Origin of the sequence: Chitinophaga sp. sic0106 (assembly GCF_019219075.1) — a bacterium.
GTDB lineage: Bacteria > Bacteroidota > Bacteroidia > Chitinophagales > Chitinophagaceae > Chitinophaga.
Genome location: NZ_JAHUWJ010000002.1, coordinates 1 through 57,390, shown reverse-complemented (window position 1 = coordinate 57,390; position 57,390 = coordinate 1). Strand labels below are relative to the sequence as shown.

The window sequence follows — 57,390 nt, the reverse complement described above, 5'->3', positions numbered from 1 at the left end:
CACAACTACAATTACGACCTCAGCCTGTTGCAACAACTCACTCAATTGCCGGTGCCCTACATCGGGGTACTTGGACCAGCGAAAAAATTAACGCGCATGCTGCAGGAAGCATCCGGCATTACCGCCATACAACAGGTACGCATATACGGACCTTCCGGCCTTGATATAGGCGCCGCCACGCCGGAGGAAATCGCCCTCAGCATTGCCGCAGAAGTAAAGCTGGTAATGAGCACCGGCAATTACAAGGGCGCGTCCCTGCGAGATAAGGACGGCGCCATCCACAGCAGAAGAGCACAGGTGATCACGAGTCAACATATCTGACATGACAGGCATTATCATCCTCGCCGCAGGCGCTTCACAGCGACTAGGTCAACCCAAACAGCTACTGCCATTCCGTGGCAATACCCTGCTGGGAAGTATAACATCTACCGCTATAGAAAGTAATATAGGACCTGTACTGGTTACACTGGGTGCTTTTGCGGACCAGATCAAACCTGCCATCGCCGGCCTGCACTGCAAGGTAGCCGTAAACGAAAACTGGGAAGCCGGCATGGGAAATACCGTAGCCTATGCAGTCAATGAATTTCTACGTATATACGCACACGTTAGTAAACTTTTCCTGCTGGTATGCGACCAGCCATTTATTGATGCGCGACTCCTCCACCGCATGCAGGCCCTGCGCTCCCCTATTGTAGCCTGCCGCTATGAATATAACACCGGCACTCCCGCCCTCTTCAGCGAGCCTTACTTCGTTGAATTGCAGGCACTGCAAGGCAGCACAGGGGCTAAAAAGCTACTCACCTTCCATAAAGACCAGGTTACCACCATCGATTTCCCGGAAGGAATCATTGATATTGATACTATTAAAGACTACCATGAACTCCTGGCGCAGTAAACGCAAAATATTTTTTTGCGGAATAAAACTTTCACCTATATTTGTCTACAAATTTGGTAGACTAATAAAATTCAATACCATGATTACCTCCAATACAACTACATCCATGGCTGATTTTCGCAATATTGCGAAATACCTGACGTTGTCCTTCGCCAATGGATATTGTTGTTGTTGTTAATCCCTTCCCCAAACAAATTGCTGCGGTAATCCCACCAATGGCCGCTTCAGCCTTACAGCATTTTTTTTCACCGCCAACAAAAAACTTTCGTCATGAAAACGAATAACCAACCCGTATTCCGTCTGGAACAGACGGTTACCCCCGAACATCTTGCATGGTTTCACCAACATGGTGTGATCCAGTTCCGCAACTTTATTGATGCGGATACAGTAGCCTTATTAATACGTGAAGTACAGCAGGTACAAGACTGGCTGCTTCGCAATGATATACAGAAAGTAAATGGCATACCGCTGAAATTCGGTACAGACGCCGACGGTACACCACTCATACAGCGCATCGCTTTTGCTTCGCATTACAGCAACATCCTCCGGGAATTCCTGCAGGACCCGCGCCTGCAATCGCTCACCAAACTCCTGGGCCCTTACAGTGGTCGCATAGGGGAAGACGAAAAAGACGGACTGGTGGTCAACCATTATGTCAACTCCGCTGATAGTCAGTTTAAACAACTGGGTTGGCATACGGATAGCCCACGGGACCTATTCCTCGGCAGTCGCATTATGCCAATGCTCAATGTTGGATTGCACCTGGATAACTGCCCGGCAGTCAACGGTGGTCTGCGTGTGCTCACGGGTACACATCACCAGGGCTTGTGGCGGCTCCTCTTCAGGAAAAAATATTTTATTGATAACAGGCCTGATAAAAACGAAACAGGATTTAATATAAATGCAGGTGATCTTACCGTACATGACGGCAGGTTATGGCATCGTGTACAGCAATCGCCGCATGTGGGCGAAGCTAGCCGCCGCCGGGTGATGTACATTCCTATCATCACCGGTGCTTACCAACCTAAACATGCCGGCAGCACTACCCCGTTCTATCACAAACTGGCGCACCTGAAGCAACATCTGTATGGCGCCAAACCAGCATGGGCAGCAGCAAAAGCGAAGCCCGAAGGAATACTGGAACCTAAACATTAAATCACTGAATATGTCATATGCATTAGTAACAGGAGCTGCCAAAGGGATAGGAAAAGCCATAGCGGCGGCTCTTGCTGAAAAAAATTATCACCTGCTGCTGGTAGACCTGGATGGTGCTGCGCTGGAAAATACGGCCACAGAAATTGCTGGACTGTATCACGTGAACGTACATACGCTGAACCAGGACCTTTCCGCTAAAGACGCCATTGATGAAGTATTCCGCTGGTCGTCGCATTTTCACAACCGCTTGCCGGTAGTGGTAAATAATGCCGGCTACGGCTTAAATGGCGAGTTTGAGAAAATTCCGCTGGCGTCACAATTCAATATCATAGATGTGAATATCCGCGCGCAGGTGGGGCTTTCCCATGCTTTCATTCCGGTGCTGCGGCAATTCAAAAAAGGATACCTGCTGAATGTGGTGAGTACTACCGCCTATCAAACAGTGCCCTATCTGAACATTTATGCATCTACAAAGGCCTTTGCCTTGTCGTTTACCCGTGGACTCCGTTACGAATTGCGCAACAGCAATGTATCAGTAAGTGCATTGAGTCCGGGCAGTACCGATACCGATTTTGTGAACCGTGCCGGCATGAATGCCCGTACGCGCAGGATTGCCGATCGATTTAACATGACTCCGGAATCAGTAGCCAGGATAGCCTTAAAGGGCCTGTTTAGTGGCAAAGCCGAGATCATTCCGGGCTTCACGAACAAGCTCAATGCCTGGTTGCCTAAATTCTTCCCGAAAGCATTCGTTGAAAAAATTGCAGGAGATATATACGAGCCAGCCGTGCAGGAAAGTGTGGTTACGAGTAAAGCACCTGCTCTTCAGTGAAATAAGTACGTCCGCCCTTATCCACATGCTGGATGGGGTAACCACCGGGACTTTTCTCCTTTCCAGGCACATGCACCTGCATGAAGTCGCGCACTTCTCCGTTGGTAATACCCGGATGTGACTTGTTGATCTTGCGGATCGCATCTTTCAGCACCTTACGGGTAGCGGCTACCAGGGCTTTTATCTGCTGCGGCGGAATGGCCTTACTGATTGAAAAAGGTGAAATTTTTGCGGTATAAAGAATTTCATCAGCATAGGCATTGCCGATGCCAAGTACATTTTTCTGGTCCGTCAGGTATTTTTTGATGGTAGTTTTCTTTTTTGCCAATTGCGCCTCCAGGTATTGCTCATTAAATGCCTTGGAAAGGGCATCAGGCGCCTCTTTTTCAGGCGGGTCCAGCGTCAGGTGAGCCGAACGCTGAAAATCGGTCAATACAAGTGAAATACCGCCTCCAAATCGCAAAGTCGCAATAGTAAACTTTTGCTCTTCATTTTTTTTAAGGAGATATAGTTTTCCATGCAGCATCATGTGCATCCCCAGCACATGATTTTTCCCGAAATAAAAAAACAGCTCTTTACCATGCCTGGCTATCTTTTCAAGCTTTTGCCCTTCCAGCGCTTTTTTTAATGCGGTCAATGTTACCTTCAGGTGTTTGGTAACCGGCACATCAATTTCCTGCAGCTTTTTGTGTTGCAGGGCAGCGGATAAGTTTTGCTGGAATACTTCCAGATCAGGTAATTCAGGCATGGTAATTAAAATTAAGCTATTATTCTCACTTTAATACGCCTGCAAATCGCCATTGCGACTGGAAAGACGGGCTCAGCGCCTGTTTGGTAATGATGGCCCTGAACATTTCCACAGGAATAGCACCTTCCCGCAGAAAGGTGTCGTGAAAAACCAGCTCTGTCATTTTGCCGCTTGCAACCATTTCCGCATGTAGCGCACGCAGCTGGAGTCCGCCCATCATATAAGCGATCTGGTAGAGCGGTCCGTAGCCACCGGTAAAGGATCTGCGCACTTCCGACTCCGCACTGAAAGACTCATGGCCCACGCGTTCCACCAGGAAATCAATACACTGCTGCGGGGTCCATTTGCCCAGGTGGTAATTCAGAGAGAAGATAATGCGTGCGCATCTGTGCATCCGCCAGAATAGCGCGCCAATCTTTTCTTCGGGGGTGGCATGAAAACCTTTGTCCCACAGGAGCATTTCCCAGTAAAGCGCCCACCCTTCCACGGAAAATGGTGTATTGAACATATTGCGGTAGGGCTTGTAGCGCTGATTCATATAGCCTTGCAGGTTATGTCCGGGAATTAGTTCATGAAATACCGTCGCATGTGCAAAACCATAGTTATTACTGCGCAAACTCATCTCTTTAGCACTCTCCTCCATATCCATGGTAGGATAGGCAATTAAGATCGATGCCCCACCCAGAAAGAAAGGTGCAAACCGCTGTTGTTCCTTGCTCAGCATAAACATGCGCCAGCTTTCTTTGGCCAATGCAGGAATGGTGACCAGCTTCCGCTCTTCTACAAACTGAATGGCTTCATCCGCCAGGCGGTGGATCAGCTCAGGCTGACGGCCAGGTGCTACGTAGTTTTCTTTGATTTTTGCCAGTGCCTTTTTCCAGTCCTGGCCATAACCAAGTGCCGCGGAGGCTTTCAGCATTTCCTTATCGCACCATTCAAATTCCCGGTTGGCAATAGCCACCAAATCTTCCGGAGAATAAGGAATCATTTCAAACTGTAATAGGTCGGTAAGGGCGGCCTTGCCAATAGGCGAGCCTTTGATACCGCTGGCATCCAGTGATTTATCAGCTTTGTCCGCCAGCTCATAATTGAGATAGGCTGCATATTTAGCAAGGGCGCTATCCGTTTTCTGGTAAGGCTCCTTTACCCACCAGGTAAATTGCGGATCATAGTTGTAGTAAAAATCATAGACCTGCTGTAATCCTTTCTGAAGGCTGGTTACGATAGCCGATGCCTTCCGGAAATCAGCCGCGGTTAACTGCTGATTTTTGGCAGCACTGCTCCGGACCGCGCCTATCGCCTGCTGCACTTTATTCAGGGTAATCGCTACCTGCTGGGCATCAGGCGTATCACCACGGCGCCGCCGGATCTGTAGCTGCATGATATCATCTGCAAAAGGCACCAGCGGTACTATTTGCGTATATGCCTGCGCGTTAAGGTCAATGTCCTTAATTTCCTGCAGGAGGTTACGCTGCAACAGCAGATAATCTACCTGTTCTGTGGTGGGCAGGTCCCGGAAATTAATCTGTTTTAATTCCTGCAATATGCTGTTATAATACTGCCGCATACGTGTGTAATACTCCGGGCTGTCCGGGAAGATATACACTTTATTGAGGCCGTTTACATCTGCTTCCACGCGTTGAATTAATTCCGCCACCGGCTGCCCTGGTGCCGCAAAAAGGCAGGTAGCACAGGCAATACCGAGGATAGACAAGAGCATTCTTTTCATAAGTATAATATTAGATACTAAGGCACCTACCTTTTAATATTCAATTGGTTGATTTGATTTAAACGAAACGTACTCCAAAGATAAAACCCTTCACTGATAAGGTTTTACGAATATTGTCCGCCAATAAACCAGCATTGTCTTTAAAGAATAAATATATACAATTTATTGACCTATGTAAACCTGATGTTAAAACGACTTTCCAAGCGGGCTCAAACGGCCTTTTTACTGCATTTATACGACAGAAATTCGGTAAATTCGTAATTCGTGTTTTTTCAAATTTTTAAAACAAAATATGTAAAACCATTAAAACATTACGGCGTGAAATTGAAAAAGAAGCAAGTGATTAAACCGTTAGTGTTTGCATTTACAGTTTGTGTTTTTGCATTCCTTATTACCACCTTTAGCAGTATTGATAAAAGCAGTGCCAGCGCTTACAAAGCCACTACCACTACCCCCGCAGCAGATTCCATCCAACAGCCGGACCTTTACGCAGAGATGGGTCTTGATTCACTCGGACTGAGCGAGGAAGCATTTGACAATGCCATGGTAGGTTATGAAAAGCTGAACAGCGAAGGCAAACTCAAGAACGATAAGGTGATTTCTATTATTGACTTCTCACTACCCTCCAGTAAGAAGCGTTTATTTGTGATTGACCTGCAGAATAAAATCGTGCTGTTCAACACGCTGGTATCTCATGGAAGAGGTTCCGGCACCCTCAATGCCAATGCATTCTCCAATCAGCCTAACAGCTTTAAAAGCAGTCTGGGCTTTTTTGTAACAGGTAACACCTATATGGGGCAGCATGGCTATTCCCTGCGCCTCCTGGGCGAAGAAAGAGGTATTAACGATAATGCGCTGGCGCGCGGCATCGTAATGCACAGCGCCAACTATGTAAATGAAGCATTGGTAAAAACCCAGGGCTACATTGGCCGCAGCCTCGGCTGCCCGGCAATTCCGGAATTCATTCACAAAAAAGTGATTGAACGGATTCGTAATGGCAGCTGCCTCTTCCTGTATAGTCCTGATAAAGCATATTCTATGCGGACAAGATTGCTGGAAAAAGATACGCTGGCATCTTAATATAATATTTTGTAGAGACGGGCTGCGCCCGTCTCTCAAATGCAGGGAGATAGGCACAGCCCATCTGCTAAAATCGAGGAGAAGGGCACAGCCCATCTCTACAATGTTACAATAAATTTCACGGCACCATAATTACCTACCTCCGGACGCATGTAGTAAGTCCCGGCCGGAAGACCTGCAACAGTTACACTGTTATTGCTCCCTTTTACCACCCGCACTCTTTTTACCGTATATCCGTTACCGTTAGTAATCAATACATTTCCGTTTATGGCTGATTTTATATAGACAGTACTGGCACCGGGATTCGGAAATACCTCCAGCGGTGCAGCGGCCCTGGTTTCCGTGGTGTACAACGGTGCAGCCATCAACGCGGTTTTATTCAGCGCCTGCAAACTGCTGCCTACTGTCAGCGATAAGGAAGGCCTGTCACCAGGCAGCGCCGATTCATTGGCATAAAATGTTATGTCCGACGTACTGGCGTCTGCGTTAGTCAGATTGCCATAAATATGAAACACCAGCACAGAATCACCCTGGCGGATATGGCTCAGCAAACTGTCTTTGGTAAGGTTCCAGGTCATCCAGTTGCCACCGTAATAGTAGCCCGCATTCAGGGAGTCCAGGTGCACGGAATCGGCTACCCATTTATTCCAGGTGAGACTATTGCCATCTGAGTTATCCCAGTTGCTTTTGGCGGCCCATTTAACTACCAGGCTGGTTTTTCCACCATTCGTATTCACGCTCCTGACTTTCAGATGCAACCTCACCGTATCCACATTCGCTAAATTGCCGGTATAGTCACTTAGGCGGAACTTCAGGAAAGTCTCTCTTTTATAGCCACTGTTAGGATCGGGCTTTATCGCCAGCGAGGAGTCATTCCCAAAATTAGTAGTGGCACTGCCACCGTTACGGATATACGTATCTGCCGCTGGTTTAATACCTTCCGGCCTGCTGGATGGCGCAAAATTTATATCCAGCACCGGTATATTATTCTCAAAACGGTACGGGAACACCAGCTCCTTCGAAGAGCCATTGGTAAACACAAACTTGATACGTAAGGTATAAGTGCTGTATTTCTTCCAGAATTCAGCTACCGGCATGGCTACATTAAAACTATCCGTACCCACTTTATTTGCCACCCAGGCAAGCTGATCGTAGTTGGCGCCATCATCGTCCTGATCATTGTAAATCACAATATTGCTGACTGATTTGGTAGCCGTGAATTTCCCTGAAAGGTGAATATTCCCACCACTATAGCTTGAATGGAAATTAATAAACGACGCCGTTCCGCCACCATACAAATCGCTGATCGTATCTTCTGTTCTGAATACTTCGCAGGTATGCAGCACCGCGCATTCGCCGGCGGTGAGGAAGGTGGCCGCGCGACCGTAGGTACTGTTACCACTGCCCATTAAGGCTGTTCCTTTTGCCGGATCGGCTTTTTCGGAAACGCGTTCTTTGTCGTGCGGCAGGTTTAAGCCGTGGCCCAGCTCATGTACCAATCCACCAATATAGGCAGAGGTACCACCGGTGGCAAAATAATTTGTGTCGATGTCAGGGTTGTCGAGGGCAAAGCACCAGCCATTACCTAAACCATAAAATGGATTATAGCCGGAAGTAGGCAATATTACCAACGTATGTGTACTATTTTTCTCGCCGGGGTTAGCAGCAAAATAAGCATTTACCTCCGGAATAATTTTGGCTCCCCCTCCATCGTAGGGATACTGTGTTTTATCGTACAACCCACGCAGCACGCTGATTTTAACCAATCCATCGGCATCTTTACGCATACCGAATGTTTCATTCGTATAGCCGTAATAGTTCATCCACTTGCGGTAAAAATCCTGTGCCTGCAACATAATTCCGTTTAGTCGTTGCCGATAGTTTGCCACGGTATCCACATCTGTAGGCAGAAAATAAATGATGTTGAGATTGTGCTTCCTGGTTTCCACCTGCCGCTGTGGCGGTGTGGTAATACTGTCGGTATGATAATAGATGGTGAGTTGCGGGCGCTGCATCGGGTTGGTCCATTCCCGGGAATACATGGAGGTATTGGCGCCGGAGTTCAGCCGCGTATATACGGCAAAAGAAACCAAAGAGTCTCCCGAAAGCGCCGACTGCACCCTACTCTGCAAGCCTTTCCAGGCAGCCCGGTAAGGCGTGGAGTCCGTGATGGCGGTGGCAGGCTTAGCCACCACACTTAAGGTATCCGGCCCTATACCCGGCTTATTATTCCAGGTAACGGTAGTTTCCGTCCAGCTGTTATTGGCCACAGGTAATACGTGCCACATGTGGCCGGTACCGGACTGCGAATAATACACGGAGCCTTGCAGCAAGGCAGAGTCGATCACGGTACCTGCCGGGAGGCCCAGCCCGGCGAGGTTAAATTTCAGGTAGGTAATCAGGTTGTAGACAGAACTGGTGCTGGACTGGGAATAACGGAAACGCAACTGCGTAGAGCTGCCATAGTTGGCATTCCGCGCATCATCAGCCGTGTTACTGTTTACGTAGGTGTCCTCGGACGCCGTGATTACCTTAGTTCCGGATTGTGCCCAGGATAAGCGGGCAGAGAAGATTACGGGCAAACATAGTGTGACCGCACGCAAAAGTGTAAACAATTTGCTCATTGTTCAGTTTTTTGGTTAATAATCAAAAACTTTTGCGATGATCGTTACAATAGATAAAAGGGGCTATGGTATAAATATATAATATTTTTTGAAGAAGTGATTTTTTTGAGGTAATAAATGACTCCCTAGGTGTCATTGGGGAGCATCGCGCTACGCGCGGAGGCTACTGACAAACTGCTATTATTACAGTGTGCCGCCAGTGCCACCGGTACTGCTCACCAGCAAGGCACACCGGCACTGCACATCGGCACTACTCACCGGCACGGCACACCGGCAAATAACAAAGGGTGGTCCGGCGTCGGACCACCCTTTGTTTCGAAGGGCTGAAGGGATTTATAACACTCTTCCCATTAAAGGATCTGTAATACTTTCCTTGCCTGTTTCCACACGGCCTGCAAAGCGCTGTTCATACTTAGCACTACCGGCTACGGTTACACGTACATCATACCATTGGTGGCTCCTGCTCAGGTCTATCATCAACACTGATTTACCTTTAGCCGCCACGGTGATTTTAGTATCCCCTTTACCATAGGATAAATCATGCGCTATAATCGTTACAGGTGCACTGCCATTATTGGCAATGTTTATCGCCAGGTTACCCGTTAATTTATTGCTGCTGGTTTTACTACGCTGGTAATCACAGGCAATTGTTACCAACGGATCATTGGCATCTCCCTTAAACTCCCTGAAATACCCATTGGCGCCATATACACATAAATGATAATCACTGTTTTCGAACTCCTGCAGCGGCCACGTGTCCTGGATGGTGTCACCAGCTTTCACGGCGTATGACCATGCCCGTAGTGGCCCCATTTGATTAGTATCCTGCTGGATATAGTTACCCGGCGCATATACGTTGAACGGCGCCCCGGCAGCTTTGGTGCCAAATACCTCTTTGGCAGCATTGAAGCTAATTTCGAAAGAACGCTTGTCGGCACTTAGCTTACCATGCGTATACAGCTGATACGGCAAGGCAGTAGAAGGCCTGGTACCTTTTTCCTGCTGCGGCATCCAGCCGGATTTTTCTGGCGTATTATTTACCACCGCAATTTCTTCCGGAGTGAGTGCTTTGAAATTATCCGGCAGCTTTTTGAATTTCGCATTGTAAATGCTTTCTACCACATCATTCCTTTCTTCAAATGGCAGTGCTACTTTTTCACCGTTGTAAGGCCTGAAAACGCTGGATAAGTCGCCACACACAGTACGGCGATAAGTGGTAATATTCGTTTCACGTATAGCCTTGCCCGTTTTATGCTGCAGGAAGTTTTCGAGGAACTGTAAAATGGAAGTATGATCGCATACTTCGGAGTTCACAAATCCTCCCCTGCTCCATGGCGATGCAATCACCAGCGGCACGCGGTAGCCAAGGCCTATCGGACTTTCACGCAGGGAGTTTTTACCTACATGTGATTTTTTCTTTTCTTCTTCCAGGGATACATATTCAATGGCAGTATCAATTCCTTCAGAAACCTTTCCGGTACCGGGTTTAAATGGAGCGGTAAACGGAGGCACGTGATCGAAGTAACCATCGTTTTCATCATAACATAATATGAAAATGGTTTTCTTCCATACTTCCTCTTTTTGGGTGAGAATATCGAGCACCTCTGATACGTACCAGGCACCATACCACGGTGCTCCCGGATGATCAGAGAATTCGCCCGGTGCTACCAGGTAGGATACGGTGGGGAGCTTACCGGTGTTCACATCCTGGCGAAACTGATGCAGGATATCGCCTTTAGGAACCGTTACTTTCCTTACCTCGTCACCGTCTTTATATTCCAGTGTTTCCAGCTCATGATAGTCAGGATCATTGACGTTGGTGGTGAAGGCCCTGTTATGTAATTCCTGCTCTCTTTTGCTGAGCTTAGCGAAATTTTCCGGAGTATATTTCACGGCGTCTGTCTTCACACGCTCCAGTTCTTTTTCTGCTCTGGCAATTGCTTTAGACAGCTTGGTATGTTCAGGAGTGCCGGCGCTCATGCCTGCCAGTTCCTTTTTCTTCTCTGTAATAAATCCTGGTAATTGCTGCTGGCTGCGCTCCAGGTATTTCATATAGCCGGTGGAGTAGCGTACGTTGAAGGCAGCAAACCACTCAATCGGGTTATCTGTGAAGTTAGCCAGCATACCGTCTTTCTCACCTTCCAGCTGTGCAGCGCTGATCTCATTTTGGTAGATGCGCCAGTTAACACCGGCATCCTGCATACGCTCCGGGAAGGAGGTCCAGTGTGCCTCTGCGCCGTAGTCCACGTCCTCATTCCATACGTTGGCCTGGGAGTCGGCGTGCTGTTCACTGCGCAGCGTGCCGGTCCACAGATACAAGCGGTTAGGCGTAGTGCCTGTAAGTGAGGAGCAGAAATTCTGGTCACACACCGTAAAGGCATCGGCGAGGGCGTAATAGAAAGGGATATCGGTTCTGTCGTAATAGCCCATGGTGAGTGGCATAGGCGCCCATTCCTTATTACCGCTGGCTTTTACCAGCAGCCATTTATCGTAGCGACCGTTATTACGGGCATCTACCTGGTTCGCCCATGAATGCGGCAGGCTGCTCATCCAGGTGGCCTTGGTGTCTTTGATATTCAAACGGAAAGGCGCAAACGTTTCGCCGGCATGGTTGCTTTGCAGCCACACTTTGTTTTTGTTGGCCAGGGAGATGGCGCGGGGATCATTGAAGCCACGTACGCCCTTCAGGGAACCGTAACAGTGGTCAAAAGAGCGGTTTTCCTGCATGAGGATTACCACATGCTCCGCATCAAGGTAAGTGGTTCCTGGCGTGGGATTGATAGCCATTGCACGCTGTATGGAGCCCGGCATGGCACTCCATACGCCGGCGGCACCGGAAAGCAGGGCCGCTTTCCTGATAAAATCTCTTCTTGTATCCATTTGCTGATTTTTCATGTTCACTGCAGCAGCCTCAGACAAGGCATCCCGCAATGGGCTTGAAAATAGGAAATAATTGGGGAGCGGGCAATTAAGTCCTGGTTAATTACATAAACGGTAGGTTTTCAGAGGCATAAAAAAGCCTGCTACACGAGTAGCAGGCCCCTAATGTTATGTATCGATCTGTGATTAATTGGTAGGATTCGCAGGTATGATCGTGATTTTTATGGTAATGGTACCTGTTGGTAATGTAACAGGCGCGCCGTTTACACCGGATGCCTCGATAGATACTGTTCCAGGCTCATACAGGAAGGTGAAGCTGGTGTTCTGGTATACTTCAGGTAACGCTTCAAATACACCGTTTCCTCTGTCCATAGCTACCACCACGCCATCAGATTCAGCAGTGCTCTGCGTTAATTCGGGCGTTGTAACGAGAAAATAGTAGGTTTTACCTCCATCATCTGTTTTCCATTGATTAGCCGCAACATCCGCGAGAATAGTGGTGCTTGGAATGATGTCGTTGTAGGTTTTAGTACAACCGGATGCAGTAAACAATACTACTACCACCATCAGCAAAGGGTATAACCATTTTTTCATATAATATAGATTGAATGTAGATGAATGATAATCTGTTCTGCTGTTTCCATACCAAATACGATGCCACAAACCGGGGTGAGCCAATACAAACGCGTAAGCCACGGATTATGAAACTATTCACTACAGCACAACGGTGGTATCAGGGGTAAATCGACTGTTATCAAAACAACAATCAGGAAGGACATAAGGTTGTAAACCTACTCATTAAAGATAACAAAGAAATTGATCATCTCCGCTAAGAAATTATGTCCTTCCGCCCCCATTCTGCTAAATTCTCACCTGCACGCCGCCCTGCACCCCTGCAAAGATGCCGTCAAACGTGTTGTTGCTGCGACTTTTGGACCAGATATAATTGCTGATCAGATCTGACCCTGCCCCATCTTTTATATGTACAAAGTTGATGTTTGGACCTGCAAACACTTCAATTCTTGAACCGAAGCGGTAGGCCGCATAACCACCCGTGGTCCATTTACTGTACACCCCTTTTTTGAAATCGGCCATAATCGTTTCTGTTCCTTCCACATTGATTCTGAAATTAGCAAATAGTGGTAAATGCCAGCCAATACCAGCCTGTACAGCGTAAAGATTTTGCTCACTTTTAAAGTTATAGCCCACCCCTAAAATGCCGTACAATGCGCGACCGCCGGACTTAAAGGAAGCAATGGTGGTAGCTGATTCATCGATGCTCAGTGCCACCTGCTTTTCACCGTTGCGCACAATATTGATGATCCCGATGGGATAATCGCTGCTGTCAGCAATGTTGATAAAGCCCGCCAGTTGCACCCCTTTCACTTTCTTGGCGATGTTGATAAAACCGGCTATCTGTAATTTTGTATCTGCCGCTTTGTTGGCAAAGCCTGCAATCTGCAGTCCACTCACGTTGCCGGCAGTATTTACAAAACCAGCCAGCTGAATCCCATTCATGTCCTGCTTAACAAAATTACCGAAGCCGGCTATCGTAATCCCATCAGCCCGTTGATGGATAATATTTGTGAAACCAGCCAGGGTAACCGATTTATTTGTATGTCCGATGTGATTGGAAAATCCTGCTATCTGCACACCGTGCGCTTCATCTTTGATGATACTGGAAAAACCTGAAATAATTACACCCGTTTCTCCATATGACAAACCGGCAATGGCATGCAAAGAAAACCTGTTCGTATATTTGGCAGCGTTAGTACCGTTTGTACTCAACGGATATACGATACCTACATGTGCAGGTGCGTAATAACTATTCTGGGCATAGGTTACAACAGTCACACATCCTATCATCAACGTCAAAAAAAATGTTTTCATATCGTTTGTTATTAAGTGAATTCCTAATAACGACACGCATATGAAAACATACCCCTACTGAAGTAGTAATTATTTTAGAAGATGGTGATGCCGAGCTGCCAGCCCAGCCATCCACGACCGGTGTTACCGATATTGAAGCCTGGATAACCGGCACCCGGACGCGGCCCTACATAAGGTTTTCCTTCTGTATTTTCATCCCTGAAATGCATAGAAAATACAGGGCCGCCAAAGATGGCAACACCTTTAAAAGGCTTGTACATCAAACTACCTGTGAGCCGGTAATATTGTGAGTTTTCATTCTCTCTTCCCATCTGCAGCGTAGAAATCATAAACTCTGTAATAACGCTCAGCTTCGGACGCAGCTCCATTTCACGGCCCATACCATAGCCGACCAGAAAGGAAGCTTTATCCTCGAAGTTCATCCCTGCGGTGAGTATGCTGTATAGCTGGCGACTCCCACTTTTCCATGCCACATTCAACGGCAGCACATCGGTACTAAACATCGATAGTTTATGATAACCATGCTTTACAATGTTGATCAGGCCTATGGAGTAGCCCGTGGTACTATCTGCAATATTCACCAGCCCAATTTGCACACCTTCTACCCGGTGAGCCTTATTAAACAGCGCGGCAATCTGCGCACCCTTAACGGTACCTTTGGCAATGTTGCAGCCAGCCGCAATCTGTGCACCATGGATTTCTGCTCCTTTATTGAAAAGGCCTGCAATCTGTGCTCCATGTAGCGAATCGCCTGCACTGTTAAATCCTCCTGAGAGCTGAAGTCCTTCCACCTTTCCTTCTGTTCTGGTAACCAACCCTGCTACCTGTACGCCATTAGCGCTTTTACCTACATACTGAATACCACCAGTTATTTGCACCCCATGCTGGGTACTGGTCACTATATTTGAAATGCCTGCTACCTGTACACCTGAAACGGAGTCCAGCACACTGTTATGCATACCGGCAATTTGTACGCCATGCATTTTTCCTCCGGTGATATTAAGGAGGCCTGCTACCTGTACCTTGTCCACATCTTTTTTTACGATGTTGAATCCGCCTGCAATCTCCACCCCGTCTACCCCGGCGGTATAACCACCAAGCACATTCAGCGAAAATTTATTGACTACCTGACCGCTCATACGGCCATGTGTACCCAGCGAAGGCGCCAGCGATACCTGGTAAGGTTTATCTGCAAAAAACTGGCGGATATTCATGCTCTGCGCCTTCTCCCGGGATGACAGGAGGAGTCGGCCGAACCAGGTTTTTTCTACGGTGGAGTAACCGGTTACTTCAATGGTGCTGAGTGTACGCACGGCAGGTGAAATGGTGACATTGATTTCCTGATCCTGTGCGGTGAGCAGGAGCAAAGCGGTATCATTATACAGATCCTTACTAACGCTGATGGCTGCGGCGGGATATCTATCCCTTAACCGCAGCCTGTAATAACCATCGTTGTTCGTTATCGTGGAGATCAGTTGGTGTCGCTCATATACACTGGCGTTCGATACCCGCTGACCTGTCTGTTTATCCGTGACCACCCCGGTCACATAAAAGTAAGCCCCAGGTGGTTTGTATTGTAAGATGAGGTAGTTACCATATTCTTTATATTGATAGTTACCTTCACCTAGCAGGAGGTCCAGTATTTGTCGTACTGTTTTGTTGTCCACGTTAATGGAAACAATACTATCCTCCGGTATGGCATTGCTCATGTAGGAAAAGGTAAAACTTCCTTTTTTACCGATCGTTTTGAGCACCTCCGCTAAAGGTTTTTTAGAGAGATGTAAATCCATCACTTTGTTCAGCTGCTGCGCAAAGAGCGTTGGTGCCGGCAACAGCAAAACCAGTAACAGTATATAAGTGTAAATTTTCGCTGGCATAATTATTTCAGGATATAGGTGTCACCCACTTTTTCAACTGTTATTTTTACCTGTGAAGTTTCTTCCAGCAACCGGAGATTTTCTTCAATGGTGCTATACATAAACACACTGGTAATTCCCTCATTGCGTATATCCGTATTAGTTATATCAACTTTCACGCCGTAGGCGTTGCTGAAGATTTCTGCCAGCTGCCAGAGCGGGGTACCGTTGCATACGAATGTTTGGGTACGATAATAATTATACAGTTCGTCTTTATTGGATGCTTTTACGATGGCAGATGAATTTTGTGCCATCACTGCTTTTTCGTTTTGCTGCAGTTGTACAGTTTCAGATTTTTTATTTACCTCTACTGCCCCGGTTTCTACGATCACCTCTACCTGTTGCTGATTGCTTTTCACGTTAAAGGAAGTACCGAGTACACGTACCTGCACATCGCCGGTTTTGAGCACAAATGGATGGGAAGGATCGGTGGCCACGTTGAAAAAGGCTTCTCCTTCCAGGGTAATATGGCGGTTGGTATCGAAGTTACTGGCGTATTGAATACGGGAGTTTTTATTAAGGGTGATGATACTGCCATCTGGCAGGGTGTCGGTTACCGGGCTGCTGGCAGCTACCAGTTCCAGTTGTGTGGCAGCGGGCTTGTTCATCAGCAGGAATGCGCTGGTACCAGCCACTATGAGCACAGTAACGGCGGCGGCTATACGCAGCCATGGTTTGCGGGTACTGGTTAATTCCACCACGGGTGTTTGCGGGCGATTAACACGCTGTTGAAATCGGGCCCAGGCTTCATTTTCATTAGTGGCATTGGCGGGGGCGAGCTGGCGACTTTCTTCCCATATCAGCCTGAAGTGCTGGAAATATTTTTCGTTATCCGCGCTGGCGGCCATCCATTGGCCCACAGCCTGCTGCTCTTCAGCGGAGGCCTGGCCCAGCATGAATTTCACCAGGATATCATCGTTTATATGTTCGTTGAAATTATTCACAGGTTGCTCATTACAGTGTTAAGTAATAATAATAACAGGGGAAGGAAATCCACCAGGTTTTGCCGGAGAATGCGGAGAGCTTTGCCCATCTGGTTCTCCACCGTTTTGACAGAAATATTGAGTTTATCGGCGATTTCCTGGTATTTCAGCTCATCGAAGCGGCTCATTTGAAATACGGTGCGGCATTTTTCCGGTAGTTCCAGGAGGGCGGCCTGCAATTTTTCCTGTAGTTCGCGCAGCTGTACTTTCCCTGATGCCGGGAGGGTGTTAGCCGGCGTAGTGTGCTGGTAGCGGGCGTAGGCTACATGACTTGCTTTCACTTTTTCGTGGCGCAGGTAATTAATGCTTTCGTGGTATACAGCCCGGTAGAGGTAACCGGATACCGATTCTTTGATCTTTATTTCGCTGGATTTTTCCCAGAGCTTGCAAAATACGTTCTGCACCATCTCTTCTGCCATGATATCATCCTTCAGAATCGTATAGGCATAGGCGTGCAGCCCTTTATAATGGGATTTAAATATCTGCTCAAAGGTTAATGAACCATTCTTTTCCAGTGCAGTGGCAACGCCGGTATCTTTCAACTCCATGTTGAGGGTTTGGAAACTAAGGTCAAATATAATTCCTTCTGTCAAGTTGGATGTTTTAAATAATGACACGCTATGGGAAAGGTACCCCTACGTCCACTTTAAAATTATTTTTCACCATTGATAATCAATGCATTAACATCTCCCTAAATACAAACTGACAAGCTATCTCATCAATTTAACAATACGTTATGGAAGCATTAATAAAACTTTCACAAAAGGCGGATTATTTTGGTGGAAATTATTAATTAATCGACCGAAATGAAGTATCTCTATTCCTTAATGACGCTCTGCCTGATTACTATTGGAGCGTCAGCACAAAAAACTGCCTACATCAATTTTCAGCAGCTGGTTGCTGCTATGCCTGAGTCGAAAAAAGCGGGTGATTCCTTACAGAAGTATGCCGATCAGCTCAATGCCGACGGACAAGTGATGGTAGCTGAGTACACGAAGAACCTCGTGGAGTTTGATAGTCTGGCTAAAACGATGACTGATCCACAGAAAGAAATCCGTGTAACTGCCTTAAAGCAGCAACAAGCGAATATCCAGGAATATAAATATAAGATGGAAGAGAAGGTGGCGATACGTGAGCAGGAGCTGCTGACGCCAATTGTTGCCAAAGCGAAAGATGTTTTAAAAGCGCTCCTTAAAGAAAAGGGTTATGCGCTGGTGCTTGATAACTCCAGAGACGCGGTTGTAGTGGCTAACGAAGCAGATGATCTGTTGCCGCTTGCCAAAGCGAAGTTGGGAATTAAGTAGTGTGGTGGGATTTTCTGCCAATGAAGCCAGGCTATTGGCTATTAGCTATTAGAGATGATGTTTTGCTCTCCTTGCGCCATTCTGTTAAACATCAAAACATCTCCCTAACTGCCAATAGTTGATAGCCTTCCGCTATGTAATTAGATGTGTAAACCGTGGGCCAGTAAAGACTTCCAACGAGGATTACTACGTACATATTCTGCTACCTTTTTACTGGTAGGCACCATTCTAACGTTCTGCGCCTGAATCTCTTCCATTACCTTTCCTAACAACATGGCTGTTACACCCTGTTTTTCCAGTGTTGGAGGCACTTCTGCGCCGGTAAGGAAAATACGGCTACCGTTTCTTTCATAAATCACTTTCGCCAGTTGACCGCTGATATGCGCCTCAAATTGTCTGGCTTCCTTGTTGTCGATAATCTTAAAATCCTTCATGATAATTTTTGTTAAATCGTACTTGTTACCTTTTCAGGTAAATAAGGGAAAGTATTGTCCAAAAAAGGAGGTAGATAAATAAGATAGTTGAAGACTGGTTAGCTGGTATGGACATACCCTGGCTTATTTCCGAGTGCAAAGATACGAAATTTTAGCGGAATAACCGTGGTAAACTTCCCGCCTGTTTGCCCAGGCAGCGGCCACCCTTCGGTGTCCGCTGCCTGGGGAGGGATTGGGACTACGGTCCCGAAACCCAACCAAATCGCATAAAAAAAGCCTGATCAGTAATCCTGATCAGGCTTTGAGCGGAAGACCGGGCTCGAACCGGCCACCCCGACCTTGGCAAGGTCGTGCTCTACCAAATGAGCTACTTCCGCAAGGGAATATGTTAATAATAAGTACCTGCCCTTTAGACAGATACAGACTGGAGCGGAAGACCGGGCTCGAACCGGCCACCCCGACCTTGGCAAGGTCGTGCTCTACCAAATGAGCTACTTCCGCAGAGGCAATGATGTCAATTTAATACCTGTCCTTTAGACAAATACAGACTGGAGCGGAAGACCGGGCTCGAACCGGCCACCCCGACCTTGGCAAGGTCGTGCTCTACCAAATGAGCTACTTCCGCATAACTGTTAAGATCTTTCCAACAATCGTAACCTGTTGTTACTGTTTCAGGTAGTGTCCTTTTTTCGTTGGGATTGCAAAGATAGGAAACGAAGTTAAATCACAAAATTTCTTTTCAACTTTTTTCAGATTTTTCGGCAACCACAATTGTTTAAAAAAGGCTGAAACCACTTACTACTAAGCATTTCAGCCTATAAATTATTTTATTTATTTTTATTTACAAAGATGTAATTTCCGTCGAATGATTAGTCAAAACGATCTTTTTCTTTGTTTTCTTTTTCTTATTCCACCACACGTAGAAGCCCGTCACTGGCAGTGATCCACAGATCAGACTCACCACAAACGCAATGATTTTCCCCCAGATGCCACCAATAGCACCCACGTGGATATCATAGTTCATTTCAATCAAACGCTCTCCCGCATTCTTATGCGTATCATTTCTTCTTTGCAGCAACTTGCCTGTATACTGGTCAAATTGCAGCACATCGGCCCCGTAATAGGTTTCTGATCGCTTATAACCAGAGATGCTGTTCACGCCTGTTGGATCAGCAGCTGCGTATATGGCATACCGTTTCATATCAGGCAATATACGGCGTGCGTCATCAAAGGACTTGTCCAGCACCTGCAGCTTGTTCACCCCTTCCGTTGCCACGGCTGAAGTTTTGCTGCTTCTGTCGGGTGGTGTGGTAGTACCCGAAGCCACTACATATACGGTAGCCTGGAACCAGGAAAAGGACCATACCATTCCTGTAAGCGCCAATACCAGCGCAATCACCAGGGCATAGAAGCCCAGGACATTATGCAGGTCGTAATTCACGCGTTTCCAGCTGGCTTTCCATTTTACTTTAAAGCTCTGTTCGCGCGTAGCCTTTGTCCACTTTTTAGGCCACCACATGATCAGGCCGGTAATTAGCAGGATCACGAAGATAAAAGTGCTCCAGCCAATGATCGGCTGCCCGATTTTATCATTGAGCAGCAAACTCCAATGCATGAACTTAACAATGTAGAAGAAATTGTGCTTATAATCCACCGCACCGGTAACAGCACCGGTGTACGGGTTTACGTACACAGTTTCAGAATATTCACATATATCGAAATAAGTGAGTCCGGTATCATTGTATTTGTAAGCCATGAATTCCCAGGCTTTGTCGGGTGCGGCGTATGCCGTCATAAAATTGATAGGCTTATCGGCCCCTAAATAGGCCTGTGCAGTAGCCCTGAGCTGGGTAACAGGCAAGGTAGCCGTTTGAGCAGGTGCAACAAATATCTGTTTGTGATACACCATCTCATTAATTTCCTTTTGGAATACAAAGAGGCAACCGGTGATGGAGATAATGACGATAATAATACCAGAAAACAGCCCCAGCCACAAATGCAGCCAGTCTACTATCTTGCGGAAACCAGATTTTCCGCGCTTGTCCTGTTTTTTTCCCTTCCTTCTGAACATAAGATTTGACCACGCCGGCCGCTACGTATCAGCCAACTATACAAAATTCAGACTTTTTGGAGGCTTCCGCTGATCAAATCGGGAAAACCATTTACGGCATGCGGAAAATAAAAAGCCTTCCAGAAATCCGGAAGGCTTTTTTGATAGTTATGTTGAAGCTGATCGCTTATTTATATTTTGGATTGTACAGTGTACTTTCTGGAACAGCTACTTCAGGCTTACCTTTATACTTGTGTTTGTAGAGATTGTAGCAACCACCCAGCATAAATGCCATCAAACAAAACAATTGCACATAAAAGATGAATCGGCTGGTAGATACCTTATCTACGGTGATATCGTTCTTATTCTCTACTGTGTTTTCTACTGTATTGTGTTCCATATTCAGTTTATTTCCGATGCAAACTTACATTAACCAGACAAATAATCAAAGTAAATTTTAAAAAACCACTTTCCGGGCTTTTTCGTGTTTCAGCTCCGAGAATTTCTTATGCTGGAGGAAGTAATATCTCCATATCATAATCCCGTGAAAAACGCCACTCAGCGTCATTAACTTCACATCGGGCAGTTGCGGATCATGCTTATAATGCCGCCTCCACCGGCGGTAATCGATATAAGCCTTGAAGATGGCTTTCATATCCTTTGGCTTGCCTGCTGCCAGGCTCTTCATCGCGGCCAGGATATCCAGGAAAAATCGCTGGGATAATACAATCCACCGGTCCTCGCTATGCAGGTTTTTCCAGAGCATCATCAGGTTATTCCGGAAATTCAGGTAGAGCTTGCGGGGATTACCTTGTGGTAAGCTACCACCACCTACGTGATACACCACCGACTCCGGACAATAACAGATCCGGTAGCCCAGGCGTTTCAGCCGCCAGCAGAGATCCACCTCTTCCATGTGGGCAAAAAAATCGGCATCAAAGCCACCCGCCTCATGGAAACAGTGCGACCGGATAAACAGTGCTGCCCCGGTAGCCCAGAAAATATCCTGCGGATCATCATACTGACCCAGGTCTTTTTCTGTGGTATATAGTATCCTGCCCCGGCAAAACGTATAGCCGAGGATATCCATCCAGCCGCCGGCAGCACCGGCGTATTCAAATTCATCCCGGTTGTGCCAGGAACGCAGTTTAGGCTGACAGGCTGCAATTTTCGGGTCCTGCTGCATCATGGCTATCACCGGCTCAATCCAGCCGGCCTCCACTTCCACATCCTGGTTCAGCAGTACATATATATCTGCCTCCACGTGTTGAAGCGCCTCATTATAACCGCCTGCAAACCCATTGTTATGCGGGTTGCGGATCACCCGCACCTGGGGATAATGCTGCTCCACGTAAGCCACGCTGTCGTCGGCAGACGCATTGTCGGACATAATCAGCTGCAGATTACCGTAGGTAGACTGGCAGACAGACGGTAAGAACTGCTCCAGGAATTTCTTCCCGTTCCAGTTTAGAATTACAACGGCTACTGATGGCAATACAGACAACTGTTAATACGTTTATGCGTGAAAAATAGGTTTTAAGAGATGCAAATATGCAACAAAGGATTTTAATATTTGCCAACGTTTTAAGAATCAGTGAAGCGGATTATACCTTAAATTAGGAGTATGTTTAAACAGTTTATCGGCTGGAAATTTGTCCTGGTAACCATTGCCGTAGCCATTATTGCAGCTACCATCTGGTTTGTAAGTAACCTGTCGGCCAAAATTCAGGACGAAGAAAGAAAAAAGGTAGCCACCTGGGTAGAAGCCTACCGGGAACTACTCAAGTCCGGCTCCGACGCCAACCTGAACCTGGCCACAGAAATTGTTACTACCAATACCACCATCCCGCTTATCCAAACCGATGCTGCCGGAAATATAGTGGACAGTCGTAACCTCGATACCACAAAAATCTCCCAAAACCCTACCCTGCTGCAGGAACAACTACTGTCATTCAAGAAACAGCATCCGCCATTCATCATAGAAATCGACGCGAAAAATAAAGTATATAACTACGTGTACTACGGCGACTCCCTCATTCTTAAACAGATCAAATACTATCCCTACATACAATTGCTGGTGGTAGCACTGTTTATTGGTGCGGTATTATTCGGCTTATCTTCTACCAATCGCGCCACCCAAAACCTGGTATGGGTAGGGCTGGCCAAGGAAACGGCCCATCAGCTGGGCACTCCGTTGTCGTCCATAGAGGCCTGGCTGGAAATACTCCGGGAAAACGAGGCCAACGTTCCTTTTGTGAATGAGCTGACCAAAGATGTAGACCGGCTCAAACTCATTACCGACCGCTTCTCGAAAATCGGCAGCGTGCCCAAATTGGAGCAAAGAGATATCATTCGCCAGATAGAAGATATGGCCGCGTACATCCGCCGCCGTGCGCCTCAAAAAATTCAGATCGGTGTACACACTGCCGAAACTGAACTGCCGGTAATGATTTCTGCGCCGCTGTTTGACTGGGTGATAGAGAACCTGCTGAAGAACGCACTCGACGCCATGGAAGGAAAAGGTAACATCGATATTACCATCGAAAATCATCCCTCGGTAGTCACCGTCGACATTGCAGATACCGGAAAAGGCATTGCAAAAATGAACCTTGATAAAATTTTCAGGCCAGGATTTTCTACCAAAAAAAGAGGCTGGGGCCTTGGCCTATCCCTTGCCAAACGTATTATTGAGGACTATCACAAAGGTAAACTCAGCGTAAAAAATTCCGAACTGAATAAGGGTACTACCTTCAGAATCATACTGCGGAAATGAAACTTTTTTGAAAAAATGAATAAATAAATTTGCTCATTTCAAAAAAGCGCTTACTTTTGCATCCCATCTCACACAGATGCCACACAAAAAACGCGAAGGTGGCGAAATTGGTAGACGCGCTACTTTGAGGTGGTAGTGCCTGAAAGGGCTTGGGAGTTCGAATCTCCTCCTTCGCACAACTATTTGGGATAGTTAATACTGCGGCGACTTTGCGGAGCGTCAATTGAAAAAAGGTAACAGAAAAGGTAACCAAAAATCAATTGAACATGTCAAAAGCAGGATTTACGAAACCGAAGATTTTCGACCACTGTTCAGATCTTTCTGAACAGTGGTTTGTTCATTTTAGACATACCCACCCCGGCCCCGGACCGCTCACTGGCAAACGTAAGCAGTTCCGCTACAAAAAAGGAATCAACTATTTTAGCACACTGGAAGATCGCCGCCGCGAGGCAAAGGCGCTGGCCTCGGAATTGCATGAACTATTAAAAGGCGGTTGGAACCCCTGGGAAAATGAAATACAGGGGCAACCTAAAACCGTCCTGGAACTCCACACGGAAATGTGGGAATTAAAAACGCCTACCCTGGAAAAAGACAGTGTAAGGACCTACGTGTATAAATATCAACACTGGATGGCATGGCTCAATAAAAGCTCTTACGGTCATCTGCCAGTATCCGAGTTTCTAACCAGACATGCCTACGAGTATTTGGATCACTGCTCGAAAGCGGGGCACACCGGTTCTTACTTTAATTCTTTCCGGCAGATGCCGTTCTCTTTATTCGACATGATCAAAGAGCGGAAAATCATCAGCCAAAATCCTTTTGCGGATACCAAAAACCAGAAGAAAAACACCGGTAGCGCCACGATATTCACGCCACCGCAAATAAGGCTTGTTAGGAACTTCACGATGCGTAAATACCCCGAATTAGGCGTTTTCTGCGATTACATTTACTATACCTTCATGCGACCGCTGGAACTGTTGAGGATCAAAATTAAGCACATAGATTTTGAGCGCTACCGTATAAACCTCCCACCAGATATTGCAAAAAATGATACCCAGCGAACCATCGTATTGCCGCCGGCACTAAGGAAGCATTTGAGGGAACTCAGGAAGAACCTGCAGGTGATCTATGACCGCTACAGCAAAACCTACCCGAAGGTAAAACTGGAGGATTACTATGTTTTTGGTATTTACAAAAAGGGAGGTGGCCCCCAGCCAAGCCCGCGCCCATACATCAAACGGGATAGCATTACCACAATGTTTAGAGAAAAGGTACGTAAGCCGCTCCGGCTTTCAGAGCACCATACCCCTTACGTATTCAAACACACGGGGGTGGATGAGGCACTCAGGCGGGGCGCAAGCATCTCCGGGGCCATGAAACAGACTGGGCATAAGTCACTTAAAAATTTTCAGATATATATGCGCAGTCTAAACCAACAGGATAATCCTGAATTTGAAACAATTGATTTTTAAAGGATAGCCCTGTTAAATAGCAGGGCTATCTGTTTTATCCACTACTCCTGCCCTATACATTAGTCTTTTGTGCCGCAATTCAAACAACGGGGATTGTGACTGTAAAGGTTGACCCCTCCCCGGACTTACTAATAACCGTTAATTTTCCACCCATTTCATCCATGAATCTCTTGCAGTTGGCCAGCCCCAACCCAGTGCCAGGATAATCCTTATTTAGCCTTGTGTATGGCTTGAAAACATCAACCAGCTTTTCCGTGGGAATACCAATGCCGAAATCCTTTACCGATATCATCAACTCTGTTCCACATATTACCTCAATCAATACATCTGCCCCTGCCCTTGAGAATTTTATTGCATTGGAAATGAGATTAGAAAGTGTTTGATTCAGTTTTAGCCGATCTGCCATAATTAAAGGAATACCTTCCGACTGAATATCGGCTATCAGAGTTACTCCGTGTGAACTGGCCATACCATTATAAATTTGGATAAGGTCCATTATGATTTCAGATATTTTAACCTGTTGGAAGTTAATTCCTGTAGCACCTCGTGTGTATTCCTTGATGTTTTCGTGTATATCTTCCATCATACGGCATGTCGTGCTGAGCATACCTGAAATTTCAGCAAGTTGTTCTGGCTTAACATCATTTACAAGGTCAATAAGGTTGCGCATCATGCCTAAATAATTGCCAATGTCATGGCACCAGGTCCTAATAAATGTGATGCTTTTTAGAAGATCTTCACCTTCAGTACTTAATGCAGACGGTCTATTGAGATATTCAGCTTGTGTCGTCATAACAATTCTGTTTAAACGGACGTGTGATTGAGTGATTCAGGGTTACATTGTCATGAATATAGCAAAATATTATCAAAAAGTAATCATTAATCACTTTTAAAGTGACATTTAATTACTTTTTTATTGCATATGTGTTACTCTGAGTTAGATTTGAGGAACAGTAAATTTGAATGGTAAAAGACAAAAGATATCATGCCGTTAAAGCACTTTTAGAATCAGGGAACATAAAAACCTTTGACGAACTTTTTGATATTTTACCTAAAACTGTGATCAGAAAAGATATAGGGTTGAATTACTATGCCTTTTCGGTCAAAATAAATCACAGTGAGAAGTTTGTACTTCAGGATCTTATCCGGTTGGCGGATTTAATACAATGCGATCCTCGATTAGTCATTGAGCTGGCCTTAACGTCGTTTGAGAAAAACCGAAGGACCAAAAAGAAATAGACAGGGCTTATTTCCCTTTTAATAATAAAGACCTGGCGCAATAACGCGCCAGGTCTTTATGCTTTTACTACTAATCACTACAATCATGGAGACAATACAAATTAGCAGCCTATCACTAAGTGAATTTCAAAAAATATTAAACACCGCTATTGAGTCCGCAGTGACTTCGGCTATAGCCAAATTTATTGCCGTTAAACAAGATCCCAATGAGGAAATTACGGTAACCGATATAGCAAAAATGTGGTCCTGCAGCAAACAAACGATATACAGGAGAATTAAAGACCACAAAGTGCCAACAGTAAAGCTGGGGCGGGATATTGCTCTGAAATATAAACACCTTGAAATCATCAAAAAGCCGATCGCAAAGGGTTAATTGAATTGCCATAAAATGGCGTGAGTTTTCCCAATTTTTCAAATTGGAAAATTTGCTGTTAAAACCTCCCATTTACGTTTTAAATAGCCCGATTTGGCATTAATGCTTACCCCTTGCTCAAATACCCGCGTATACCATCCATTGGCGGAGGTATATTGCTTCAGTAAATCACTGGGATAGGAAGAAAGTAAAAATTTACCCTGGATATTGGCAAGCGTTTTTAGTAGTGCTTCATAGTCATCAATTGAATAGCCATCATAGTGTCCCATGTCCGAATTGTAATACGGAGGATCGCAATAAAAGAAGCTACCAGCAGTGTCCCTGCTATGGATAACATATAGCGCATCTGAACATTCTAACTGGACATTCTGCAGGCGGATTGCAAGGTCTTCTGTAAACGATTCTCTTTTATTCGTAACCTTCTTGGTTGTAGTATTACCAGATTTATCATATCCAAATGGACTATCTATTTTGGCAGCAAACGATTGGGTACACAACGCCCAAACGGCCCAGGCTCTTTTTAAATCCGAAAACAATTCAGGATAAGCATAGATAACCGAAGCATTACGATGTGCATCCCGGCTATGCAACGTTATTCTGATTTCTTTTTCCAGGGAAACAAAGTCCCGCTGGACCACACGATAAAAATTCACCATTTCTCGGTTAGTATCGTTGATCACCTCCACTTCACTTGGTGGCTTCGCGAAGAAAACAGCCGCTCCTCCTACAAATGGCTCACAATAAAGCGTATGCTCTGGAATTAACGATACAATAATGCTACTTAACTTTTGTTTTCCACCATAGTAGCTAATGGGGGTCTTTAATCTACTCTTTGACATATTTTAGGGTTTTATGCTTATTCCCCCTTCATAGTCAGAAATCAAATCATTCTAAACCTTAACCAGGTTGCTCGATATCATCCTGGATAGGACAACGGCGCCACCCAGCTGCTTACTTATGGCTTTGGGATCATATCGACCATCAGTAGTAAATTTACCTGCCTTATAATGCTGCGATCCAGCCCACAGGTATGGAGAAGGAACGCCGCGCATTCTATATCCGAGGCCGTTATAGCGCTCCATTTTTTCAAGCGCATAATCCAAGGACCAATGAGTACCGCCACGTAATGACTCTTTATCAAGGCTCTGTAACTGCATTGCATCAATAGCGCTATCTACCCAGGTGAACGGCGGCGCTCCGACAACAGGTCGCCCTTTAGGCGCCCGCACTGTTTTATTGGTTAAAGGATCACCATTATGAAGATGCAGATCGAATCGACCACCACATTCCAATAAATGTATAATTCCGATCCACCACCAGGGCACACCAGTTACTGCCTCAACTGCTGAGTACTGGCCCTTATTTTTGATTATCTTTTGAATTACTGCATCAACGGCCAATGAAACTACAGGAGTGATGTTACAGGAATATAAAAGCTCTTTATTACTCATTATTAAATCTCTTTTACGAAGACTTTCCATACTATGAGGCTCTACGCCAAACGAATCCTGCATGGGTTTTCGAGCGACCTCGTATACACCGCCGGACTCCTTCAACGTCAAAATCTGATTGCTGCAGATCTTTTATCGACCATTCCCTTACGAGGACTCCGGCCTCCGTCTCCTGAACGACAAATTCCTCAGCTGGACCTTCGTCTGCATATTTAAAAACAAATCCCCGATGGGATTTCGTGCGGCCTATGACACAAAAACGAACACTATAAGGAACGAAACCATCAGACTCAGTCGCATTTACTGAATCCCAGGTCTTGATATAGTTCCCCGACAGGTCGAATTGCAATACTTTCTTTGTATTTATAACAGGACGTGACTTCGTTTTACAAAGGACAGCAGGATCAGTTTCTCCCACGTAATTCCATCGATACCCCCTATGATGAACCTTCTGCCCCCTACATACCAGGCCAACGGCTGCAGAATTAAAGCCGTCACCGTCCGTATCTGAAATAGTATCGTAAGTTTTGATAAGCACACCATCCATACTTCTCATTTCAATCGCGCGACCGTTAGATATTACTACTTTTCTGTTTGCCAACACAGACGCCCGCTGCTGCAGCAGAACATCTATGTCATCGAAATACTTACCGCCATTCTTTCTGATATACTGCCTCACCCTGGTCATGGTCCCTTGAAGCCTGCGAGGCCCATTCTGCTGCCGCTCAATTGCTGCCAAATTACACCCTGACATTACCAATCTTACTACCTCCTTCCATGAATCGTGGGGCAAATCGTCAATGGCTTTATAAAGAGATAGGTATCTACCTTCATCGTGCGGAATGTCCTCCATATCTTCCCCTATCAAATCATCACGGTACTCATTACGAGTATCGTGCTTGAAATTTCTTTTTTTGTGATGCCATAGAGCCCACCTGGTATTCCTTGCCACCCACGCTTCCAGTGGATAATTTCTATGTTCACGAACAATCTGGTGAAAATGCTGCCACAGGTAGATCACAGCCTCCTGATAATAATCATCCTTTTCGTGCTCCTTGATCCATTTCTTACTATGTATAATGTAATACATGAGGCTTCGGCGCTTCAATACGATCTCATTGAACAACCTCTCTTCCTGCGGAGTATACACAATGCCCCCCCCTTCCGTTGACAGCGCAGCGTGCCCTTTCGTGTCGCTATTCATCAATGCCAAGGCTTCCATAATCAATCATTTATTTATTCTTTAAAAAGGAGGGCTTACGGGCTCTCCGGTTGTCGATCAAGACCCTTTCACCTTGCCAGAATCGGCAGATACGCGACCCAGTATTGCAATTGCGACAGCTACCGCAATACGTAGCCAGCTTGTTTCTCCGGCCTTCAGCATATCATCGAGGACGACCAGACCTGCAACCAGGTAACCGATAACTGAGGTGATTGAAGAGTTTCCTAAAAGGACTTTTTTCATGGTTATTATTGGAAATGGTTAAACGAGGTACTTATCTTTTTGAAGAGTCCCCTGCTTTCCTTCCAAGTAATCCCAGGGCAACAGCAACAGCAATATTCAACCAATTGGTTTCACCAGAGTCCAGACTTGTCTGGATGATCATAATACCGGCAGCAACGTAGCCGAGAATACTTGTAATAGGGGATTTACCCAAGATTAATTGCTTCATGGTTATTTCATTTTAAGTAAGTAATTGTTATGCGTATTGCATAGCTGGGAGAAGTAGGTAAAGGGGAACCGAAATAAATGGTTCCAGTTAATGGATCAAAATCCCACTCATCCCAATCTGGACTATCTCCTAAGTTCTTCACCCGGATGAGTTCATCGGCCTCAATGCGTACTGACTGTACTGCGGCGCCAATCAGTAGGGGGTTCACGTAATTCATTCCATCAACAGACAGACCGTCATTCCCGTAAGAACAGATGAACACAATTGGCTGAACGGGCGCAACGGCAGGCTTCTTGATTGAAAGATGTAAATACTCACCTGTAGTATATCTGAAAGAGAGCTTTTCGTTGGCAGTATCATATATCACTGAATCTATAGCATGTGTCGCACTGGCACCACCGATTTTTATCCTGTATACGTTCAGCCCCCTTCTATAATTTAGGGTGTCTCCACTTGTATTAACCCAGATTGAATCAACTTTATATCTACCCAACACATTCAATAAACCGTTTAAGCTGATACTAAGCTGAGTGGCGGTAATCGACCGGGTGCTATTGGGCACTATGTTTGCATTGATGTAACTACGCAAAATAGAAGTATCAGTAATCTGTGCAGATGCAGCGCTGCAGTATCCCAAGAATAACCCTATGATCAATAATTTCAGCTTCATGTTTAATAACGTATTAAAGGAATCTTACCGATACTCTTTGGCCGCGTCTCGCCACCACCGTCATAGCGAACCTCCAGGGGCTTATACCAGTTATCCTGATCTTTGTCAATGAAATAGTTGTTCTGGGTACCATACCGATCTCCGGATTGTTTAGGATATCCACGGCGCGACATATTCTCAACTGTCAGAGTATGTGATTTAATCAGGTCAGCAGCATATCCGCCAGGTGCATTTGGAAAGCGATCATTATCCAATCCCCTACCCATGTCCAAGTACCGATCAAACATCGCACGTTCATCCGGAAGCCGCATTGTAGTCGTACCGTTACCCGTACTGAAAAGTCCCCGATAATATGGTACGCCACCTGGATTACTAAACCAGGTAATATCATCAACAATCCCCTGCCCGGTAGTTAATGAAAGACCAAAGGACGTAAGGCGCGGCATGTCAGCACGATTATATGTTGATCCATTCAACACAGCCGTGTTCAGCATCTGCTTTCTACCACCAAAACTTTCACCAGCAGTATAGAAATTACCGTCTGCCAGATCAACCTCCCATATACTGCCGTTTGCAACGAGGCGTAAACGTTCTCCTGTATGCATATACATCAGGCTCACGGCAACACCATCATCTCCTACAATCTGCCCTGCAGAGCATTGGACGGTAAGTGCTTTGATCGCTGAGTACCTGGTGCGTAGTGATATTGGTGTGCCAGCTGGAAGCGCCGAAGGATCTGGCAGTGTAAAAACGCTGTTATCAGTCAATGACACTACAAACAGGCTTCTGGCATCCGCCTCAATGTCGTAGGAGTAGGCCCCCGTAACTGTCTTTACACTATCGTACCTGCCTAAACGATTGTACAGGTATTGTGTCCGGTCCAGCAATGCCTTTATAGGAGTATTACTTACTCCATTTGTTCCACCGATTACCAGGTCAGTCAAATCGTATATATCGGAGTCCGTAAAGGAATCCTGTGGGGTGTATTGAATCATAGTTACTGCACTTTAATCCTGAAGGAAACAGAGTAAGTTGCACCTGCAACTTTATTGACAGGAGGTATGACTTTCCTGTAGCACAAAACATTATCATCGCTCAGCAGACCAACCTCCTGAATCAACATGGCGGGATCACCAGCATCCAGGGTTATATTGAACTGAACATATCCGGACGATAAGTAGTCAACAGTACCCACTGCTTTTGAGAAAGGATTCGTTATAGTCGTATCGCTCTCTGAAACAGGAGTACTGTTGGTACCAACGATAATCTTCGCAATTTTCTTTCCGGCAGCGTCCCCACTGAGCAATTTTTGTACGTTTGTTCTTCCAGCCAGTAAAAGCATGTTTAAAAAATTTACAATGGTGTTATAATTACAATATCACTATCTCCACTATGATCAAACTCTCCATCATACTTTCCATCCCCATCGTACATGAGGGTACCAGTAAGTGATAAATCGTCTTCAACAATGGTAGCTGGTAAAACGACCGCATCGTCATTGCTTACAGTTAGTGTATCGTCGACAACGACATCAATAGACACGTCTACCAGCACACATGCAGCCCGTTTATATTCATTTACCATTTGAATAATGTCATTGAATGAATCAGCGGTAAGCTGTAGGCTACTGTTGGTTATTTTAATACCGAACTTTGCCCAGTGGTCATATCCCCTTTTTAATTCAATATCTGAGAAGCCAATACTTTTCAGCGCTTCTTTTATAGCCCATTCGGTTCCTTTGTACCGATGCAGCTCGATAGCACGTTTAATCACCTCCCGTCTGTCGCTGTCTGTTTGGGCCATCCTAAATCCTTTATATCCCAATACATCAAACTGTTCAGCTAAAAACGGTAGCAAACGAGGGTCAATATCATCAACGATATAAACCAGAGCATCCGCTAAAGCAATCTCGCCGAGGCTCTCTTTAATCGCCCGATACCACCCCGCGAACTCTGGGAGATGAGCAATACTATCAGCCATCACAACACTACCCATTATTGCTGCCTGTTATTGTTACAGAAATACCAGTACACTTAGTATAGGTTTTATCATCGGCAATAATATCGGCCGATGGCGACACTATGTTTACTGTATATACCTTATCCTTAATCATGCACAGCGCACTGATTTGCGCCTTTATGACATCCATGCCAAGCCGGTTATTACGTTCCTGCTTATAAGTATTGAGATTTGAATTTATCTGATCAAGGACCTCCGAGTTTATCGCGCCGGTATAAGTTGTTACCTCCGCATTGATGTTGTAACTCGTAACAGTTGGTGCAGCTGACAAAACTGTATCATTCTGCGGGCGAACTTTCTCATCAGAGCAAACGGAAAGAACTGCTCCCAGTATCTCCGTAGATGGTAATGTACCTCCATCACATAGGGGGTAAAGGGTTATCTCTCCAGGTGCGGTGGTTATCACAGCCACATCGACAATAGTAGGATGGGCAGATTTTGCCCAGAATTTGTACGCACCTTTAGGACCGGCAACACTGAAGCTACTGGGCGCAAGGGAAATACGCTCACGGAGTTGATCATCATCCTCTGCATCGGCACCGCCGCTGGTAGCATCAATATTTGCGGCTGTGGTTACAAACGCCTGCGGGTCCAGGATAATACTGATTTTCCCTGGATCGTAATTATTCCCAATTACACCGGGAGTCTGACATACCGCAACAACATCAACTGTCGTTGTTCCAATAGGGGCATCAACTGCACCTGTAGTGATAAATATCGCGTTCCCGTCTATACTCTGAACTCTAACTGCATCAGGAATCTGCACTCCGTTATGACCATTGATCAGATTAAAGCGAATAGTACACTCAGCACCACTTGCAGGTAGTCTTTTAACGCCAACTAGCTCGCCCAGATATTCCAACATTGCCCCTGTAGATGTAGGTACCAAACTTTGCTTTACAGCCTGGTTACCTGCAATACAGATAAGCTGCGCTTCATATGCAACGGCATTCGCTATTAGCATCTCAACATCCGCCGGCGCAAGAGCCCGCCCCAGATTGTCCTCCAATCTTTTCTGTATCCTCTGTAGCTTAGGTTGTACACCTTCTTCAAATATTTCGGGAAAGTTGTCTGCCATTTATTGAGGTATTGTTGAAATATCAATCAGTACCGACTCCGCCTGGCTCGTATAAATAACCAGCAGCTGTAGGTACAATTCAAAATCTTCACTGAAATCATCGTTGAAGCTCCCAGGGTTGGTAACTACTTGCCAAAAACCTAAAAAGCCGATATTTTCCTGTGCCCATTGCCGAACCTGGTCAGGAGTAAATAAATCAACACTACTGGAGTATAGCGTACCGTCAACGGTAATATTGACGGCATATTTATATCCTATTGGCAGGCCAGGTATTCCAGCAACAAAACGACTTTTAGTTAAAAGACTAATTGACAAACTGCCGGTGGTGTAATCTGGATTGATATATCCTACAATACTGTCTGCTGTCAGATACCATTGACCATAGTTTGCCCAGTTCTCCTTAACCCATGTATACATTTCGTATACATCAACAAAACCGTCAACAGGCGGAGATGGCAGTATAGCAGTTGAGTTGAGTATGCATTGTATCTGGTACTGAAAATTTGATGGATTTGGCGGTATGTAACCCTGTAGGATAAGTCTGTTTTTCGTCACACCGGTAACTATTCCCCCGTTGCCCAATGATATCGTAATTGCATCATTAAGCGTATCATCCACAAGCCTGTAACCAATTTCAAACGTGAGGTGAGAGACATCCAGTATATGACGTATGTAAGTGATTACGACCCTGGTTTCCCAGGTAGCAATGGCATTGAGTATTGCCCGCTTGATATTAGGAATGGCAATATTAGCCGGGGCATCATGATATTTGTAAACATCACTACCAAATTCCGGGCGGAGCGGGTCTGTCCCCTTTGTGGTTCGGATAATTATATCAATACACTGTCTGATCGCAGCCAGCCCTTCAGCTACTGCGCCTCCGCCATATATACTATATGACCAGACAGGAGATTTTATTTGTGAAAGTGTTGCCAATACGGTCAATTATCCTCCACAAATCTGTATGAAAAACGGCCTTATTTATAGTCAAGTTTTAGGCAAGTTTTAGGCGATGTTACGGTATAGGAGTACCAGAGCTGCCGGTACCGGTTTGTACGCCGGAATGCTTATGGGAGAGCAATGATATTGCTCCTGCTTTCACGTCTGCAGCCTTAATTTCTCCGGTAGTTTCAATGTCTGCCTGCGCTGTGATTTTACCGGTACCTGGGACCCCGGCCATCGGAGCTGCGGAGATACCGGCAGCAGTGAGCTGACCAACAACCGTTACATTTCCTTTTAGCTGAATATCGGGAGCCTCAATGCTCGCCCGCACTAAGGCTTTCGCCTTTAGGGTTGTTTGTGAAGTTGCTACTATTTCCTGCGTTGAAACAACATTAACACTTCCCTTTACATCAGCTGTAAGGAGGTGCGCTTGCTTATCATACTCGATCACCGTTCCATCTTCAAACACTTTACGGAATTTACCAGGAGCAGCACCAGCATCAACAGGGTCTACCTCGCTATGTATACAGCCCAATATTACACCTACATCACAATGTTCATCGCACATACATACAACATGTTCCTGCACATTCAATGGCCAGCTGGACTTATCTTTTAGAGTCGTCACAGCAATTACCGGCCACCAATCAGTCACAAAATCATCTTCCGCAAAATACACCTTCGCAAACCCCGGTTTTACATCGCTCACAACTCCGTATTTCAGATTGCCCATCACTTCGTTTTAAAATTTACAGAATCAATAGTCTTTACCCGCTTGATGTTGCCCGCTGTTTGATACCCACCATCCCGGTTAATAGTATGCGTAGATTCCAGGATGTGGTAAATACCACTCATCCGCCCAACCCCATTCAGCTGGAAATTATTTCCGCTTACAAACAATAACTCCCCCGGAAGGACAATATCACCTCCGACCCCTTCAGTATTGGATTTAAAAAGGGCGTACTTCCCTTTTGCTTCCGCCTGTTGTTCATTCTCCACTCTGGACCTTATTTCGAGATCATCCGCTGATTGTGAAGGAGCGTTGTCATCAGCCTTCGAGAAATAAGAAACCGTTTGCTTTTTATAGGGATCGTGGTGACGCACCTTGGAGTTCTTAAAGGTCTTGTTCGTTGTATCTCTTAGATCATACGAAATAAGCTGTTGCTTTGATAATATAAGGGATGCATTCCGGGCTTCCAGATCCAGGTAATGAGTAAATATCAACTGATTCCCACGAACTGAAAATATACACCCATAATCCTTCCCAATACGCCCTAAGAAGGATAAATCACTTTCCCGGTACTGATTTACACGATGTATACGAATATCAGGAACCTTACCCACAAGAGTAAGTCCCAGTTTGGCTGCGATTGTATTGGCTATCTCCCGCAGGGTTTTGTCTTCATGAGCGTGGCTATTCTTTGTACGTAGCTTTTTAGATATACTTGCAGCTAATGCTCGTATAATAAACCTATCACCGTCAATGCTGCCAGAAGATGCCAGCTCGTCTACCTCAAACATACCACAATCAAGTTGCCGACTATCTAACCGGATCACCAACTGCACAGTGTCCCCTTTGACTGGGTACCATGAATTTTGCCAAAGAAGATCTGAATCTTCCAGGGATATCTCCAGGCTGTCACTCTCTCCAGAGATTTTATCAGTGTATTGGATATTCAATATTTGGCCTGATATATCTCGGCTGATATCCTTTGCATTGTATATTATCGTATAGTCGACTACTGGTAATATCATAGCCTATTGTTTCCAAGGGGGGAGAAGTTCTTTGTCAGTTTGCACTATGGAGGCAGGAATAAGAGGAATCACCAACAGCAACCCCTCCGGCAAAATGGAATCTATGGGTATAGCAGGGTTGGCACGGACAACATCACCCATCTTTTCCACTGTCCCATATGCCTTATAGCTTATTAGATCCCAGCGATCACCCGGTTTTGTAACGTACTCGGTATTCATTTTTTCACTATTGAATTTTTAACAATGGGACTGGTTGATGACACCAATGTACGCACCGCTGATTGTAGCTCTGTATTATGCCCCTTTAACGCCGGCATAGTTGGAGGCAATACCAAATGAGGATATATCGTCTGGTTTAACTGAATATCATGCAATAATGCGGCCGCTTTATCCCGGACTGAGGTAGCAGCTGCATTTACACCAGGCACCCCATTAACACAACTGGAAGCGGTAAGAGATGCAGTTATCAGCTTATTGGCCTGAGTTTGGATAATAGAGATATGCGACTTTAGCTTAAAGTTATTTGCAGAGGTATTCGTGTATGCTTTACATTCAGTATCCACGGCGCCGGCATTAGCCTTAATGATAGTCATAATATCACTCACCTGTTTACTACAAGGTGTAGGGTTTACGCGATTGCTTTTAGTGGGGGGCTTCTTATCACCAACAGCAAACGCATTATTCTGGGCTGCCTGTTGATCCTGTTCCAGCTTATTTTCACGATGGCTTTCCTTTAAGCTCATATTTACATTGGCAGATACCATGTTGCCAATACTATCGCTTTGAGCAACACCAATGTTCATTGTGGTAATCACAAATTCCCCTTCTACAACACCATTACCCCAAAGTAGGGATAATATCTCAAAGCTATTTTTAGCCGTTCGGAGCCTTGCTATTTCATCTTTTACCTTGCAAAATTCCTGATGTAGAAAAAGCGTGATGGAAATGTTCCGCAGCCCAATGGCAGTACCCTGTAACCTGGCCTTTCGACCTATCAAAGCATGTTCTACGATAATAGCCTCCTCATCTTCAGAAAACGAGACAAAACTTTTTGCGCCATCGAATATGGTAGTGCCTAATTGTGCGTACATAGATAGTCTTTTTAAAAAGATCTGCGTCCTTCGCTGTTTTGCTTATCCCTCCACCAGCGATCAGCCTGCATTTTAAAGGAGTCGAATATATTATCGGCGTCCTTTTTAGTCGCGCCACCAGTTAGGTTGACAGTTAAATGGAAGGTCGGACCACCACCGGATGCCGCCACAACGCCGGCGCGTGGATATCCCTGGGCTGGCTGACTCATTTGACCAAATAATCGCCCAGAGATATTTCGCCATGCATCCAGTAGTGGGCGTGCATTCATGCTTTGGGCAATTGTCTCAACGAGTTTAATTTTATGTATATCCCGAAGGGGGCCTTCCTTTGCAGGAGAAAATGGCAGGTGAGCACGAATCTTTTTAACTATCCATTCAATGCCTTTTACTGGCGCCATTGCTACGGCCCATATGCCTTTGGCTATACTCATAACGATGTTTTTACCAGCATCATAAAACTTACTACCGAGGTTGGCGATCCAGTTCCACGTGGAAGTAAAAACACTCTTCACACTATTCCATACGCCGGAGAACATGCCGACAATTTTAGACCAGTGCTTTATGATCAACCCATAAGGGGTAAAGTTTAGGAAATAAAATTTTGCCCATCCCCAGAAACGGGAGAACACATTTTTTACGTTCTGCCACAGTCGGGAAAAAAAGGCAGATATCTTATCCCAATTTTTGATAATAAAATACACGGCTGCTCCAAGCGCAACGGCAGCGGCAATATACCAGGTAATCGGGTTAGCGAGCAATGTTGCTCCAAATTGTATAAAAGCAATACTAACCCTTCTCAAAGCAGGAATAATGGTAAACTTCATTGCATACTGCAGAGCAAAAACGGCAAACTTTATTTTATCATATGCTTTGACTGCTGTCACTGCAATACTGCCGCCATTCTTGATCAACCAGTTCACTCCTTTGATGGTGTTGGCAGTTACTTTAAAGGCGGTACCTACACTACCTGTTACAAACCCCAGCACTTTCATTGCCCCACCAAATGCCAACAGGGCGATGGCAACTTTTGAAGCAACTGTCATAATTTGTGTAGCAAGTACAGGATTGGCGTCAATCCACCGCTGTATACGATCCAATACAGGCCCCAACCGGGCAAACAAATTGTTTACTGCCGGGATCAACAATTTACCCAGGGAAGCGGTAACCATACGGGCATTATCAGCCAGAGTACTCCACTGTCCGTATAGTGTTTTGCTTTGCGCCTCAATACCGCCGGCGAAGTTTACCCCACCGACCTTTTTCAGGTATTTCTCAATATCAGCAGCCTCCTTCCTAACAACTGTCTTCACTCCCTGAAATGTAAAGACAACTTTATTCCCCTGAGTACTGGCTTTGATACCAAATTCTTTTAACCTCTCGAACTCACCTGTCGCGGCATCAGCTACTGCTTCCACCATGTCATTGAGCGACTTACCCATTGCAGATGCGGTGTTACCATAGGCAGTTAACGCTTCCAGGGAGGGGTCCAGGCCCATGTTTTTCAGCTTTATGAAGCCGGTCATTACCTCCTCCAAACCATATGGGGTAGCTGCTGCGAATTGATTAATGATGTTAAAAGCCTTGTTTGCTTCCTCTGCACTGCCCTTGAACGATGTGCGTAGCGCGACCTGCATGCGTTCAACATCTGCCGCAGCCTTCAGTGTCCCCAGTAATCCAGCGGATACAGCGGCGCCACCGATAAGGCTCTTATCTCCGACCTCGCTCATCGTCTTACCAGCCTTCTCAAACGCTTTTGCTCTTTTTTCAGCATTGGTAAATGCCCTGCCAAGTACAGCAGACGCCCGGTCTACTGCGGATAAGATGAGTGCTATTTTAATGTTCCTATCCATCAGCGTTCATCGCTTTTTTTTGTTGTTTGGCCTTTTCATCCTCAATCCTGCACGCGGAGTCGTGCCATTCCGCTACCTGGGATGTCCGCCAGCTCTCCACATCCAGCGGGCTAATGCCGTAATATGATGCTGTATAAGCGATCATATCACGGCCGACTAAAAATTTAAAGCAGTATGCATCGCCAGTATTCTGGTATAGTCTTTCAGCTTCAAATTCTCAATAACGTCAATAGGTTGCTTCATACTATCCAGCGTTGTGGATGCAACGACTGATGCAATTTGATATTTTTCAGCATCACCGTCGGTGAAGCGGGCAATATCCTTTGTATCCTTAGCCAGAAGCTCCCGTACAACAGCTATCTTTCCGCAAACAGGCAGGGTAGCCCTTTTGACACGATTGGCGTTGTCATAAACTTTGGTCTGGATGCCCAGTTCATCATCCTCATCGGATTCGATAAAAAAACCATCAGCATCCACCGATGTAGGATACCGCCGCTTTTTATTACCAGCCAGTTCATCCTCGGCAGAAGCAAAGTAAAAGCCCTGGTCATCAGGGGTTGTTGGATATACCTTTTCTTGTGGTTGATTCTCCTTCATACAATTTGTTTTTATGAATAAAAAAGGGCTGTACTGATTGTTACAGCCAGCCCCACAGGATTACTGATTTTGACTAGTAGCCGAGGTTAATACGGTATTGGGCAAGCTGATCACGGTCTGCAACAAAAAAGATGTTTGCAAAAGCATCAATCTCCAGCATACGAACACCATCGATCTCCAATCGATAATAGGAGCAGCTAAACTCACTTTCCTGCTCAGGGTTGTCGTTCATCTTCAATGTGATGCCAGGTAACACATCTTTGAAGCGAATAGTGAGGTACGCAACGACAGATGATTCGCCAATTCTACCTGTACTGTCATATGCCTCCAGATTACCGCGAACCTGTATTTGCTTGGTAGTAAATGGGCTGCCGAACTCCTGAATGAGGTCTGGATAAACAGCATTCCACTTCATTTTACCGGTCATTTTCTCAAAACCACTGGGCACTTCCACATCCATGATCAGGCCCAGGGCTTTTACATCCACTGCTTTCGCCTTTACAGCTGGCAACTGAATCTCCTCTACCTTGCCTAACAGGGAGTTGCCGCTACTGTAAACACTGGCATTGCTCAGACGATTGATATTAATACCTGCCATTGTTATTAATTGAATTGATTAAGTAAACTGATATCCAGCACATCTTTATATGTGATACGCTCAATTGGGGGCGGGCACATATACACACGTTCAAATGTGACACGGCCTGCCGCAAGTTCGGAAGCAGGATTGTCAGCTTTATTGTATAACACCCGACTGCCAGGTAACACCGCGCCTCTTTGGATCAAAGAGCGGATGAATGTATTCCCGGCTTCTCTGATGGCATCAATCTGTGCCTGACTGAGCGGCTGATCAATGAAATCAATGGAGGCCAACTCCATGGTTTCGATAACCATATCATCCGCTCTGCGTATAGAAACAAAATTCTTTACCGTAGTAGAAGATGGGAATGCCGCATTTCGGTTGCCCCAGGTGCGTAATCCCGTCCCATAACCGGCAGCAACGGTGGTAATGCCCGCCGCATTCAATTGGTTAGCCTCGCAGTTCGCGTCATTAATAGCCCATTCAATAGTGCGTTCGCTGCCGGTTGCGTTCGGGATCTGCTTATTTGAGGGAGAATACCAGTATCCCAGATCTGCATCTGTTTTGATGATAACACCCGCCATGAATGCGGAATACGGATAATCCGCATCTGCCTGCAGGTAATCATCAAAAGTTTTGATATAGGGATATAACAAAAAGGCTCTTTGATCGCTGGTATTAAACACCAGACTTCCGGCAATACCTCTCCCGGCTATCGCGGCGGATGGCGTTGTTCCGTAAGGAGCATCCAGGATATAAATAGCTCTGAATTTGTTGGCTGCTGCTGCAAAAGCTGCTGCAATTGCTGACAGGCTGCTGTATGTTGGCGAGATCATCACCTTCGGCTTAAATCCAAAGGTATTGTAGGCCAAATCAAACAAGGCCATACCGGTACGATTATTATTGACATCGACTGCTCCGATAAGGTTTGTAGTCGTTACTGTACTACCATCAAGTTTTTTGTAAGTAAACTTGTAGGTAGTCGCATTTGCGATATTAGTACTGATTGCCTGGAAGTTCCCGAACTCATCCAGCGTATAGTCTACATCCTTTACTATAGGCGCATCGGTAGTGCCATCGTTCAGTTTAATAGTCACTGTCCCGATGGGAGGAAAGGCAAGTTTTAACCTGCCATTTGTAACGGTTTGTGATTCCGCAGTGACAGCAACGGTATGAGTAGTTGGGTTAAAAACATTCACCACAAGAACAGGTGAACTACCGGCAATAGCGCGGATAACTTGTAGGGTTTTGGGGATATTGAATCCTGGCAACGCCTTACCAAATTGCGCATCATCCGCAGGGGTAGTACATAAGGTTAAAACGTTGGATGGTCCTGTTGGCGCTATACCAACAAGAGCGATGACGGAAGACTTAACCACACTGATCGTCTGTCCACCGATCTCGCTTTCAATAGTTTCTACACCATGTAAATATTGTGCTGCCATTGCTATGTTATTTTGTAGTTGTTGGTTTTGTAACGGACACCAATGTCAGGAGGCCGGTATCTACCAGCGCAATGATAACCGGATGATCACCAGGCAGCATTGCTTCCTCGCCTGGTGAAAGCCGAATATCTTGCCTAACCTTACGGCCATCTTCTTCAACATGAATAGTCGAATTATGAGGCTGTGATCCGTTATATTTAAATCTTTTCATGGTTACTCCTCTTTTGCGATAATTTCCTGAAAGGACGGTACGATAATAACTTCGTTTTCTTCTTTCTGTATCAGCATGGTGACGCACTCCATCTGAAAAACGTGAATCCATATATCTCTATCATCGGTCTGACTGATATCATCACGGATAAGGTAAAGTCGTTGACAGTTTGTCGGTAAAAAACCAATAAGCGCCTGCTCCACAATATCCCTAACAACGAAAAGACCGGTGGTCCCGTACAATTTGCGTGCATTAACCTCAACATTGAACTGTAGCCGCCTATTCTGGGCGATGGTATTCGTTGATGATGATTTATCAGCCTGACTACCTGAATAAATAACGTAAACGTTAGGTACCGATACACCACGATCAAAATCTGCCTCCTTTTCCGGCAGATCCTTCGCAAGAAATGGCACACCAACAGAAGCAAAACTTTGCTGTAAATGCGCTACAATGCTTTGTTGAATTGGATAAATGTTCATGTTGTTACTTAGGCTCCAGATAGAGCTTTATAGTTTTGCCGTCAAATTTTTTCTCACCTATTGATGCCAGGTAACTGATGCCATTAATGATTATCACTTCTGGCTCTCTGTCTTCGAGGCTTTCATAAAGGCCAGGGAAATCACCAGCAAAATACTCCATGCCTATCCTCTCGCTGGTGATCTTCTGATCCCCGACCTCCTGTTCCTGTGTAGGTTTATTCATAAGAACTCTGGCAGTAAATGGACCACCACCAATTAACGGTGTCCATGAAGCGTCATAGCCCATAACCTGAGTTACGACCGCTTGCGTATGCTGCTGGAGGTTATCAAAAAGGTTCATGCTATTGCCTCAAAAGAATGATACCAGTGCCGGCAGCAGATAACGCTGCAGAATAGGCGTAACCAGCAAACGTATTTGATCCAACAGTTTTAGTGAAAACGCTGTTCGTTGCATCCCAGTAAAGTTTATCACCAGCATTCCATGCCTCAGCTGCTTTCGCGACAACAAAAGCGCCGGACAGGTTAATTACTGCAATCTCATTTTGTGCATACTTATTAGCGCTGATCCCTACCAGGGCGCCAACCAGGACGGGTTGGCCGCTGGAATAACCGCCAGATGGGGCGACAACCTCAATGCAGTTACCTTTACTTACTAAAGTGTTCATTCTCTGTATTTTTGGCCCCTGCTTTTAAACAGGGGCATTTATTAAATAGATTTAAACCAGGTGCAGGTGTTTATGCTCCAGCGTTTTTATAGAGACTACGCCAGTCAATTGCTTTCGCACCAAATACGCTTCGCACTTTGTACTGGAGTGAGTCTACCTCAAAACCATAGCGGGTTTCTGTGAAAATTTCCTCACCGTCAAGCACGGCCCACTCGATAGTATCCACCAGCTTAGGATCTGCTCCGAGGTACCATTGCTTACCGGTGATGCGCCCTTCTACAATAGGTTGTAACAAGCCAGCCCAAACGTTGATGTCGCTGGATTTTGCGGAAACATATTGCTGAGAGGTGTATTGCAGCGCCAGTTGCTCGTTTTCAGCACCAACAATCAGGAATTTAGGAGCAATATTCAGGACATTGCCTGCGGGAGATTTCTGGCTACGCATGGCCTGACGGCCTATGCCGAGGCTATTAACCGCAATTGCGGTACCGGTGGCTGTGTAGTTGCTATGGTTAGTAGCATCAAACAACTCATTATTGTCGTACATTTTGTGGGACCCGGTGAGGATACCATATACAACATCTGCCTGCATTTGTGCAACGGCCCCAGCAAGGAATTGCGGGATACGGGTAAATGCTCCCAGATCATCATTTACGATTGCTTCCCAGTTAATATTGATGATTTTACCATACTTAGCAACCTTATATGTTTCGCCGCTATCTCCCAGGGAGGCATAGGTGTATTCTCCACCTTCCTGCACCTGGTTGAGCTTAATGTCGTTAAGTTGGGCACGTAACATCTGTTTGAAATCGGTAGCAGTAGATTTACGTGTCCACGGAATGAACGTACGCTCCTGCAGATCGTAAGCAGCACGGAGTGACTTGTTCAAAACGTTAGCCAGAACGTATGAAAAATCACCAGTTGCAAGCCCCCCACCACTACGTTTCATTTCCAGAGCGCGGAGAGCGATGGTCATCTGGTTCATTCCGCGAGTATCTACACCAGCGTCCTTCAGGCATTCTTTTGCGAGGTCTAACAGAGTCATACCACGAAACTCACCTGGATCAACAACCTTATCGGATGGTACAATACCGGCGCGTTGCATGATCGCTGCCTCCATGCCTTGTTGTCTTTTTTCAACATCGGAAACACCAGTGCGCACACCAGTCTGGAAACGAGGTTCAACAGGTGTTTTTGCCGCTGCTTCATCGATAATTGCCGCACGCGCCTGATCCAGCGGAGTACCATCACTGATCAGCTTATCCGCAAAAGATTCTGCCAGACCTGTGGCCCGCACAGCCTTTGTAATTTCTGTGATGCGGGTGCGCTCCAGCGTTCTTACTTGTTCATCGTTCACTGTTTGAGCTGCAGGTGCTGCTGATGCAGGAGCTTGTGCAGCAGTAGTGGTATCTGTGCGATTTTCAGTACCGGCATCAGCGCCGTATCTTACATTGCTCATTGTATTTGAGTTTTTACGAATAATAGTTACTTGGTTGGTTGTGTTTTGAGATGCACTGCGAGTACCACTGCGGAAATCGGCAGGTACTGGTGCGAAAGAGATCTCAACGGGCTCCCAGTCTGTTGCACGATAAACAGGTATAGCGGAATCGCCAGAATCATCAACCTCATATCTGTATACCAGGTATCCTACCGAGATATTTCTGATAATGCCAGTTAGGATATCCTGAACAATACCCTTCCACTCATCACGCTGTGAAAGTCGGATCAATGCTCTGCATTCATTGGTAGCAGTATCAACCCACGCCTTCTCAACAACCCCAAATTGATCCTGAAGTGACCAGGTACCATGCGTGTCAACTACTGGAGCACCTGCATTAATGCGCTCCATCCGGACATTTCCTTCACGACAAAGCAACACTTCGTTGTAGTCTTCATCCCAGGTAACCCGCAGTACTGGGTTTTCTGTGGCAAATACTACTTCAATGGTATTGTCGTCTGAGTTATAAGTGTCAGGACGGAACAATGCACGGCCTTCAAGGCGGGGCAACTGTCTATTTATGCTTTGTTCATTGGGCATATGTCGTCATGATTATTATAGCCCAAAACTATTTTGATAATAAGCATATGAATAGGCAAGTTTTAGGCAAGTTTTAGGCTGCAATAAAAAAGCCTCCGAAATGGAGGCCCTTGTTTATGGCTTATCATCTTTTAGCATTTCTTGCTCTGCCGGATCTGGTGGCCTATTTGAATCAAACCGGGCATCACTGGTTGGCTTCAACCCCAGCTTATCCCACATATCCTTATCCTGCAATAACTCCTCCGCTAATTCATCGGGAACGTTACCTAACATTCTGGAAACTTCCTGCCAACTGTACAGTCCAGCGCGGATACCTTCTTTAAGAGCCTGTATTTCTTTATACGGATCTATCATCTGGCGCCGTGGCGGGGTCCAGGTAGCAGTAATAACTGCTTCGTAAGGTATGACACCTTTCAATTGACAAGCCTCAATAAACCAAGGGAAAACCTTGTCACAAAAGCGAGGAATGATCAGATTATATTGCAGGTGTTCAATGTTTCTATTAAATTCCATTGAACCCATGCGACCGCTGCTAAAATTAACACCGGTATAATCGTTTGTCAAAGCCTCATATGAGGTACCAAAGCCGGCAGATATTCCACGTAAGTTGTTCCGGACGAACTCACCGAACCCCTGAGTTGTTGGAGGCTGCGCTACCTGAATTTCCTGTCCCGGCTGCAACTTCTTAATCATGCCAGGCTCAATCCGTTCCAGGTCGTATCCATCAGTGGAAGCTGTAGTATCCTCTGCTGCTGCATCTTCCTTTACAAATACCGCAAATGCGGCAGCAACTTTACTACGTATACGCTCTGTAAACTCATAATCATCCAAATCTTTCATCCGGAGCATAACACCGCAACTAAAGGGGACCCCACGTATCTGTCCAGGACGTTCTACTTCATAAACATGAATAATATCGGAAGCAGGTACAAACTCCGACTCAGATCCTACCTCACTTGGGTGGTACTTATGGAGCCAATACCCCAGCTTCCTTCCACGCCTGTCGAGCTTTATACCATAAAAGGTGATAGTTTCATCCGTATCCCATACTCCGGTATGGTAAGACGAGTCTATAAAATCACCCTCCAATACCTGTAGTCGCAGCGGCACAGCGTCCTTGCTGGTTCCACGGACCCTACGAATTAAGCATTCGCCGCTCTCGATTACCGTTTTCATAACCAATGCCTGAACACCATAAAAGGTATTCATGTCATCATAGTCACAGTTGGTTTTATCTGCCCATGCAGCCCACGCTTCCTTGATTGCTTTCATCTGCCGTTTGGTACCACCTTTAGGAGTAGGTATAATACCTGTACCGGCAACATTGTTACGCAGAATCCGTACCCCGTTTATTGCATAGGCATTATTTCGCGACAGATCACGGCTACGTTCGCGCAATGTTGCCAATGCAGCGATAACCTCCTGGTTAACACTCAGATTAGGAGAGTGCCAGTCACTATAATGACGTCCCTTAGATGCGCCGTCATACCTACGTTTTTCCCTTTTTACTGTCTCATCGTACCTCTTTTCAACCATATGAAGCACTGCGCGTGCATGATATCGGCGGATGGCCTCCTGTGGAGAAAACCATTCGTATACTCGATCAACAAGATTTCTTTTCATGTTCTATCTGTTCAATCCTTTAGAAAAAGCTGCAAGTGACGTCTTAATACCGCCTTTTTTAATACCCAGTTCAACTTCCATAGCAGACTTCAGGCGAAGCATATCATCCAGAGAAGCATATTCTACCTCTTTATCAGCATACTTTACACGCTTCGCCCCTTGTGCGATGGCGTTCACTAGGAGGTTGTATTGATCAATGGTAAATCCCATGAGTATTTTTTATCGAAGTTATTAGCCAATGCTATGATATTATTTAGGTCGCCTAAAACTTGCCTATAAAAAACCTTGTGTGAGTCTACAAGGGCAATACCGTACTGGACAGATGTGCGGCCTTTATTGAAATAGTTCCCAATATCATAATCGTATAGTCCGGTGGTCGATTTAATGATAATGTAGTAGCATTTCTGGCGGGCATGGGCAAGGCTCCTCTCGCTGATTAGTTGGTCCTTGGTGATACCATAGTATTCACATGCCGCTGAAATAACAGCCACAATAAGCTCTCTGTATGCAGGTGGTATTGTGTTCCCCCGCGCTTTACAATGTTCTTTCATATGCTTTTTATTTCCAGAAGTCAGATTTTTTTGTTTTCTGTGAAGGAGATACCGGTGGCGTAACTGTATGAATATCCACCGGCGATGCCTCCCTTGTCCAGCGTTCATCACTCCACCGATCTACACCTACAATGGATGCCGCAGCACGCGCATATACGCGGCAATCCAGTGGTTCATTACGTTTATATTTTTTAACCCACTCGAACCCTTCAAAATTCCGGTTGTTGGTCACAAGCACCATCTCCTCAGCAGTAAGGCCACGGAAATAACTGGTTTCCCTTTTTGGGAAGTGACAGTAACCGGGCGGGACCTCCCCTGTTTCATGGTTGATTTGTAAGTGCAGATCTCCATATAGCTCTTCTTTGATCAAGTTAACACCGATGTTCCAAACCTTTACCTTCCCGGCCTTCTTCCCGGCCTTTATCAGGTCCACGGATTTCGGAGCTGAAAAAATCATATTCAGCTTGTCCCGTCCTTTAATTGGTACCACACGGGCGGTTGAATGCTGCTGAACGAACTTATAAACACGCTGGGTGTTGAACCCGGTATCTACGGCCATAGTTCTGAGTGGCAGAATAGCATTATCCCCTTCACGAATCCACGTTTTGGCAAGTAGCTTAGTCAGTTCTGTCCAAACATCATCATGAGCCGTATTGCCAGTAATGACAATGTAGTCCAAACTCTGGCTACGGCGCCCAGGCATCCATCCAACTATCTCGATTTCCAGCCGGTCAGCCTGAACGTCAACACCAGCGGTAATGAATACTACGGAAGGAAACGGCGTATTTGCTTTATAATCCTCAGCGCGTTCGTAGATAAGCTCCCATGAGGGCTTTTCGCCCTTTGCTGGATCATAACACTCGCCCAGCTTAGTATTGGTGAATACAATCGTTTTGGCTGTACTACCCTTGGCATCCTCGTAATCCTGAGCCATTTTTGCCCAGGAATACATCCCATGTGGTGAATACATGGCGCTTAGGTGATAGCCAAACGTATAGCCATCCTCTTTTTCAGGGGCCAATGGCATCCAAATACCAGCATTCAGCATCTTTGTTTTATGCCGTTCCTCGAACTGGCCATTACAATGTGGGCATTCATACTTAACATCCCGGTATTTCCCAGGTGAATACCTAAGCTGCTCGAACTGGAGAACCTGGAGAACACCACACAACGGGCATGGTACATTGTAATATCGCTGCCCAGTCTTTTCAAACTCAATATCAATCTGGCTGCTACCTTTACGGGTTGGAGTGCTGGTTAGAAATACTTTCCTCCGGCTTCCGTAGGTGGATGTTCTGGTATCGGCAAGATCCACTGCCGACCCTTCATCCCCTACGCTTTCGGGGTACCGGTCGATTTCATCACCATACACAAACCTGATAGGAGTAGATGATAATCCAACAGGAGAGTTTGCGCCCACCATTGTAATGAAGCCCCCATTAAACTCCTTATACAATAGGGTATTGCTGCTATCCTTCGCCCTTGTTTTGGCTATTTTGGAACGTAATGAGGGTGTAGCCTCAATCATTTTTTCTATGCGCTGTTTCGCCGTCTTTTTCATCATGGCATCTGTAGGCATAATATAGAGAAAGGCGGCAGGTGCCATATCAATCGTATAGCCAACCCAGTTATTACCAACCTCAGTAAAGCCTACCTGTGATCCCTTTTTAACTACAACCTTCTGCGCGGGGTCTTTAATGGACAGCTTATCCATAATCTCCCGTGTGTAAGGCGTCCGGCTTGTTTTCCATCTACCTGGCTCGGCAGACGTTTCCGGAAGCAGCCGGCGTTCATCGGACCATTCCGATACTGTCATGCTGGGATCTGGCATCAGGCCATCCTGAAAACCCCGTATAACCGTCAAATCCAATACTTCAGCCTCCATTATTTTACTTCAATGGTTTTGAATGTTGCATATTCTGTTAATACCTGGTTGAGTGCATCAGTCAGGATGTTTATACCTTCAACTTCAGTATCAGAAGTCATAATATCCCGAACAACACGCTGCGGCAGGTTTTGAAGTGCCTTCTTTAGCTCGTTCGCGTAAGCGTAGAGTGTTCTTTCTACCTTATCACGGCTAACCAATGCGCCACTTTCCTTTGCGAGTGCCATCCTGTCTTTTGCCAGTCCCACAACCTCTCGCAGCCTCATGGCTTCACTGGGTTGCATCTCAGGCGTTATCCGGATAGCAAACAATTCCTCAAGATCTGTTATATCATCATCCGTAAGTATATCAGCTGCCGGCACAGGACTATCCACAACAGGTGATAGCACCGTAAGAGTACCCGCTTCGGAGTTTACTGACTTGGTGATTACGGAAGCCCGGTTGACTCCCGGCTTATGCTTCCCCTGCAATTGCTTCTGTGCCCATACCGATTGAAAAGCCAGGGTCGGGTTGATTTTCTTAGCATTGGGATCGTATGCACCCTCCAGCTTACCGGTGCTGGCAGCCTTACGTACTGCGCCCTCGGTAACGCCTATCTGTGTGGCAAACGCCCTTATTGATATATAACATTCTTCTTTTCCCATATTATGCGCACTGCGTACTGCGTACTTATAAAAAACTCATAACTAGCGATTTTTTGCGGCTCCGGGTAGCCGCATTGCTTACCCCCTGCCGGAGGACCCAAGCCGCCCCTGGGGGTGGGGGTACCCTACCGGGTAGGGGATACACTCAAAAACGGTGGGCCCCCGATGATACCCGGAAAAAAAACTGCGATGCATGGCGTCCATATAGCGCACCGTGAATGGCTGTATATCTGGTGTCATGATGTTGGAGAGTTAATCTGTGATAGTAAGTGGGATACATTCCTTTGTACGGACAGCGGGAACACTGTGTTGACTTTCTGCTGGACGTGTTGCATTGCCCGTCTATTTACTACTGCAGCATGAACGGTAACAGACAGTAAAGGCTTTACAGGAATATCTGAGCCGTCTTTATTCACTCTCTTATTGCGCTGCATGAACCCGTGCGATGTACCTGCACGATATTCACCACGAGCAAATACACGAGGCTTACCTCCATCGATCATAAAGGCGAAAGGAATAACTTCCCGCTTACCTTTATGCACTTCGATGCTTACACCAGCAGTAGGGGTTTTCCGGGCACGTTGTCTGCTACGTGACTTCTGTTCACCCCGCCTGCTGATGGTAAAAGATTTGGTGGCCGTCTGGAACTTAGGAGAAAAAGCGTCCATCGGAATAGGGGTAGTAGAAGCATACAGTTTAGCCGTCAGTGTTATACTGGTGGCCTTCACTACATTCACCGCACCCAGATATCTTTGAGGGATATTATACAGAGCCTTAACTGATGCACGGGACTGAGTTCGTCCCTGAAGGATCGCCTCATTAAGCGACCTGCTTACCGCCTGGTTCATCTTCCTGGCGCCCAGTTGTTCCTCTGCTTGACGGAGGGTTCTGACTGCATTTCTTACTGATACTCTTATCATGTCGTACTTTCTTTTCCCGGCTGGAAGCTATTGGGGGGATATTGGTGGCTACCAAATCCTCTATAGCTTCATTAGGTCCTTTCCCTCTCCCGATAACCATCGGGTTTGTGGCAAAAAACGCTGAAAACTCGCCGGTCTCTCTGTTCTCGACCACCATCAGCATAACCTCGTAAACATTCTTAGAGCTTGACATGACGTTTAAATTTAATCCACCTATCAAGTTAAGACTTCACTACGCTGTGTATATGTCGAGTGAATTTTATTGTATAAATTTTTTATCCACCGGTTAGGCGGGGTTATGATCGTTAGGCGATAACCCGCTATGGTGGCATATTTGCGCGACCTAACCGCCTAACCGTAAAAAACTGTAAAACCTTGTAGTATAATATGCGTATATGTGCGCGGTGCGTGTATATGTAATAGCATTGTGTCCATACCTGTGCATTTATTATATTTTATTGGTTAGGTGAGTTAGTAACGGTTAGGATAGGCTACTGTACTGGCCTAACGGCCTAACCGCCCACCGGTTAGGCGGGGTTATGATCGTTAGGGTTTCCTGATGCTATGCTGGTAGCCAAAATGGCACTGGCTAAGCCCACGGAAGATTCACTCGGTTCGTTTGCCCATTTTAAGAAGGACAGGATTTCCCACTCCTTGCCTCTGAAGTCGCGGACCTTGGTATATGCCTTATCAACTACCTGCGTAGGATCGACTTCCAGGCACCTGAAAAAATCATTCCCCTCAAACATACGCAGCGGGGTAGGTGCGTTAATTACTGCGTTATACTCGCGCAAACTTCCCTCGGTACAACCGATAACATCGCCACAGATAAGCCTCTGATCATCCAGCAGCTGACTTATAAAATTCAACAGGGTTTGCCGGTCGTCAAAAGACAATGACGGGATATAAGCCTGTATAGCCTTATGGATTCGGTCCTGAAATAAAACTTGATGAGCATGTTTTTTGTGATCGATCATATTATTAACTTTTAAATAGTGACTGATTTAAGCTGTAGCAAATAGAAGCGTTTTGCGTTTTTACCATTTATCCACTTTTGGCGGGTGGTCCAGCCCAGGCGGATGGTTTCCTTCTGTAGCTGCTCCCTGCTGATCCGGATGCCGGTGTATCGTTCCAGGTGTGACTGGATATCTGCATACGTCATGTAAATACCACTGGCGTGATACTCTACGGTTAAGTGTTCAAAATGAGACACCAGAAGTTCATACTCGGTGCTATAATTTTCAAACGTAGTAGTGTTTTTATTCAGCAACTCCACATCCTTACTGGATAACTCCCATTTAAACCCATCTTTCCACAACCAGTATGCCTCCATCAACAATTCGACACGGTCAACATTGTCGATAGCCGTAAAATCAATTGCTTCAACGTTTATGGGTATGATACGCCGATTGCCGGTAGGATCTCGGAGAATCTCTTTGTTATTGGTGGTGCCGCAAAAAGTACAGATACGGCGCATAGTAACACTGGCGCGTCCATATGGTTCCCTGGCTGTGACCTCCTGCCGGGATAGGATAGACTTCATTTTCGCCTCCTCCTTTTTGCTCTTCCCGCTCATCTCATCATCGAAAATGATCATCTTCTTACACATCAAAATATCATCGTCTTTACCTGCATCCATCTTTGATTCGGCGAAGTATGGCATTAGCTCCGCTGGTAGTAAGCGGCGGAAAAATTCCGTTTTCCCGCAATTCTGCGCACCGGTCAATACGAGCATCAACGGTGAGTGTTGCCCATGGATGGAGCTGATCATGCCAACAAGCCACCGCTTACCGAAGTACAGCGGGAAGTCCGGGAAAAATGCGGCGCCGGCTTCGATACCAGTGTCACTCTGTATACAATTGAAATATTTATCAATAACCCCGTTTGGCCTAATGCGTGAGTGATTCGTGAAGAAATCGGTAAATGGATTATAATCCCTAGTAAAATCAGATGATATAATATCCTGTATCATCCCTTTGGGAGCCTTGGGGAATACTTTTGCTGTCTCCTTCCACACTGTATTTACATCCCTGTCCTCCAGCTGCCGGCCGTTAATTTCGATATGTCTCGTAATGACATTCCTACGAAAGTCATAATGGTACCGCAGGTGGTCCTCAACCTGTTGAACCAGGGAGGCTTCGTTATCGACCTGGCCCCCAGCAAGCACCTGTTCAATGATGGGGGCCGACTCCTCCTTTGGTATATCATCAAACTGCTCCAGTGTATTCTGTATTTGCTGGGCCGATATTCCCGACTTTTTAAGATTACCTGCAGCCTGAGCAATCTTCCGAGTACGATCTGAATAGGTAGGGATACCTGCCTGCTTCACATGGTAATAGAAGGTAGCAATTGTAATCCCTGATTTCCCTGCCCGCACGCATTTACTGTACTGCCTGTCGCATAAGGCGGCATTATAAGAGGGATGGTGCTGGCTTACCGCATGAAAGTAATCCCTGCCTCCCTCACCGAAATGATCCGCTAAAGCGAAACCTATACGTAACCAGGTGTGATAATCACCGGTTATATCCTGCCCCCGACCGTTTATTTCGTTGATGATGGCATCAAAATCGGACTTCACATAGATTACCTTTGTAACATTTGCGGCAGCAGCAGACTGCTTCTTCGGGTAGGTAGTAAATTTTGTAGAGTAAGGATTGCTGTAAAGATGTGGGTCCCAGCTTACAAACCTCGCACGACTTACATCTTTACAAGATGGATCTATTACCTGCTGATACTGTGTAAAAAAATACTCTTGCAAACCGGCAAATGCCTCAGTATGTTTGTCCGGACTGATCTTTACCAGTACCGCCAATCCTTTACCTGATACTGATACAAAGGCTGCATACACATATTTATCGGGACAGATAATAGATTTCAATTCATTGGGGTCATCAACATCATCTATGTCGATACATAGAAAACCCGAATGCTGCTCTAACCCACTATTTTTCCGCTCCACGAATTTACCTGATATGGTTGCATAAGGGAGCGCTTCTTTTAACTGTTTATGCGCTTCCTCTGACTTAGCATTTCGCACGGCCAGCACCTCATCCTGCCATCTGCCATCCTGCACATACTGCAGGAAGATATCGACAGGTATATCTTTACCATTTTGGGTTTGCTTAATGCTATCATATATACTAATGGTGGCTACTCCCATGTGTCTGACTTTCCTTTAACTTCAAATTCAAAATGCGGAAACTAATACTGACTTACTCTCCAATGGCAGCGGTATAATACTCGAAAGCACCCAGCCCACAGGCAATCTCCCGCATTTTTTGCAGTTCAATCAGTTGGACAGCACGCTCCGGTGAAAACAGAGGTATCTTCATGGAAGTATGATCAACCAAACGTAATGGAATCCAATCTTCAGCCCCATCATCTGCCCACCCCTCAATACAGAGTCGTGGCTCCCAATGGTCTGAAAAAATAGGATCACCAATATTGGGATACCATTTCATAAAGATCATCACTTGTTGATCCTTCTTCTTCTCAAACCCAGTATAGACAGGAATAAGTCGATACAAACGACAAGGAGTATCGGTAGCTCCTTCGCGCTCGTTTTCTATTCCTCTACTCAATGCATCTGTCGCTATATGCTGCATAGCAGTAGAATGGTCATATATCTCATATGGGTCATAGGCCTGCGGATCACAGGAAATGTCGGGATCAGATAAGTACCCTCCGATGTGCATACCCTTATCATCTGTAAATGGTGGATACCACACTTGTGGTTGCCAGCGATCTTCGCCGGGCGCCTTACAGGCTATCATAAAAAATACCGGTGCAAAAAGATCCTGCACAGATTCCGGGAACTCGTGAAAATTAGGCTTCATTGTTATTTTTTTCAGATGAACAATTACCGTTTGAAATCACATCAGATAACGGCCGGCGCATATAGGTATCTGGAATAGAAAGGGGAATAAGATGGCAGTCAATAGGCGTTTTTCCATCTGCCTTACACCTCTGGCGATAAGCTTCTATTAAGCATTTTGCCACTTTCTTCGTATATGCCTGAAGTGGCTCCGCCTTGTCATATGCCCCCCGACAAATCCGATTATCTGTGAATATCAATGGGGACTGATTGTCATCAGCGGTTACGATTATATACAATGGCTTATTAAAAATCCAGTTAATCATTGTGCAGAAATTGAAAGTTGATAATCCGGGTTCATAGGGCTGAATGATGTGGCAGGGTTATCCTGCACAATCGGGAAGAAAGGTTAAGCAACATTTACTTGACAGTTGCCACTTTCAGCGTTGCAGGAATCAATCATACTATCGATACAGTCATAGGCATCTCCGTTATACTTTATAGCGTGAATATCCAGCCAACGGGGGCTATCCTTCTGTGGCAATACCACCTCCCCATTGAAAATTTCAGCGGCGGTAATAGGTAGTATTAAAACTTTGTTGTCATCCTTCGATTCAACGAACGCTAAGAAGTGTACCCTCTTTTCCAGAACTGGGGTCACCTGAATAATCATTCCCGGAGTCTTTTCAATTTTGATAAGATTGTAGCTTTCCATAAATTTGTTTTGTTTTAGTATTTATTATGATGGCTCAGTGTTCCAGCACTGGGCCTTTTTAATTCTATGATTTACCAGGTAGACCATATTTCTTCATAGCCTTCAGTCTATCCCGGCGCCGCCACTTCTCCATCAGATACTCAGCCATTTCCTGTACCTGTTCCTCATGTAACTGTTTCGCAGTTTTTTTTCTCGTTACCTTCTTTGGTGCGGGGTCCTCCCCCCTTTTGTAAGCGACATACATAACATCAATTTTTTATGGTGATTGAATACCATAATCAACCACTGATGTTACGCTTTGTTGCACGGCCGCCAGACAGTATAAGGGATGTATACTTAACCTTCGGAGGCCTTCTTTTCCGGGGTTGTTTAGGTAGAGCAATTTTCAATTGCTCTACCTTCAACAGACCCTGATCGGCGATTTTGCGGAGCGCCAAAAATGTTGATTCAATATCTATGAGTTCCTGGTGTGTCATATTAACTGGTTCAAAACCATCCAATTCAAAGGGAAGGAGTTGCTTCTGCTTCCATATCTATATATCAGTTGAAGCAGTTTTTTTTCAACTCTTAACAAAACTTTAACTTTTACTTGTAACCAATTTTTAGTCAAAGTTTTAAGAATTATTAATTACTTGAATAACTGAATTTGTTTCCTCTGACTTAACACGCGCTACAGCGATGACTCTAAGTAGGTCCTCCAAACATTGAGGGTTCCTAGCCTCATTATTCAGTGCTGCATACACTCTCCAGCGCTTTATACCCAGCTCCGCACATATTTGAGAAACCTTTACTTCCTTAAAAAGCTGCTTAATTTCAAGACGTTTTTCCTGCGTGATTTCACTTGCCATAAGAAATGCGTATTTCCCACATTGTTTACTTGTTGGGAGTTTTCGTAAATTTGTTGACAATGCAATAATAATTACGTTTTTCGTAAAAACGATATATTTTTTACGATAATAGTAAATTTATTTTACTGGTATATATATACATATGATTACCAAAGAACTACTAAGACTAAAAATTGCAATAGGTTTTTTAAAGAAGCTTGATATTATCAAAAATCAGGGTGATATCGCAACTGACTTAGGATACAAACGGCAAGGAACTATTTCGGAAATCGTAAAAGGTAAAATACCTATAACGGATAAATTTCTGACTTCATTCTGCTCCAAATATGGTGTTGATATTGAATATATAAAGACTGGGAATGGTGAAGTATTTCCACCTGGCTCTCCGTATCGGGATCAAATAGAATATAAGGAACTTCTTTTCCAGCAGCTCGATATAATAAAAAAGGAATTAATAGAGACCCCTGGCCTTGTGCCAGAGTTAGAGGACCAAAAGAATAGTCAAGAAGTGGAGCCAGACATTTTTTGGCGCGGGGTTCCTATGTATGATACCGATGTGAATGCTGGCATTCTCTCGTTGATCCGAGATGAAAAAATAACAGAACCAGCATACTACTTACCGATACCAGGCTTCAAGGACTGTAAATTCGGCGCCCGTGTGAGTGGCGACAGTATGTATCCTGAAATCCGTAACGGCGATTATGTGATTTGCAAAGAGCTGCAAACCCTTGACAGCTTGATCTATGGGGACATTTATCTTGTAGTTACGCATGATGGAATGGAAACTGTAAAGTATGTGCATCCACACGAAAAAGAGGACTGGATTAACCTCGTGCCTTACAACAAGAGTGTGCCGACAACCCCTATGCCCAAAAAGAATATCCGGGCGGTGTATAAGGTAAAGGGGGTAGTGAAAGGATACTGATTCCCAATATCTAACAAATTCATATGAAACAACCAGAAAATAGCAAACACGACATTGGAGAAAAACTCCAAAACATAGGAGATAGACTGCAGGGTGTGGGTGAAGGTATGAGTAAGGGAGGTAACAAAGCAATGGGGGCGGGTTGTGCAATATTCATAATCATTTTAGTGATACTTTATTTTGTCGGCTGTTTTAGATAAAAATATCTTTACAGGGGTTTAAACCGGCTCACAGCCTGAAATTTATAGTTTTTTACAGGTAACAAAAAAGGTAACAATTTTCCGAAAACGCATATATTATTAATTATTTGACGCATGTGCAAAGTATTAATAGCCAATATATTAATATATTCAAAGTAATGGTGTGCGAAATCTCCTCCTTCGCACAAAGGGTTGAAATCGCAAGGTTTCAACCCTTTTTTGTGTGCGCCAGGCATGGCGATCTGCTATAGGGTGCAAGTCCCGAACCCACTTTGTAGTAGGAAGGGTTAGCCAATAGCAAGGGTGTCGCGGGCGACTGCGAATCTGAAGGAAGCTGGCGG

Annotated in this window: 61 protein-coding genes and 4 tRNA genes (1 of these 65 only partly in view); 13 read left to right on the top strand and 52 right to left on the bottom strand. The window is 45.5% G+C overall.

Annotated elements, in window-relative coordinates; all coding sequences use genetic code 11:
• The 4 genes from KW844_RS03155 to KW844_RS03140 all read left to right on the top strand — a co-directional run.
• A protein-coding gene (locus KW844_RS03155; protein ID WP_255578188.1) for an XdhC family protein crosses the window boundary here: on the top strand, positions 1–321 show its final stretch. The gene continues 825 nt to the left of window position 1, outside the view; only the last 321 of its 1,146 coding nucleotides appear in the window; its start codon lies off the left edge, out of view; the stop codon is at positions 319–321.
• Between the two features lies 1 nt (position 322).
• Positions 323–895, top strand: coding sequence for an NTP transferase domain-containing protein (locus tag KW844_RS03150; RefSeq protein ID WP_218375259.1), 573 nt, complete (start codon positions 323–325; stop codon positions 893–895).
• 270 nt (positions 896–1,165) lie between these two features.
• Complete coding sequence (locus KW844_RS03145) at positions 1,166–2,050, top strand: phytanoyl-CoA dioxygenase family protein (RefSeq protein ID WP_218375258.1); 885 nt, start codon at positions 1,166–1,168, stop codon at positions 2,048–2,050.
• A 10-nt stretch (positions 2,051–2,060) separates the two neighbouring features.
• On the top strand, positions 2,061–2,882 hold the full coding sequence (locus KW844_RS03140) for an SDR family oxidoreductase (RefSeq protein ID WP_218375257.1): 822 nt from the start codon (positions 2,061–2,063) through the stop codon (positions 2,880–2,882).
• Here KW844_RS03140 and KW844_RS03135 read toward each other — a convergent pair.
• Positions 2,854–3,630 carry an Fpg/Nei family DNA glycosylase gene (locus tag KW844_RS03135; RefSeq protein ID WP_218375256.1) on the bottom strand — a complete coding sequence of 259 codons (777 nt, stop codon included), beginning with the start codon at positions 3,628–3,630 and terminating at the stop codon, positions 2,854–2,856. The two genes, KW844_RS03140 and KW844_RS03135, sit on opposite strands and share 29 nt — an antisense overlap.
• A gap of 25 nt (positions 3,631–3,655) precedes the next feature.
• Positions 3,656–5,359, bottom strand: coding sequence for a DUF885 family protein (locus KW844_RS03130; RefSeq protein WP_218375255.1), 1,704 nt, complete (start codon positions 5,357–5,359; stop codon positions 3,656–3,658).
• Positions 5,360–5,683: 324 nt separating this feature from the next.
• Between KW844_RS03130 and KW844_RS03125 the strand changes: the two genes are divergently transcribed.
• Positions 5,684–6,439: a murein L,D-transpeptidase catalytic domain family protein gene (locus KW844_RS03125; RefSeq protein ID WP_255578184.1), complete on the top strand. Its 756-nt coding sequence runs from the start codon at positions 5,684–5,686 to the stop codon at positions 6,437–6,439.
• Positions 6,440–6,537: 98 nt separating this feature from the next.
• On the opposite strand, the gene KW844_RS03120 is transcribed toward KW844_RS03125, so the two are convergent.
• A complete protein-coding gene (locus KW844_RS03120) occupies positions 6,538–9,063 on the bottom strand; it encodes a DNRLRE domain-containing protein (RefSeq protein WP_218375254.1) in 2,526 nt (841 codons plus the stop codon).
• A 129-nt stretch (positions 9,064–9,192) separates the two neighbouring features.
• Here KW844_RS03120 and KW844_RS03115 point away from each other — a divergent pair, with 129 nt between their 5' ends.
• Positions 9,193–9,390 (top strand): hypothetical protein, encoded by a 198-nt coding sequence (locus tag KW844_RS03115; protein WP_218375253.1) that lies wholly within the window; start codon positions 9,193–9,195, stop codon positions 9,388–9,390.
• A gap of 6 nt (positions 9,391–9,396) precedes the next feature.
• On the opposite strand, the gene KW844_RS03110 is transcribed toward KW844_RS03115, so the two are convergent.
• From KW844_RS03110 to KW844_RS03085, 6 genes are all read right to left on the bottom strand, one after another.
• Positions 9,397–11,943 carry a phosphocholine-specific phospholipase C gene (locus KW844_RS03110; protein WP_218375252.1) on the bottom strand — a complete coding sequence of 849 codons (2,547 nt, stop codon included), beginning with the start codon at positions 11,941–11,943 and terminating at the stop codon, positions 9,397–9,399.
• Between the two features lie 186 nt (positions 11,944–12,129).
• A complete protein-coding gene (locus tag KW844_RS03105) occupies positions 12,130–12,537 on the bottom strand; it encodes a hypothetical protein (RefSeq protein WP_218375251.1) in 408 nt (135 codons plus the stop codon).
• Positions 12,538–12,804: 267 nt separating this feature from the next.
• Positions 12,805–13,833: a hypothetical protein gene (locus tag KW844_RS03100; protein WP_218375250.1), complete on the bottom strand. Its 1,029-nt coding sequence runs from the start codon at positions 13,831–13,833 to the stop codon at positions 12,805–12,807.
• A 74-nt stretch (positions 13,834–13,907) separates the two neighbouring features.
• The gene (locus KW844_RS03095; RefSeq protein ID WP_218375249.1) at positions 13,908–15,710 is read right to left on the bottom strand and encodes an STN and carboxypeptidase regulatory-like domain-containing protein; all 1,803 of its coding nucleotides are present in this window, start codon (positions 15,708–15,710) and stop codon (positions 13,908–13,910) included.
• A gap of 2 nt (positions 15,711–15,712) precedes the next feature.
• Positions 15,713–16,693, bottom strand: a complete 981-nt coding sequence (locus KW844_RS03090; RefSeq protein WP_218375248.1) for a FecR family protein — start codon at positions 16,691–16,693, stop codon at positions 15,713–15,715.
• Positions 16,690–17,325 carry an RNA polymerase sigma-70 factor gene (locus tag KW844_RS03085; protein ID WP_255578179.1) on the bottom strand — a complete coding sequence of 212 codons (636 nt, stop codon included), beginning with the start codon at positions 17,323–17,325 and terminating at the stop codon, positions 16,690–16,692. The genes KW844_RS03090 and KW844_RS03085 overlap by 4 nt, the downstream gene beginning before the upstream one ends.
• Positions 17,326–17,538: 213 nt before the next feature.
• On the opposite strand from KW844_RS03085, the gene KW844_RS03080 reads away from it, so the two are divergent.
• The gene (locus KW844_RS03080; RefSeq protein WP_218375247.1) at positions 17,539–18,036 is read left to right on the top strand and encodes an OmpH family outer membrane protein; all 498 of its coding nucleotides are present in this window, start codon (positions 17,539–17,541) and stop codon (positions 18,034–18,036) included.
• 140 nt (positions 18,037–18,176) lie between these two features.
• On the opposite strand, the gene KW844_RS03075 is transcribed toward KW844_RS03080, so the two are convergent.
• From KW844_RS03075 to KW844_RS03045, 7 genes are all read right to left on the bottom strand, one after another.
• Positions 18,177–18,470 (bottom strand): GNAT family N-acetyltransferase, encoded by a 294-nt coding sequence (locus KW844_RS03075; protein WP_073087363.1) that lies wholly within the window; start codon positions 18,468–18,470, stop codon positions 18,177–18,179.
• Between the two features lie 304 nt (positions 18,471–18,774).
• Positions 18,775–18,847 (bottom strand) — tRNA-Gly (locus KW844_RS03070).
• Between the two features lie 48 nt (positions 18,848–18,895).
• Positions 18,896–18,971: transfer RNA gene (locus tag KW844_RS03065), tRNA-Gly, on the bottom strand.
• A gap of 48 nt (positions 18,972–19,019) precedes the next feature.
• A tRNA-Gly gene (locus tag KW844_RS03060) sits at positions 19,020–19,095 on the bottom strand.
• A 216-nt stretch (positions 19,096–19,311) separates the two neighbouring features.
• On the bottom strand, positions 19,312–20,541 hold the full coding sequence (locus KW844_RS03055) for a PepSY domain-containing protein (protein ID WP_218375246.1): 1,230 nt from the start codon (positions 20,539–20,541) through the stop codon (positions 19,312–19,314).
• A gap of 166 nt (positions 20,542–20,707) precedes the next feature.
• On the bottom strand, positions 20,708–20,920 hold the full coding sequence (locus tag KW844_RS03050; RefSeq protein WP_218375245.1) for a hypothetical protein: 213 nt from the start codon (positions 20,918–20,920) through the stop codon (positions 20,708–20,710).
• Positions 20,921–20,977: 57 nt separating this feature from the next.
• On the bottom strand, positions 20,978–22,024 hold the full coding sequence (locus KW844_RS03045; RefSeq protein WP_218375244.1) for a glycosyltransferase family 2 protein: 1,047 nt from the start codon (positions 22,022–22,024) through the stop codon (positions 20,978–20,980).
• Positions 22,025–22,144: 120 nt separating this feature from the next.
• Between KW844_RS03045 and KW844_RS03040 the strand changes: the two genes are divergently transcribed.
• The 3 genes from KW844_RS03040 to KW844_RS03030 all read left to right on the top strand — a co-directional run bounded on the left by KW844_RS03040 (position 22,145) and on the right by KW844_RS03030 (position 24,765).
• Positions 22,145–23,293: a HAMP domain-containing sensor histidine kinase gene (locus KW844_RS03040; RefSeq protein ID WP_218375243.1), complete on the top strand. Its 1,149-nt coding sequence runs from the start codon at positions 22,145–22,147 to the stop codon at positions 23,291–23,293.
• Positions 23,294–23,385: 92 nt separating this feature from the next.
• A tRNA-Leu gene (locus tag KW844_RS03035) sits at positions 23,386–23,469 on the top strand.
• Between the two features lie 90 nt (positions 23,470–23,559).
• Positions 23,560–24,765 (top strand): site-specific integrase, encoded by a 1,206-nt coding sequence (locus KW844_RS03030; RefSeq protein WP_218375242.1) that lies wholly within the window; start codon positions 23,560–23,562, stop codon positions 24,763–24,765.
• A 79-nt stretch (positions 24,766–24,844) separates the two neighbouring features.
• Here the strand turns inward: KW844_RS03030 and KW844_RS03025 are convergent, their stop codons facing one another.
• Entirely contained in the window at positions 24,845–25,558 is a 714-nt protein-coding gene (locus KW844_RS03025) for a HAMP domain-containing sensor histidine kinase (protein ID WP_218375241.1), read from the bottom strand.
• Between the two features lie 531 nt (positions 25,559–26,089).
• Here KW844_RS03025 and KW844_RS03020 point away from each other — a divergent pair.
• Entirely contained in the window at positions 26,090–26,377 is a 288-nt protein-coding gene (locus tag KW844_RS03020; protein ID WP_218375240.1) for a helix-turn-helix domain-containing protein, read from the top strand.
• Positions 26,378–26,415: 38 nt separating this feature from the next.
• Here KW844_RS03020 and KW844_RS03015 read toward each other — a convergent pair whose 3' ends face one another.
• From KW844_RS03015 to KW844_RS02845, 35 genes are all read right to left on the bottom strand, one after another.
• The gene (locus tag KW844_RS03015; protein ID WP_218375239.1) at positions 26,416–27,216 is read right to left on the bottom strand and encodes a DNA adenine methylase; all 801 of its coding nucleotides are present in this window, start codon (positions 27,214–27,216) and stop codon (positions 26,416–26,418) included.
• Positions 27,217–27,267: 51 nt separating this feature from the next.
• The gene (locus tag KW844_RS03010; protein WP_218375238.1) at positions 27,268–27,828 is read right to left on the bottom strand and encodes a hypothetical protein; all 561 of its coding nucleotides are present in this window, start codon (positions 27,826–27,828) and stop codon (positions 27,268–27,270) included.
• A gap of 31 nt (positions 27,829–27,859) precedes the next feature.
• Complete coding sequence (locus KW844_RS03005) at positions 27,860–29,050, bottom strand: RNA polymerase sigma factor (protein ID WP_218375237.1); 1,191 nt, start codon at positions 29,048–29,050, stop codon at positions 27,860–27,862.
• A 57-nt stretch (positions 29,051–29,107) separates the two neighbouring features.
• Positions 29,108–29,293 (bottom strand): hypothetical protein, encoded by a 186-nt coding sequence (locus KW844_RS03000; RefSeq protein WP_218375236.1) that lies wholly within the window; start codon positions 29,291–29,293, stop codon positions 29,108–29,110.
• 31 nt (positions 29,294–29,324) lie between these two features.
• Positions 29,325–29,501, bottom strand: coding sequence for a hypothetical protein (locus tag KW844_RS02995; protein ID WP_218375235.1), 177 nt, complete (start codon positions 29,499–29,501; stop codon positions 29,325–29,327).
• Between the two features lie 7 nt (positions 29,502–29,508).
• Positions 29,509–30,171: a hypothetical protein gene (locus KW844_RS02990; RefSeq protein WP_218375234.1), complete on the bottom strand. Its 663-nt coding sequence runs from the start codon at positions 30,169–30,171 to the stop codon at positions 29,509–29,511.
• 2 nt (positions 30,172–30,173) lie between these two features.
• On the bottom strand, positions 30,174–31,166 hold the full coding sequence (locus tag KW844_RS02985; RefSeq protein ID WP_218375233.1) for a hypothetical protein: 993 nt from the start codon (positions 31,164–31,166) through the stop codon (positions 30,174–30,176).
• Between the two features lie 2 nt (positions 31,167–31,168).
• The gene (locus KW844_RS02980) at positions 31,169–31,513 is read right to left on the bottom strand and encodes a hypothetical protein (RefSeq protein ID WP_218375232.1); all 345 of its coding nucleotides are present in this window, start codon (positions 31,511–31,513) and stop codon (positions 31,169–31,171) included.
• An 11-nt stretch (positions 31,514–31,524) separates the two neighbouring features.
• Positions 31,525–32,166, bottom strand: a complete 642-nt coding sequence (locus KW844_RS02975; RefSeq protein ID WP_218375231.1) for a phage tail protein — start codon at positions 32,164–32,166, stop codon at positions 31,525–31,527.
• Positions 32,159–33,268 (bottom strand): baseplate J/gp47 family protein, encoded by a 1,110-nt coding sequence (locus KW844_RS02970; protein WP_218375230.1) that lies wholly within the window; start codon positions 33,266–33,268, stop codon positions 32,159–32,161. Before KW844_RS02970 ends, KW844_RS02975 begins: the two co-directional genes overlap by 8 nt.
• Positions 33,269–34,204 (bottom strand): GPW/gp25 family protein, encoded by a 936-nt coding sequence (locus KW844_RS02965; RefSeq protein ID WP_218375229.1) that lies wholly within the window; start codon positions 34,202–34,204, stop codon positions 33,269–33,271.
• Between the two features lie 79 nt (positions 34,205–34,283).
• Positions 34,284–34,943 carry a phage baseplate assembly protein V gene (locus tag KW844_RS02960; protein ID WP_218375228.1) on the bottom strand — a complete coding sequence of 220 codons (660 nt, stop codon included), beginning with the start codon at positions 34,941–34,943 and terminating at the stop codon, positions 34,284–34,286.
• A complete protein-coding gene (locus KW844_RS02955) occupies positions 34,943–35,965 on the bottom strand; it encodes a phage late control D family protein (RefSeq protein WP_218375227.1) in 1,023 nt (340 codons plus the stop codon). The genes KW844_RS02960 and KW844_RS02955 overlap by 1 nt, the downstream gene beginning before the upstream one ends.
• Before the next feature lie 3 nt (positions 35,966–35,968).
• Positions 35,969–36,184 carry a tail protein X gene (locus KW844_RS29370; RefSeq protein WP_218375226.1) on the bottom strand — a complete coding sequence of 72 codons (216 nt, stop codon included), beginning with the start codon at positions 36,182–36,184 and terminating at the stop codon, positions 35,969–35,971.
• Entirely contained in the window at positions 36,181–37,056 is an 876-nt protein-coding gene (locus KW844_RS02945) for a phage tail protein (protein WP_218375225.1), read from the bottom strand. The genes KW844_RS29370 and KW844_RS02945 overlap by 4 nt, the downstream gene beginning before the upstream one ends.
• A gap of 11 nt (positions 37,057–37,067) precedes the next feature.
• The gene (locus KW844_RS02940; RefSeq protein WP_218375224.1) at positions 37,068–38,906 is read right to left on the bottom strand and encodes a hypothetical protein; all 1,839 of its coding nucleotides are present in this window, start codon (positions 38,904–38,906) and stop codon (positions 37,068–37,070) included.
• The gene (locus tag KW844_RS02935) at positions 38,899–39,051 is read right to left on the bottom strand and encodes a hypothetical protein (protein ID WP_218375223.1); all 153 of its coding nucleotides are present in this window, start codon (positions 39,049–39,051) and stop codon (positions 38,899–38,901) included. Before KW844_RS02935 ends, KW844_RS02940 begins: the two co-directional genes overlap by 8 nt.
• An 11-nt stretch (positions 39,052–39,062) precedes the next feature.
• A complete protein-coding gene (locus tag KW844_RS02930) occupies positions 39,063–39,503 on the bottom strand; it encodes a hypothetical protein (protein ID WP_218375222.1) in 441 nt (146 codons plus the stop codon).
• A gap of 73 nt (positions 39,504–39,576) precedes the next feature.
• Complete coding sequence (locus KW844_RS02925) at positions 39,577–40,101, bottom strand: phage major tail tube protein (RefSeq protein WP_218375221.1); 525 nt, start codon at positions 40,099–40,101, stop codon at positions 39,577–39,579.
• Positions 40,102–40,106: 5 nt separating this feature from the next.
• Positions 40,107–41,528 (bottom strand): phage tail sheath subtilisin-like domain-containing protein, encoded by a 1,422-nt coding sequence (locus tag KW844_RS02920; RefSeq protein WP_218375220.1) that lies wholly within the window; start codon positions 41,526–41,528, stop codon positions 40,107–40,109.
• Between the two features lie 7 nt (positions 41,529–41,535).
• Positions 41,536–41,739, bottom strand: a complete 204-nt coding sequence (locus KW844_RS02915; RefSeq protein ID WP_218375219.1) for a hypothetical protein — start codon at positions 41,737–41,739, stop codon at positions 41,536–41,538.
• Positions 41,740–41,741: 2 nt separating this feature from the next.
• Entirely contained in the window at positions 41,742–42,221 is a 480-nt protein-coding gene (locus KW844_RS02910) for a Gp37 family protein (RefSeq protein WP_218375218.1), read from the bottom strand.
• A 4-nt stretch (positions 42,222–42,225) separates the two neighbouring features.
• Positions 42,226–42,561 carry a hypothetical protein gene (locus KW844_RS02905; RefSeq protein WP_218375217.1) on the bottom strand — a complete coding sequence of 112 codons (336 nt, stop codon included), beginning with the start codon at positions 42,559–42,561 and terminating at the stop codon, positions 42,226–42,228.
• Position 42,562: 1 nt separating this feature from the next.
• The gene (locus KW844_RS02900) at positions 42,563–42,886 is read right to left on the bottom strand and encodes a DUF2190 family protein (RefSeq protein ID WP_218375216.1); all 324 of its coding nucleotides are present in this window, start codon (positions 42,884–42,886) and stop codon (positions 42,563–42,565) included.
• Between the two features lie 70 nt (positions 42,887–42,956).
• Positions 42,957–44,924 (bottom strand): prohead protease/major capsid protein fusion protein, encoded by a 1,968-nt coding sequence (locus tag KW844_RS02895; protein ID WP_218375215.1) that lies wholly within the window; start codon positions 44,922–44,924, stop codon positions 42,957–42,959.
• Positions 44,925–45,038: 114 nt separating this feature from the next.
• A complete protein-coding gene (locus KW844_RS02890) occupies positions 45,039–46,547 on the bottom strand; it encodes a phage portal protein (protein ID WP_218375214.1) in 1,509 nt (502 codons plus the stop codon).
• A 3-nt stretch (positions 46,548–46,550) separates the two neighbouring features.
• Positions 46,551–46,757, bottom strand: a complete 207-nt coding sequence (locus KW844_RS02885) for a phage head-tail joining protein (RefSeq protein ID WP_218375213.1) — start codon at positions 46,755–46,757, stop codon at positions 46,551–46,553.
• Positions 46,758–47,105: 348 nt separating this feature from the next.
• Positions 47,106–48,983, bottom strand: a complete 1,878-nt coding sequence (locus tag KW844_RS02880) for a phage terminase large subunit family protein (RefSeq protein ID WP_218375212.1) — start codon at positions 48,981–48,983, stop codon at positions 47,106–47,108.
• Entirely contained in the window at positions 48,983–49,627 is a 645-nt protein-coding gene (locus KW844_RS02875; protein ID WP_218375211.1) for a hypothetical protein, read from the bottom strand. Before KW844_RS02875 ends, KW844_RS02880 begins: the two co-directional genes overlap by 1 nt.
• Positions 49,628–49,863: 236 nt before the next feature.
• A complete protein-coding gene (locus KW844_RS02870) occupies positions 49,864–50,547 on the bottom strand; it encodes a hypothetical protein (RefSeq protein ID WP_218375210.1) in 684 nt (227 codons plus the stop codon).
• A 527-nt stretch (positions 50,548–51,074) separates the two neighbouring features.
• Positions 51,075–51,524 carry a hypothetical protein gene (locus KW844_RS02865; RefSeq protein ID WP_218375209.1) on the bottom strand — a complete coding sequence of 150 codons (450 nt, stop codon included), beginning with the start codon at positions 51,522–51,524 and terminating at the stop codon, positions 51,075–51,077.
• 11 nt (positions 51,525–51,535) lie between these two features.
• Positions 51,536–53,707, bottom strand: a complete 2,172-nt coding sequence (locus tag KW844_RS02860; RefSeq protein WP_218375208.1) for a VapE domain-containing protein — start codon at positions 53,705–53,707, stop codon at positions 51,536–51,538.
• Between the two features lie 52 nt (positions 53,708–53,759).
• Positions 53,760–54,383 (bottom strand): hypothetical protein, encoded by a 624-nt coding sequence (locus KW844_RS02855; RefSeq protein ID WP_218375207.1) that lies wholly within the window; start codon positions 54,381–54,383, stop codon positions 53,760–53,762.
• Between the two features lie 387 nt (positions 54,384–54,770).
• Positions 54,771–55,076 (bottom strand): hypothetical protein, encoded by a 306-nt coding sequence (locus tag KW844_RS02850; protein WP_218375206.1) that lies wholly within the window; start codon positions 55,074–55,076, stop codon positions 54,771–54,773.
• A 614-nt stretch (positions 55,077–55,690) separates the two neighbouring features.
• Entirely contained in the window at positions 55,691–55,924 is a 234-nt protein-coding gene (locus KW844_RS02845; protein ID WP_218375205.1) for a hypothetical protein, read from the bottom strand.
• 142 nt (positions 55,925–56,066) lie between these two features.
• Here KW844_RS02845 and KW844_RS02840 point away from each other — a divergent pair, with 142 nt between their 5' ends.
• Positions 56,067–56,849, top strand: a complete 783-nt coding sequence (locus tag KW844_RS02840) for an XRE family transcriptional regulator (RefSeq protein WP_218375204.1) — start codon at positions 56,067–56,069, stop codon at positions 56,847–56,849.
• A 23-nt stretch (positions 56,850–56,872) separates the two neighbouring features.
• Complete coding sequence (locus KW844_RS02835) at positions 56,873–57,049, top strand: hypothetical protein (RefSeq protein ID WP_218375203.1); 177 nt, start codon at positions 56,873–56,875, stop codon at positions 57,047–57,049.
• Positions 57,050–57,390: the final 341 nt, after the last annotated feature.

What these genes read in the sequence shown, in the direction of transcription:
- KW844_RS03150 (WP_218375259.1), top strand. Translation starts at nt 323, where the DNA reads ATGACAGGCATTATCATCCTCGCCGCAGGCGCTTCACAGCGACTAGGT.
- KW844_RS03145 (WP_218375258.1), top strand. Translation starts at nt 1,166, where the DNA reads ATGAAAACGAATAACCAACCCGTATTCCGTCTGGAACAGACGGTTACC.
- KW844_RS03140 (WP_218375257.1), top strand. Translation starts at nt 2,061, where the DNA reads ATGTCATATGCATTAGTAACAGGAGCTGCCAAAGGGATAGGAAAAGCC.
- KW844_RS03135 (WP_218375256.1), bottom strand. Translation starts at nt 3,630, where the DNA reads ATGCCTGAATTACCTGATCTGGAAGTATTCCAGCAAAACTTATCCGCT.
- KW844_RS03130 (WP_218375255.1), bottom strand. Translation starts at nt 5,359, where the DNA reads ATGAAAAGAATGCTCTTGTCTATCCTCGGTATTGCCTGTGCTACCTGC.
- KW844_RS03120 (WP_218375254.1), bottom strand. Translation starts at nt 9,063, where the DNA reads ATGAGCAAATTGTTTACACTTTTGCGTGCGGTCACACTATGTTTGCCC.
- KW844_RS03110 (WP_218375252.1), bottom strand. Translation starts at nt 11,943, where the DNA reads ATGGATACAAGAAGAGATTTTATCAGGAAAGCGGCCCTGCTTTCCGGT.
- KW844_RS03105 (WP_218375251.1), bottom strand. Translation starts at nt 12,537, where the DNA reads ATGAAAAAATGGTTATACCCTTTGCTGATGGTGGTAGTAGTATTGTTT.
- KW844_RS03100 (WP_218375250.1), bottom strand. Translation starts at nt 13,833, where the DNA reads ATGAAAACATTTTTTTTGACGTTGATGATAGGATGTGTGACTGTTGTA.
- KW844_RS03095 (WP_218375249.1), bottom strand. Translation starts at nt 15,710, where the DNA reads ATGCCAGCGAAAATTTACACTTATATACTGTTACTGGTTTTGCTGTTG.
- KW844_RS03080 (WP_218375247.1), top strand. Translation starts at nt 17,539, where the DNA reads ATGAAGTATCTCTATTCCTTAATGACGCTCTGCCTGATTACTATTGGA.
- KW844_RS03075 (WP_073087363.1), bottom strand. Translation starts at nt 18,470, where the DNA reads ATGAAGGATTTTAAGATTATCGACAACAAGGAAGCCAGACAATTTGAG.
- KW844_RS03055 (WP_218375246.1), bottom strand. Translation starts at nt 20,541, where the DNA reads ATGTTCAGAAGGAAGGGAAAAAAACAGGACAAGCGCGGAAAATCTGGT.
- KW844_RS03050 (WP_218375245.1), bottom strand. Translation starts at nt 20,920, where the DNA reads ATGGAACACAATACAGTAGAAAACACAGTAGAGAATAAGAACGATATC.
- KW844_RS03040 (WP_218375243.1), top strand. Translation starts at nt 22,145, where the DNA reads ATGTTTAAACAGTTTATCGGCTGGAAATTTGTCCTGGTAACCATTGCC.
- KW844_RS03030 (WP_218375242.1), top strand. Translation starts at nt 23,560, where the DNA reads ATGTCAAAAGCAGGATTTACGAAACCGAAGATTTTCGACCACTGTTCA.
- KW844_RS03025 (WP_218375241.1), bottom strand. Translation starts at nt 25,558, where the DNA reads ATGACGACACAAGCTGAATATCTCAATAGACCGTCTGCATTAAGTACT.
- KW844_RS03020 (WP_218375240.1), top strand. Translation starts at nt 26,090, where the DNA reads ATGGAGACAATACAAATTAGCAGCCTATCACTAAGTGAATTTCAAAAA.
- KW844_RS03015 (WP_218375239.1), bottom strand. Translation starts at nt 27,216, where the DNA reads ATGTCAAAGAGTAGATTAAAGACCCCCATTAGCTACTATGGTGGAAAA.
- KW844_RS03010 (WP_218375238.1), bottom strand. Translation starts at nt 27,828, where the DNA reads ATGAGTAATAAAGAGCTTTTATATTCCTGTAACATCACTCCTGTAGTT.
- KW844_RS03005 (WP_218375237.1), bottom strand. Translation starts at nt 29,050, where the DNA reads ATGGAAGCCTTGGCATTGATGAATAGCGACACGAAAGGGCACGCTGCG.
- KW844_RS03000 (WP_218375236.1), bottom strand. Translation starts at nt 29,293, where the DNA reads ATGAAAAAAGTCCTTTTAGGAAACTCTTCAATCACCTCAGTTATCGGT.
- KW844_RS02995 (WP_218375235.1), bottom strand. Translation starts at nt 29,501, where the DNA reads ATGAAGCAATTAATCTTGGGTAAATCCCCTATTACAAGTATTCTCGGC.
- KW844_RS02990 (WP_218375234.1), bottom strand. Translation starts at nt 30,171, where the DNA reads ATGAAGCTGAAATTATTGATCATAGGGTTATTCTTGGGATACTGCAGC.
- KW844_RS02985 (WP_218375233.1), bottom strand. Translation starts at nt 31,166, where the DNA reads ATGATTCAATACACCCCACAGGATTCCTTTACGGACTCCGATATATAC.
- KW844_RS02980 (WP_218375232.1), bottom strand. Translation starts at nt 31,513, where the DNA reads ATGCTTTTACTGGCTGGAAGAACAAACGTACAAAAATTGCTCAGTGGG.
- KW844_RS02975 (WP_218375231.1), bottom strand. Translation starts at nt 32,166, where the DNA reads ATGGGTAGTGTTGTGATGGCTGATAGTATTGCTCATCTCCCAGAGTTC.
- KW844_RS02970 (WP_218375230.1), bottom strand. Translation starts at nt 33,268, where the DNA reads ATGGCAGACAACTTTCCCGAAATATTTGAAGAAGGTGTACAACCTAAG.
- KW844_RS02960 (WP_218375228.1), bottom strand. Translation starts at nt 34,943, where the DNA reads ATGGGCAATCTGAAATACGGAGTTGTGAGCGATGTAAAACCGGGGTTT.
- KW844_RS02955 (WP_218375227.1), bottom strand. Translation starts at nt 35,965, where the DNA reads ATGATATTACCAGTAGTCGACTATACGATAATATACAATGCAAAGGAT.
- KW844_RS29370 (WP_218375226.1), bottom strand. Translation starts at nt 36,184, where the DNA reads ATGAATACCGAGTACGTTACAAAACCGGGTGATCGCTGGGATCTAATA.
- KW844_RS02945 (WP_218375225.1), bottom strand. Translation starts at nt 37,056, where the DNA reads ATGTACGCACAATTAGGCACTACCATATTCGATGGCGCAAAAAGTTTT.
- KW844_RS02940 (WP_218375224.1), bottom strand. Translation starts at nt 38,906, where the DNA reads ATGGATAGGAACATTAAAATAGCACTCATCTTATCCGCAGTAGACCGG.
- KW844_RS02935 (WP_218375223.1), bottom strand. Translation starts at nt 39,051, where the DNA reads ATGATCGCTTATACAGCATCATATTACGGCATTAGCCCGCTGGATGTG.
- KW844_RS02930 (WP_218375222.1), bottom strand. Translation starts at nt 39,503, where the DNA reads ATGAAGGAGAATCAACCACAAGAAAAGGTATATCCAACAACCCCTGAT.
- KW844_RS02925 (WP_218375221.1), bottom strand. Translation starts at nt 40,101, where the DNA reads ATGGCAGGTATTAATATCAATCGTCTGAGCAATGCCAGTGTTTACAGT.
- KW844_RS02920 (WP_218375220.1), bottom strand. Translation starts at nt 41,528, where the DNA reads ATGGCAGCACAATATTTACATGGTGTAGAAACTATTGAAAGCGAGATC.
- KW844_RS02915 (WP_218375219.1), bottom strand. Translation starts at nt 41,739, where the DNA reads ATGAAAAGATTTAAATATAACGGATCACAGCCTCATAATTCGACTATT.
- KW844_RS02910 (WP_218375218.1), bottom strand. Translation starts at nt 42,221, where the DNA reads ATGAACATTTATCCAATTCAACAAAGCATTGTAGCGCATTTACAGCAA.
- KW844_RS02905 (WP_218375217.1), bottom strand. Translation starts at nt 42,561, where the DNA reads ATGAACCTTTTTGATAACCTCCAGCAGCATACGCAAGCGGTCGTAACT.
- KW844_RS02900 (WP_218375216.1), bottom strand. Translation starts at nt 42,886, where the DNA reads ATGAACACTTTAGTAAGTAAAGGTAACTGCATTGAGGTTGTCGCCCCA.
- KW844_RS02895 (WP_218375215.1), bottom strand. Translation starts at nt 44,924, where the DNA reads ATGCCCAATGAACAAAGCATAAATAGACAGTTGCCCCGCCTTGAAGGC.
- KW844_RS02890 (WP_218375214.1), bottom strand. Translation starts at nt 46,547, where the DNA reads ATGAAAAGAAATCTTGTTGATCGAGTATACGAATGGTTTTCTCCACAG.
- KW844_RS02885 (WP_218375213.1), bottom strand. Translation starts at nt 46,757, where the DNA reads ATGGGATTTACCATTGATCAATACAACCTCCTAGTGAACGCCATCGCA.
- KW844_RS02880 (WP_218375212.1), bottom strand. Translation starts at nt 48,983, where the DNA reads ATGGAGGCTGAAGTATTGGATTTGACGGTTATACGGGGTTTTCAGGAT.
- KW844_RS02875 (WP_218375211.1), bottom strand. Translation starts at nt 49,627, where the DNA reads ATGGGAAAAGAAGAATGTTATATATCAATAAGGGCGTTTGCCACACAG.
- KW844_RS02870 (WP_218375210.1), bottom strand. Translation starts at nt 50,547, where the DNA reads ATGATAAGAGTATCAGTAAGAAATGCAGTCAGAACCCTCCGTCAAGCA.
- KW844_RS02865 (WP_218375209.1), bottom strand. Translation starts at nt 51,524, where the DNA reads ATGATCGATCACAAAAAACATGCTCATCAAGTTTTATTTCAGGACCGA.
- KW844_RS02860 (WP_218375208.1), bottom strand. Translation starts at nt 53,707, where the DNA reads ATGGGAGTAGCCACCATTAGTATATATGATAGCATTAAGCAAACCCAA.
- KW844_RS02855 (WP_218375207.1), bottom strand. Translation starts at nt 54,383, where the DNA reads ATGAAGCCTAATTTTCACGAGTTCCCGGAATCTGTGCAGGATCTTTTT.
- KW844_RS02850 (WP_218375206.1), bottom strand. Translation starts at nt 55,076, where the DNA reads ATGGAAAGCTACAATCTTATCAAAATTGAAAAGACTCCGGGAATGATT.
- KW844_RS02845 (WP_218375205.1), bottom strand. Translation starts at nt 55,924, where the DNA reads ATGGCAAGTGAAATCACGCAGGAAAAACGTCTTGAAATTAAGCAGCTT.
- KW844_RS02840 (WP_218375204.1), top strand. Translation starts at nt 56,067, where the DNA reads ATGATTACCAAAGAACTACTAAGACTAAAAATTGCAATAGGTTTTTTA.
- KW844_RS02835 (WP_218375203.1), top strand. Translation starts at nt 56,873, where the DNA reads ATGAAACAACCAGAAAATAGCAAACACGACATTGGAGAAAAACTCCAA.